At 71.9% G+C, this 56,494-nt stretch carries 54 protein-coding genes and 1 riboswitch (2 of these 55 only partly in view); of the genes, 30 read left to right on the forward strand and 24 right to left on the reverse strand.

Features of this window, described 5'->3' with window-relative positions:
• Positions 1 to 1,035: the 5' portion of a cysteine desulfurase family protein gene (locus ABD292_RS33915; RefSeq protein WP_344214612.1), read on the reverse strand. Its footprint begins 99 nt before the window's first position; the window shows 1,035 of its 1,134 coding nt (coding positions 1–1,035); it begins with the start codon at positions 1,033 to 1,035; its stop codon lies beyond the left edge, outside the window.
• Between the two features lie 196 nt (positions 1,036 to 1,231).
• Between ABD292_RS33915 and ctaC the strand changes: the two genes are divergently transcribed.
• The 4 genes from ctaC (at position 1,232) to ABD292_RS33935 (ending at position 5,480) form a co-directional block, all read left to right on the forward strand.
• Entirely contained in the window at positions 1,232 to 2,014 is a 783-nt protein-coding gene (gene ctaC / locus ABD292_RS33920) for an aa3-type cytochrome oxidase subunit II (protein ID WP_486348470.1), read from the forward strand.
• Complete coding sequence (gene ctaD / locus ABD292_RS33925) at positions 2,011 to 3,708, forward strand: aa3-type cytochrome oxidase subunit I (RefSeq protein WP_344214616.1); 1,698 nt, start codon at positions 2,011 to 2,013, stop codon at positions 3,706 to 3,708. Before ctaC ends, ctaD begins: the two co-directional genes overlap by 4 nt.
• On the forward strand, positions 3,708 to 4,121 hold the full coding sequence (locus ABD292_RS33930) for a cytochrome c oxidase subunit 4 (RefSeq protein WP_329580828.1): 414 nt from the start codon (positions 3,708 to 3,710) through the stop codon (positions 4,119 to 4,121). The genes ctaD and ABD292_RS33930 overlap by 1 nt, the downstream gene beginning before the upstream one ends.
• Positions 4,122 to 4,271: 150 nt before the next feature.
• Positions 4,272 to 5,480, forward strand: coding sequence for a L,D-transpeptidase (locus ABD292_RS33935; protein ID WP_344214619.1), 1,209 nt, complete (start codon positions 4,272 to 4,274; stop codon positions 5,478 to 5,480).
• Positions 5,481 to 5,557: 77 nt separating this feature from the next.
• Here the strand turns inward: ABD292_RS33935 and trpD are convergent, their stop codons facing one another.
• Positions 5,558 to 6,595 (reverse strand): anthranilate phosphoribosyltransferase, encoded by a 1,038-nt coding sequence (gene trpD / locus ABD292_RS33940; RefSeq protein WP_344214621.1) that lies wholly within the window; start codon positions 6,593 to 6,595, stop codon positions 5,558 to 5,560.
• Positions 6,596 to 6,601: 6 nt separating this feature from the next.
• Positions 6,602 to 7,000 carry a hypothetical protein gene (locus tag ABD292_RS33945; RefSeq protein ID WP_344215053.1) on the reverse strand — a complete coding sequence of 133 codons (399 nt, stop codon included), beginning with the start codon at positions 6,998 to 7,000 and terminating at the stop codon, positions 6,602 to 6,604.
• A 208-nt stretch (positions 7,001 to 7,208) separates the two neighbouring features.
• Between ABD292_RS33945 and ctaE the strand changes: the two genes are divergently transcribed.
• From ctaE to qcrB, 4 genes are read left to right on the forward strand one after another with little or no spacing between them, the layout of a single operon-like run.
• Entirely contained in the window at positions 7,209 to 7,862 is a 654-nt protein-coding gene (ctaE, locus tag ABD292_RS33950; protein ID WP_329580819.1) for an aa3-type cytochrome oxidase subunit III, read from the forward strand.
• Positions 7,863 to 7,876: 14 nt separating this feature from the next.
• The gene (gene qcrC / locus ABD292_RS33955) at positions 7,877 to 8,686 is read left to right on the forward strand and encodes a cytochrome bc1 complex diheme cytochrome c subunit (RefSeq protein ID WP_344214623.1); all 810 of its coding nucleotides are present in this window, start codon (positions 7,877 to 7,879) and stop codon (positions 8,684 to 8,686) included.
• Entirely contained in the window at positions 8,683 to 9,798 is a 1,116-nt protein-coding gene (gene qcrA / locus ABD292_RS33960; protein ID WP_344214625.1) for a cytochrome bc1 complex Rieske iron-sulfur subunit, read from the forward strand. The genes qcrC and qcrA overlap by 4 nt, the downstream gene beginning before the upstream one ends.
• Positions 9,795 to 11,456, forward strand: a complete 1,662-nt coding sequence (gene qcrB, locus ABD292_RS33965; RefSeq protein ID WP_344214627.1) for a cytochrome bc1 complex cytochrome b subunit — start codon at positions 9,795 to 9,797, stop codon at positions 11,454 to 11,456. Before qcrA ends, qcrB begins: the two co-directional genes overlap by 4 nt.
• Before the next feature lie 156 nt (positions 11,457 to 11,612).
• On the opposite strand, the gene ABD292_RS33970 is transcribed toward qcrB, so the two are convergent.
• A complete protein-coding gene (locus tag ABD292_RS33970; protein ID WP_329580808.1) occupies positions 11,613 to 11,900 on the reverse strand; it encodes an Lrp/AsnC family transcriptional regulator in 288 nt (95 codons plus the stop codon).
• 17 nt (positions 11,901 to 11,917) lie between these two features.
• Entirely contained in the window at positions 11,918 to 13,642 is a 1,725-nt protein-coding gene (locus ABD292_RS33975) for a DEDD exonuclease domain-containing protein (protein ID WP_344214629.1), read from the reverse strand.
• 75 nt (positions 13,643 to 13,717) lie between these two features.
• Here ABD292_RS33975 and ABD292_RS33980 point away from each other — a divergent pair, with 75 nt between their 5' ends.
• Both ABD292_RS33980 and ABD292_RS33985 read left to right on the forward strand, forming a co-directional pair.
• Positions 13,718 to 15,226 (forward strand): protein kinase domain-containing protein, encoded by a 1,509-nt coding sequence (locus ABD292_RS33980; protein ID WP_344214631.1) that lies wholly within the window; start codon positions 13,718 to 13,720, stop codon positions 15,224 to 15,226.
• The gene (locus tag ABD292_RS33985) at positions 15,216 to 16,652 is read left to right on the forward strand and encodes a serine/threonine-protein kinase (RefSeq protein WP_344214633.1); all 1,437 of its coding nucleotides are present in this window, start codon (positions 15,216 to 15,218) and stop codon (positions 16,650 to 16,652) included. Before ABD292_RS33980 ends, ABD292_RS33985 begins: the two co-directional genes overlap by 11 nt.
• 839 nt (positions 16,653 to 17,491) lie before the next feature.
• Here the strand turns inward: ABD292_RS33985 and ABD292_RS33990 are convergent.
• Positions 17,492 to 17,710, reverse strand: a complete 219-nt coding sequence (locus tag ABD292_RS33990) for a hypothetical protein (RefSeq protein WP_344214635.1) — start codon at positions 17,708 to 17,710, stop codon at positions 17,492 to 17,494.
• Between ABD292_RS33990 and ABD292_RS33995 the strand changes: the two genes are divergently transcribed.
• Positions 17,697 to 19,040: a hypothetical protein gene (locus ABD292_RS33995; RefSeq protein ID WP_344214637.1), complete on the forward strand. Its 1,344-nt coding sequence runs from the start codon at positions 17,697 to 17,699 to the stop codon at positions 19,038 to 19,040. The genes ABD292_RS33990 and ABD292_RS33995 overlap by 14 nt on opposite strands.
• Before the next feature lie 8 nt (positions 19,041 to 19,048).
• Here the strand turns inward: ABD292_RS33995 and ABD292_RS34000 are convergent, their stop codons facing one another.
• The 6 genes from ABD292_RS34000 to ABD292_RS34025 form a co-directional block, all read right to left on the reverse strand.
• Complete coding sequence (locus ABD292_RS34000; RefSeq protein ID WP_344214639.1) at positions 19,049 to 22,054, reverse strand: FtsX-like permease family protein; 3,006 nt, start codon at positions 22,052 to 22,054, stop codon at positions 19,049 to 19,051.
• Positions 22,051 to 22,860, reverse strand: coding sequence for an ABC transporter ATP-binding protein (locus ABD292_RS34005; RefSeq protein ID WP_344214641.1), 810 nt, complete (start codon positions 22,858 to 22,860; stop codon positions 22,051 to 22,053). The genes ABD292_RS34000 and ABD292_RS34005 overlap by 4 nt, the downstream gene beginning before the upstream one ends.
• Positions 22,857 to 23,522, reverse strand: a complete 666-nt coding sequence (locus ABD292_RS34010) for an ATP-binding cassette domain-containing protein (protein WP_344214643.1) — start codon at positions 23,520 to 23,522, stop codon at positions 22,857 to 22,859. The genes ABD292_RS34005 and ABD292_RS34010 overlap by 4 nt, the downstream gene beginning before the upstream one ends.
• A gap of 274 nt (positions 23,523 to 23,796) precedes the next feature.
• Positions 23,797 to 25,497 (reverse strand): PH domain-containing protein, encoded by a 1,701-nt coding sequence (locus ABD292_RS34015; protein ID WP_344214645.1) that lies wholly within the window; start codon positions 25,495 to 25,497, stop codon positions 23,797 to 23,799.
• Positions 25,494 to 25,985, reverse strand: a complete 492-nt coding sequence (locus ABD292_RS34020; protein WP_344214647.1) for a PH domain-containing protein — start codon at positions 25,983 to 25,985, stop codon at positions 25,494 to 25,496. The genes ABD292_RS34015 and ABD292_RS34020 overlap by 4 nt, the downstream gene beginning before the upstream one ends.
• On the reverse strand, positions 25,982 to 26,215 hold the full coding sequence (locus tag ABD292_RS34025; RefSeq protein ID WP_344214648.1) for a hypothetical protein: 234 nt from the start codon (positions 26,213 to 26,215) through the stop codon (positions 25,982 to 25,984). The genes ABD292_RS34020 and ABD292_RS34025 overlap by 4 nt, the downstream gene beginning before the upstream one ends.
• Before the next feature lie 111 nt (positions 26,216 to 26,326).
• Between ABD292_RS34025 and ABD292_RS34030 the strand changes: the two genes are divergently transcribed.
• Positions 26,327 to 27,667 carry a sensor histidine kinase gene (locus ABD292_RS34030; RefSeq protein ID WP_344214650.1) on the forward strand — a complete coding sequence of 447 codons (1,341 nt, stop codon included), beginning with the start codon at positions 26,327 to 26,329 and terminating at the stop codon, positions 27,665 to 27,667.
• Positions 27,664 to 28,311, forward strand: a complete 648-nt coding sequence (locus tag ABD292_RS34035; RefSeq protein ID WP_344214652.1) for a response regulator — start codon at positions 27,664 to 27,666, stop codon at positions 28,309 to 28,311. The genes ABD292_RS34030 and ABD292_RS34035 overlap by 4 nt, the downstream gene beginning before the upstream one ends.
• 18 nt (positions 28,312 to 28,329) lie before the next feature.
• Here ABD292_RS34035 and ABD292_RS34040 read toward each other — a convergent pair whose 3' ends face one another.
• Entirely contained in the window at positions 28,330 to 29,391 is a 1,062-nt protein-coding gene (locus ABD292_RS34040; RefSeq protein WP_344214654.1) for a phosphotransferase family protein, read from the reverse strand.
• Positions 29,392 to 29,535: 144 nt separating this feature from the next.
• On the opposite strand from ABD292_RS34040, the gene ABD292_RS34045 reads away from it, so the two are divergent.
• From ABD292_RS34045 to ABD292_RS34070, 6 genes are all read left to right on the forward strand, one after another.
• Positions 29,536 to 30,858, forward strand: a complete 1,323-nt coding sequence (locus ABD292_RS34045; protein ID WP_371250309.1) for an NYN domain-containing protein — start codon at positions 29,536 to 29,538, stop codon at positions 30,856 to 30,858.
• A gap of 140 nt (positions 30,859 to 30,998) precedes the next feature.
• Positions 30,999 to 31,925, forward strand: a complete 927-nt coding sequence (locus ABD292_RS34050; protein ID WP_344214657.1) for a C40 family peptidase — start codon at positions 30,999 to 31,001, stop codon at positions 31,923 to 31,925.
• A 319-nt stretch (positions 31,926 to 32,244) separates the two neighbouring features.
• Positions 32,245 to 32,410: riboswitch (cyclic di-AMP (ydaO/yuaA leader) on the forward strand.
• Between the two features lie 73 nt (positions 32,411 to 32,483).
• The gene (locus tag ABD292_RS34055) at positions 32,484 to 33,020 is read left to right on the forward strand and encodes a C40 family peptidase (protein WP_344214659.1); all 537 of its coding nucleotides are present in this window, start codon (positions 32,484 to 32,486) and stop codon (positions 33,018 to 33,020) included.
• Between the two features lie 94 nt (positions 33,021 to 33,114).
• The gene (locus ABD292_RS34060) at positions 33,115 to 33,960 is read left to right on the forward strand and encodes a hypothetical protein (RefSeq protein WP_344214661.1); all 846 of its coding nucleotides are present in this window, start codon (positions 33,115 to 33,117) and stop codon (positions 33,958 to 33,960) included.
• Between the two features lie 37 nt (positions 33,961 to 33,997).
• Positions 33,998 to 35,500: a M48 family metallopeptidase gene (locus ABD292_RS34065; protein ID WP_344214663.1), complete on the forward strand. Its 1,503-nt coding sequence runs from the start codon at positions 33,998 to 34,000 to the stop codon at positions 35,498 to 35,500.
• The gene (locus ABD292_RS34070) at positions 35,497 to 36,609 is read left to right on the forward strand and encodes a glycosyltransferase family 4 protein (RefSeq protein WP_344214665.1); all 1,113 of its coding nucleotides are present in this window, start codon (positions 35,497 to 35,499) and stop codon (positions 36,607 to 36,609) included. The genes ABD292_RS34065 and ABD292_RS34070 overlap by 4 nt, the downstream gene beginning before the upstream one ends.
• Positions 36,610 to 36,613: 4 nt before the next feature.
• Here ABD292_RS34070 and ABD292_RS34075 read toward each other — a convergent pair whose 3' ends face one another.
• The 6 genes from ABD292_RS34075 to ABD292_RS34100 all read right to left on the reverse strand — a co-directional run bounded on the left by ABD292_RS34075 (position 36,614) and on the right by ABD292_RS34100 (position 42,986).
• Positions 36,614 to 37,480 carry a carbohydrate ABC transporter permease gene (locus ABD292_RS34075; protein ID WP_344214667.1) on the reverse strand — a complete coding sequence of 289 codons (867 nt, stop codon included), beginning with the start codon at positions 37,478 to 37,480 and terminating at the stop codon, positions 36,614 to 36,616.
• Entirely contained in the window at positions 37,477 to 38,352 is an 876-nt protein-coding gene (locus tag ABD292_RS34080; protein WP_344214669.1) for a carbohydrate ABC transporter permease, read from the reverse strand. Before ABD292_RS34080 ends, ABD292_RS34075 begins: the two co-directional genes overlap by 4 nt.
• Entirely contained in the window at positions 38,352 to 39,638 is a 1,287-nt protein-coding gene (locus ABD292_RS34085; RefSeq protein ID WP_344214671.1) for an ABC transporter substrate-binding protein, read from the reverse strand. Before ABD292_RS34085 ends, ABD292_RS34080 begins: the two co-directional genes overlap by 1 nt.
• Before the next feature lie 194 nt (positions 39,639 to 39,832).
• The gene (locus tag ABD292_RS34090) at positions 39,833 to 40,207 is read right to left on the reverse strand and encodes a hypothetical protein (RefSeq protein ID WP_344214673.1); all 375 of its coding nucleotides are present in this window, start codon (positions 40,205 to 40,207) and stop codon (positions 39,833 to 39,835) included.
• Between the two features lie 190 nt (positions 40,208 to 40,397).
• Complete coding sequence (locus tag ABD292_RS34095) at positions 40,398 to 41,021, reverse strand: DUF6461 domain-containing protein (RefSeq protein WP_344214675.1); 624 nt, start codon at positions 41,019 to 41,021, stop codon at positions 40,398 to 40,400.
• Between the two features lie 216 nt (positions 41,022 to 41,237).
• A complete protein-coding gene (locus ABD292_RS34100) occupies positions 41,238 to 42,986 on the reverse strand; it encodes an AMP-dependent synthetase/ligase (protein WP_344214677.1) in 1,749 nt (582 codons plus the stop codon).
• 138 nt (positions 42,987 to 43,124) lie between these two features.
• Here ABD292_RS34100 and ABD292_RS34105 point away from each other — a divergent pair, with 138 nt between their 5' ends.
• The 7 genes from ABD292_RS34105 (at position 43,125) to ABD292_RS34135 (ending at position 48,916) form a co-directional block, all read left to right on the forward strand.
• Positions 43,125 to 43,892 carry a metallophosphoesterase family protein gene (locus ABD292_RS34105; RefSeq protein WP_344214679.1) on the forward strand — a complete coding sequence of 256 codons (768 nt, stop codon included), beginning with the start codon at positions 43,125 to 43,127 and terminating at the stop codon, positions 43,890 to 43,892.
• A 21-nt stretch (positions 43,893 to 43,913) separates the two neighbouring features.
• Positions 43,914 to 44,351, forward strand: coding sequence for an SRPBCC family protein (locus ABD292_RS34110; RefSeq protein WP_344214681.1), 438 nt, complete (start codon positions 43,914 to 43,916; stop codon positions 44,349 to 44,351).
• Position 44,352: 1 nt separating this feature from the next.
• Positions 44,353 to 45,513 (forward strand): ArsA family ATPase, encoded by a 1,161-nt coding sequence (locus ABD292_RS34115; protein WP_344214683.1) that lies wholly within the window; start codon positions 44,353 to 44,355, stop codon positions 45,511 to 45,513.
• A 57-nt stretch (positions 45,514 to 45,570) separates the two neighbouring features.
• On the forward strand, positions 45,571 to 46,005 hold the full coding sequence (locus ABD292_RS34120) for a DUF5304 family protein (protein WP_344214685.1): 435 nt from the start codon (positions 45,571 to 45,573) through the stop codon (positions 46,003 to 46,005).
• A gap of 14 nt (positions 46,006 to 46,019) precedes the next feature.
• Positions 46,020 to 46,952 carry an ROK family glucokinase gene (locus tag ABD292_RS34125; RefSeq protein WP_344214687.1) on the forward strand — a complete coding sequence of 311 codons (933 nt, stop codon included), beginning with the start codon at positions 46,020 to 46,022 and terminating at the stop codon, positions 46,950 to 46,952.
• A gap of 10 nt (positions 46,953 to 46,962) precedes the next feature.
• Entirely contained in the window at positions 46,963 to 47,670 is a 708-nt protein-coding gene (locus ABD292_RS34130) for an endonuclease/exonuclease/phosphatase family protein (protein ID WP_344214689.1), read from the forward strand.
• A gap of 115 nt (positions 47,671 to 47,785) precedes the next feature.
• Positions 47,786 to 48,916: a hypothetical protein gene (locus tag ABD292_RS34135; protein ID WP_344214691.1), complete on the forward strand. Its 1,131-nt coding sequence runs from the start codon at positions 47,786 to 47,788 to the stop codon at positions 48,914 to 48,916.
• Positions 48,917 to 48,941: 25 nt separating this feature from the next.
• Here the strand turns inward: ABD292_RS34135 and ABD292_RS34140 are convergent, their stop codons facing one another.
• Positions 48,942 to 49,406 carry a hypothetical protein gene (locus ABD292_RS34140; protein WP_344214693.1) on the reverse strand — a complete coding sequence of 155 codons (465 nt, stop codon included), beginning with the start codon at positions 49,404 to 49,406 and terminating at the stop codon, positions 48,942 to 48,944.
• Between the two features lie 46 nt (positions 49,407 to 49,452).
• Positions 49,453 to 50,211, reverse strand: coding sequence for an alpha/beta hydrolase (locus tag ABD292_RS34145; RefSeq protein WP_344214695.1), 759 nt, complete (start codon positions 50,209 to 50,211; stop codon positions 49,453 to 49,455).
• Positions 50,212 to 50,372: 161 nt separating this feature from the next.
• On the opposite strand from ABD292_RS34145, the gene ABD292_RS34150 reads away from it, so the two are divergent.
• Both ABD292_RS34150 and ABD292_RS34155 read left to right on the forward strand, forming a co-directional pair.
• The gene (locus ABD292_RS34150) at positions 50,373 to 51,083 is read left to right on the forward strand and encodes a lysophospholipid acyltransferase family protein (RefSeq protein WP_344214697.1); all 711 of its coding nucleotides are present in this window, start codon (positions 50,373 to 50,375) and stop codon (positions 51,081 to 51,083) included.
• Positions 51,084 to 51,144: 61 nt separating this feature from the next.
• Complete coding sequence (locus ABD292_RS34155; protein ID WP_344214699.1) at positions 51,145 to 51,570, forward strand: DoxX family protein; 426 nt, start codon at positions 51,145 to 51,147, stop codon at positions 51,568 to 51,570.
• A 45-nt stretch (positions 51,571 to 51,615) separates the two neighbouring features.
• Here ABD292_RS34155 and mmuM read toward each other — a convergent pair whose 3' ends face one another.
• The 3 genes from mmuM to ABD292_RS34170 form a co-directional block, all read right to left on the reverse strand.
• Positions 51,616 to 52,482 (reverse strand): homocysteine S-methyltransferase, encoded by an 867-nt coding sequence (gene mmuM / locus ABD292_RS34160; RefSeq protein ID WP_344214701.1) that lies wholly within the window; start codon positions 52,480 to 52,482, stop codon positions 51,616 to 51,618.
• Positions 52,483 to 52,554: 72 nt separating this feature from the next.
• Positions 52,555 to 54,981, reverse strand: a complete 2,427-nt coding sequence (locus tag ABD292_RS34165) for a VIT domain-containing protein (protein WP_344214703.1) — start codon at positions 54,979 to 54,981, stop codon at positions 52,555 to 52,557.
• The gene (locus ABD292_RS34170; protein WP_344214705.1) at positions 54,978 to 55,637 is read right to left on the reverse strand and encodes a helix-turn-helix domain-containing protein; all 660 of its coding nucleotides are present in this window, start codon (positions 55,635 to 55,637) and stop codon (positions 54,978 to 54,980) included. Before ABD292_RS34170 ends, ABD292_RS34165 begins: the two co-directional genes overlap by 4 nt.
• A 128-nt stretch (positions 55,638 to 55,765) precedes the next feature.
• Here ABD292_RS34170 and ABD292_RS34175 point away from each other — a divergent pair, with 128 nt between their 5' ends.
• Together ABD292_RS34175 and ABD292_RS34180 are read left to right on the forward strand one after the other, a co-directional pair.
• Complete coding sequence (locus ABD292_RS34175; protein WP_344214707.1) at positions 55,766 to 56,233, forward strand: Dps family protein; 468 nt, start codon at positions 55,766 to 55,768, stop codon at positions 56,231 to 56,233.
• 160 nt (positions 56,234 to 56,393) lie between these two features.
• Positions 56,394 to 56,494, forward strand: partial view of an alkaline phosphatase PhoX gene (locus tag ABD292_RS34180; protein WP_344214709.1) — the beginning only. It continues 922 nt past the right edge of the window; only the first 101 of its 1,023 coding nucleotides appear in the window; its start codon is at positions 56,394 to 56,396; its stop codon lies beyond the right edge, outside the window.

Consider the following 56,494-nt stretch of genomic DNA (forward strand, 5'->3'; position numbering starts at 1 on the left):
CACCCGGACATTGCCATGCGTGAGCACGCCCATCGCTTCGAGGACGTGCGATGGACGAAGCGTACTAGCGGTGCACGAGCTCCCGGACGACACGGCGAAGCCCGCCCGGTCGAGCTCGGTGAGCAGGGCCTCGCCGTCGACGTAGAGGCAGGAGAAGGTGACGATGTGCGGCGCCCGGTCCACCGGGTCGCCGATCACCTCCACGTCCGGGACGATCCCCGGCACCGTCTCCCTGATCCTGTCCACCAGCGCCGACAGCCGCGCCTGCTCCTCGGCCGCCTCCGCGGCCGTCGCGCGCAGCGCCGCCGCCGCGGCCACGATCGCCGGGACGTTCTCGAAGCCCGGCACCCGCCGCCGCTCCCGCTCGTCCTCGGGCAGGAACGAGCGGAACCTGGTGCCCTTGCGCACCGCCAGCACGCCCACCCCGGCAGGGCCGCCCCACTTGTGCGCGCTGGCGGTCAGCACCGACCAGCCCGCGGGGACCGGCATGCGCCCGGCCGTCTGGGCGGCGTCCACCAGCAGGGGCACGCCGTGCTCGCGGCAGGCCGCGGCGGCCTCGGCGACCGGCTGCGTGGTGCCCACCTCGTGGTTGGCCGTCTGCAGGCAGGCCAGGGCGGTGTCAGGCCGCGCCACGGCCGCCGCGAAGCGGGCCGGATCGACCCGGCCGGTCAGATCGACGCCCACGGTCTCGACCGTGCCGCCCTCGCGTTCGTGCAGCTGGGCCGCGTGCAGCACGCTGGAGTGCTCGACCGCGGAGGTCACCAGGTGGCGTCCGGCCCTGCGCCTTCCGTGTAGGGTGCCGAGGACGCCGAGATGCACGGCCTGCGTGCCGGACGCGGTGAACGACACCTCGTCCGCGCGTGCGCCGAGCACCTCGGCGACCTCCGTGCGGGCCTGCTCAAGCAGCAGGTGCGCGCGGCGGGCCTGGCCGTACAGTCTCGCGGGATCGGCCCAGCCGGCATCGATCGCCGCCAGCAGCGCCTCGCGCGCCTGCGGGTGGAGCGGCTCGCTCGAGGCCGCGTCGAAATACGCCACGAGACCAATCGTCCCACTTGCGGCGCCACTGAGGGGTCGCGCGGTGGGGCGGGCCACCTGCACGCTAATGTGTTCTGCATTCAGTTGTGCATGGGAAATACGAGCACCCGAGGGAAAGACCCTTGGGCTTCATCTGTGGGGTAGGCGATCCGTGAGTCCGACTCGCCGTACGCGGCGTTCGTTGGCCCGGCGCAGGGTGCCACGCGCCGCCGCTCTGGCGTTGCTGCTGGCCACTGCTACGGCGTGTGCTAATGACGTGCCCGAGGCCAACTGGTCTCGTGGCTTGCTTCCCGACCACGTCACCGAGCAGGGCGGCATAGTCCAGTCCCTGTGGAACGGGGCCTGGATCGCCGCGCTCGCCACGGGCGCCGTCGTCATCGTCCTGATTCTGTGGGCTTCCTTCTTCCACCGGAAGCGCCGGGCCAAGGCCGACCTGCCGCCGCAGGTGCGCTACAACCTGCCGATCGAGATGCTCTACACCTTGATCCCGCTGGTCATGGTGTCGGTGTTCTTCTTCTTCACCGCCCGCGACAGCGAGGCCCTGGCGAAGGTGAGCGGCAACGCGCCCGTCAAGGTCAAGGTGGAGGCGTTCCAGTGGAGCTGGCGCTTCACGACGACGTACAACGGCAAGACCTCCAAGCCGGTCGCCGGCACGCCGGTGCACGACTACCACCAGGGCCCGCAGCTCGTCCTCCCGGTCAACCAGGAGATCGAGTTCGACCTGCAGACGGACGACGTCATCCACTCCTTCTGGGTGCCGGAGTTCCTGTTCAAGCGTGACATCATCCCCGGCATCCCCGAGGGCAACCCGGGCCGGAAGTTCCAGATCAAGACCCTGGAAAAGCCGGGCGTCTACGCCGGGCGCTGCGCCGAGCTGTGCGGTGTCGACCACAGCCGCATGCTGTTCTCCGTCAAGCTCGTCTCGCAGCAAGAGTTCGACCAGTACATCGCGACAAACCAGGCTGGGAGCGCCCAGTGACCGCCATCCAAGAACCACCCGTCCGCACCGCGGTGATCCGGCCCGTGACCAAGGGCCAGATCATCGCGAAGTGGATGTCGTCCACTGATCACAAGATCATTGGGCACATGTACCTCATCACGTCGTTCGCGTTCTTCCTGATCGGCGGCGTGATGGCGCTGATCATGCGGGCGGAGCTGGCGCAGCCGGGGCTGCAGTTCACCAGCAACGAGCAGTTCAACCAGCTGTTCACCATGCACGGCACGATCATGCTGCTCATGTTCGCGACGCCGCTGTTCGCCGGCTTCGCCAACGAGCTCATGCCGCTGCAGATCGGCGCCCCCGACGTGGCCTTCCCGCGGCTCAACATGGTGAGCTACTGGCTCTACCTGTTCGGCAGCATCATCGCGGTCTCCGGCTTCTTCACCCCGGGCGGCGCGGCCTCCTTCGGCTGGTTCGCCTACACCCCGCTGTCCAACGCGATCAACTCGCCCGGCATCGGCGGCGACCTGTGGCTCATGGGCCTCGCGCTGTCCGGTCTCGGCACGATCCTCGGCGCGGTCAACTTCATCACCACGATCATCTGCATGCGCGCCCCCGGCATGACGATGTTCCGGATGCCGATCTTCACCTGGAACATCCTGCTGACCAGCATGCTCGTGCTGATGGCCTTCCCGGTGCTGGCCGCCGCGCTGCTCGCGCTGGAGTCCGACCGCAAGCTCGGCACGCACATCTTCGACTCGGACAACGGCGGGGCGCTGCTGTGGCAGCACCTGTTCTGGTTCTTCGGGCATCCCGAGGTCTACATCATCGCGCTGCCGTTCTTCGGCATCGTCACCGAGATCCTGCCGGTCTTCAGCCGTAAGCCGATCTTCGGTTACATCAGCCTCGTGGGCGCGACCATCGCGATCGCGGGTCTGTCCATCACGGTCTGGGCGCACCACATGTTCCCGACCGGTCAGGTCCTGTTGCCGTTCTTCTCGTTCATGACGTTCCTCATCGCGGTGCCGACGGGCGTGAAGTTCTTCAACTGGATCGGCACGATGTGGCGGGGGCACCTGAGCTTCGAGTCGCCGATGCTGTTCTCGGTCGGCTTCCTCATCACGTTCCTCCTGGGCGGCCTGACGGGCGTCATCCTGGCCTCGCCGCCGCTCGACTTCCACATCAGCGACACCTACTTCGTCGTCGCCCACTTCCACTACGTGGTCTTCGGCACCGTCGTGTTCGCCATGTTCGCGGGCTTCTACTTCTGGTGGCCCAAGTTCACCGGCAAGATGCTCAACGACAAGCTGGGCAAGCTGCACTTCTGGCTGCTGTTCATCGGCTTCCACGCCACGTTCCTGGTGCAGCACTGGCTCGGCGTGGCGGGCTTCCCCCGCCGTTACGCCGACTACAGCGCGGCCGACAAGTTCACCGACCTCAACATGATCTCGTCGGTGGGCGCGTTCGTCCTCGGCCTGTCCACGCTGCCGTTCTTCTACAACGTCTGGAAGACCTGGCGCAGCGCGCCCAAGGTCACCGTGGACGACCCGTGGGGCTACGGCGGCTCGCTGGAGTGGGCCACGTCCTGCCCGCCGCCGCGGCACAACTTCACCTCGCTGCCGCCCATCCGGTCCGAGCGTCCCGCGTTCGACCTGCGTTTCCCGCACACGTCCGCACACTCGTCGCACAAGAGCGCCACGGCTGACAAGCCGGCCGGGGAGGTCGAGGCCTGATGAAGGTCCAGGGTTGGCTGTTCCTGCTGTGCGGGCTGTTCTTCGCCGGCGTCGACGTCGCCTACTGGTTCTGGACCAAGGCGTCGACGGGCGTGGGTGAGCCGGTCGGCACCACCGCGATGGCCATCTCGGTCGGCTTCGCGTTCATGGTCGGCTACTACCTGATGTTCACCGCGCGGCGCATCGGCCCGCAGCCGGAGGACAACAAGCAGGCCGACATCAGCGACGGCGCGGGCGAGATCGGCTTCTTCAGCCCGAGCAGCTGGTGGCCGCTGTTCCTGTGCCTGGCGGCGGCCTTCGCCTTCGCCGGGTTCGTGATCGGCTTCTGGATGTTCCTGATCGGGCTCTTCCTGGTCATCATGGCCATGATCGGGTTCGTCTTCCAGTACTACCGGGGCAACTTCTCGCACTGAGCGGTGCCCGGCCACGGAGCGGGCGTCTTCCCACTTGGGGGACGGCGTCCGCTTTTTGGCGTTCTTTACCAGTGTCCGGATGCGCCTATTCGGTCACTCAGGGTAATAAAGGAGGTAGAAGCGGACCGATCTTCGGCGAGGGAGTGACTCTTGGAGCGCGGACCTTATGGAAAGGCCGGCCTGCTGGCCGTTGCCCTGCTGGCGGCCTGCTCGGCGTGTTCGGCGGGCGACGGCGGGAAGGACACGACCGCCATGGCCGGCGGGGTTCGTCCGGCATCGGTGACGTTCTCGCCCCGCGACAAGAGCGCGAACGTGCCCACCGACCAGACCGTGGTCGTAGCGGCCTCCGGCGGGAAGCTGACCGGCGTCCGCGTGGACGGCGGCAAGGCGGGCAAGCTGCCGGGCGTCCTCAGTTCCGACGGCACCCGCTGGCGCAGCACCGCCACCGCCCGCCCCGGCGCCTCCTACACGGTCACCGCGGTCTCGGTGGACGCGTCGGGCAAGCGGAGCGAGACCACCAGCACGTTCACGACCGTGAAGGGCAAGGGCACCTTCGACATCGCGAACATCACCCCGAACAAGGACGACACGGGTCTGACGGTCGGCGTCGGCATGCCCATCATGATCACCTTCGACAAGCCGGTCACCGACCGCGTCGCGATCGAGCGCAACCTCGTCGTGCGCAGCAGCAAGCCGGTCGAGGGCGCCTGGCACTGGTTCGACTCCTCGCACGTGGACTTCCGTCCCCAGGAGTACTGGCCGGCCCACACGAAGGTGCGGCTGGAGGCCAAGCTGGCCGGCGTCCAGGGCGCCCCCGGCCTGTACGGCAAGCGCGACGTGAAGCTCGACTTCAAGATCGGCCGTTCGCAGATCACCAAGGGCAGCACCGACGAGCACGTGCTGTACGTGCGCCGCGACGGCAAGCGCATTCGCACCATGCCGATGAGCGCCGGCCAGGGCGGCCAGTGGAAGTACTACACCACCTCGGGCATCCACCTCGCGATGTCGCGCGAGCCGGTCACCGTCATGACCTCGCCGGGCATCGGCCCCGGCCAGGCGGGCTACTACCAGCTCACCGTCTACAACACCGTGCGCATCTCCAACAGCGGCGAGTACGTCCACAGCGCCCCGTGGTCGGTCGGCTCCCAGGGCAACTCCAACGTCAGCCACGGCTGCGTGAACGTCAGCCCGGAGAACGCCGCCTGGTTCATCAAGAACACCCTGATCGGCGATCCCATCATCATCACCGGCAGCCCGCGCAAGCTGGAGCCGACGAACGGCTGGGGCCACTGGCAGGAGAAGTGGCACGAGTGGCTGAAGTGGAGCACGCTCAAGGCGGGCCCCACCATAACGTTCTGAGCACGAAAAACCGCACGAAAAGCTGCACGAAAAAGGCGCGCTTCCCTTCCGGGAGCGCGCCTTCGCCGTGGAAGGGCTCAGCAGGAGCCGCTGACCTCCACCCAGCGCTCCAGGACGCCCTTGGCGGCCCCTGAGTCGACCGCCTGGGCCGCGCGGTCGTAGCCGGCCCTCATGGACGCGTCCAGGTCGTCCCCGGGCCCCTCGTGGGCCACCAGGGCCGCGGCGGCGTTGAGCAGCACCGCGTCGCGCACCGGGCCGCTCTCGCCGCTCAGCACGTCGTGCACGGCCTTGGCGTTGAAGGCCACGTCGCCGCCGCGCAGCGCGCCCACGTCGGCGCGGGGGATGCCGAGGACCCGCGGGTCGAACGTGGTCTGCGTGGCCGCGCCGTCCCTGACCACCCAGACGGTGGACGTGCCGGCGATGGTCAGCTCGTCGAGGCCGTCGTCGCCGCGGAAGACCAGGGCGCTGACGCCGCGCTCGGCGAAGACGCCGGCCATCACGGGCACCATGCGGGGGTCGTAGACGCCGATGGCCTGGGCGGTGGGCCGGGCCGGGTTGGTGAGCGGGCCGAGGAAGTTGAAGATCGTCGGGATGCCGATCTCCCTGCGGGTGGGACCGGCGAAGCGCAGCGCGGGGTGGTAGACCGGCGCGAAGCAGAACGCGATGCCCGCCTCGCCGGCCACGCGTGCGGTCTGCTCGGGCGTGAGGTCCAGGCGGATGCCCAGGTGCTCCAGGACGTCGGCGGCCCCGCACGAGGAGGAGGCGGCCCGGTTGCCGTGCTTGACCACGCGGGCGCCGGCCGCCGCGGTCACGATGGCGGCCATCGTCGAGACGTTGACGGTGTGGGCGCGGTCGCCGCCGGTGCCGACGATGTCGACCACGGGGCCCTCGACCCGCAGCGGCGTGGCGAACTCCAGCATGGTGCGGGCCAGGCCCACGACCTCCGACACCGACTCGCCCTTGGCGCGCAGCGCGGTCACGAACCCCGCGATCTGGGAGGGCGTCGCGGTGCCGGACATGATCTCCCGCATCGCCCAGGCCGTCTCGTCCGAGGTGAGGTGCTCTCCCGCGAGGAGAGCCGACAGCAGGGCGGGCCAGGTCGTCCGGGAGTCCATGGGCACCTACTTAGCGTTGAGTCGGGTGGAATTGCGACGGCGCATGAGGTCGGCCACCGCGTCGGCCAGCACCATGGGCTCCAGGGGCTGGGGGACGACGGCGTCGGCCTTGGACCACTCGGCCAGCCAGCGGTCGTCGCGGCGGGCGATGAGCAGGCAGATGGGCGGGCAGTCGTAGACCTCGTCCTTCGCCTGGCGGGAGACGCCCATGCCGCCGGCGGGCTGGGTCTCGCCGTCGAGGACGGCCACGTCGATCTCCCCGGACCCCAGCCACTGGTGGACCTTCGGCTCGGTGGCGCACTCCACGATCTCGACCAGGGGCACGTCCGCCGCGGGCCGCCTGCCGATGGCCTGGATCACCTCAGCCCTCGTGGCGGCGTCGTCGCTGTAGACGAGGACCTTCATCGTGTCGTCGGTGCTGCCTGATGACGTCACTGTCGCGCTCACTATCGGTCGTAGCGGTATGGTCACCCTGGATCGTACCGGTGCTCCGGCGTGCAGACCCAGGCCGCCGCCCCGGAGGGGCGTTTTGCGGCAATTATCCCAGGTTGGTGGCCGGTTTGTACCTGCTAACGGGGGGTCGTGCGCCGGACCGACTCACAGAGCCGCAATAATGCTGCCCGTGGCGACAGCATCCGCAATAACTTCGACGACGACAGCACAGCCGTTCCGCAGACCCAACCTGGTCAGCGTCGGGACGATCGTCTGGCTGTCCTCTGAGCTCATGTTCTTCGCGGCGCTGTTCGCGATGTACTTCACCATCCGGTCGGTGAGCATCGGCAAGGGCCTCGACTGGGGTCCCGCGCTCCTGCCTGCAGGCGCGCACGCCGCCGAAGCCGCTCACCTGAACATCCCGTTCGCGACGGTCAACACGATCATCCTGGTGCTGTCGAGTGTGACGTGCCAGCTCGGCGTGTGGGCCGCGGAGAAGGGGCAGGTCGGCAAGCTCCGCTTCTGGTACATCGTCAGCTTCATCATGGGCGCGGTCTTCGTGGCCGGGCAGCTGTACGAGTACATGGAGCTGGCGTCAGAGGGCGCGACCCTGTCCGCTAACGCCTACACCTCGGTGTTCTACCTGACGACGGGCTTCCACGGCCTGCACGTGACCGGTGGCCTGATCGCGTTCCTGTTCATGCTGGGACGCACGTACGCCGCGAAGCGCTTCACGCATGAGCAGGCCACCAGCGCGATCGTCGTGTCCTACTACTGGCACTTCGTCGACGTCGTCTGGATTGGTCTTTTCGCGACCATCTACATCATTCGGTAAGGAACGGGATCTCTGTGACTAGGATCACCGCTTGGCGGCGGCATCCCCTCGCGAGATACGCCGTCCTGATTTTGGCGTTGTCGCTGGTCGGGATGGTATACGCCGCCTTTGTCCAGGCGGGTAAGCCTGCCGACGCGGCGATGGCGGCAGGCAAGGTCGATGACGTGGCCGAGGGCAAGAGCCTGTTCGTCGCGCACTGCGCGTCTTGCCACGGACTCAACGCGGAGGGCACCAACACCGCCCCCACGCTCGTCGGTGTCGGCGCCGCGGCGGTCGACTTCCAGATGAGCACCGGCCGCATGCCCGCGGCCAACCCCGGCCCCCAGGCCCCGCGCAAGCCGCTGGCCCGCTGGGTGGACGAGAACGCCATCCGGCAGATCTCGGCGTACGTGCAGTCCCTCGGCGGCGGCCCCCAGGTGCCCGGCGCCGAGCAGGTCGACGCCAAGCTCGGCGACGCCGGCCGCGGTGGCGAGCTGTTCCGCGCCAACTGCATCCAGTGCCACAACTGGGCGGGCGCGGGCGGCGCTCTGACGCAGGGCAAGTACGCCCCCAACCTCAACTCGGCGTCCCCGACGCAGATCTACGAGGCGATGATCACCGGCCCCCAGGCGATGCCGGTCTTCAACGACACGACGATCACGCCCGAAGAGAAGCGTGACATGATCGCCTACATCGTCCAGGTCCGTGAGCAGAAGGACCCGGGAGGCTTCGGCCTCGGGCGCATCGGCCCCGTGACGGAAGGCATCGCCGCGTGGGTGGTGGGCATCGTCGCCCTCGTACTCGCCGCCATCTGGATCACCGCGAAGAAGCGACAGAAGTCATGACTGACAACGAGCACGAGATCGAGCAGCCGGACGAGCGCGTCCCCAAGCGCGTCATCGGCACTCCCGCACCGGGCACCTCGATGCTCGGCGACGCGGCGGCGGCCGAGGCCGCCGGCAAGGACGTCCCCGGCGTGACGCTGCAGGACGAGGCGAAGGCCCGCAAGGCCGAGAAGATCGTGGCGCTCTGCTTCACGATCACCTTCCTCGCGGCGATCGCGTTCATCATCTCCTACGTGGTGTTCCAGGTGGGCACGCCCGAGTCGACGGGGGTCTCCAACCTCGCGCTGGGCGCCTCGCTCACCGTCGCCATCATGGGCCTGGCCGTCGGCATCGTCGTCTGGGTCCGGATGATCATGCCGAAGTACTCGCTCATCCAGGAGCGCCACGAGATGGCCTCCGACGAGGCCGACCGCGAGGTCGTCGCCGACACCTTCGTGCAGGGCGCCAACGAGAGCGGCTTCGTCAAGCGCAAGCTGCTGCGCCGCACCCTGCTGCTGGCCGCGGCCCCGCTGGGCCTGGTGCCGCTGGTGCTGCTGCGCGACCTGGACAACAGCAGCATGCCGGGCGCGAAGTTCAACAAGCTGCTGCGTCACACGGTCTGGGGCGAGAAGACCAAGGAGGGCAAGCCGCTCAGGCTCGTCGTCGAGGGCACCGGCCAGCCCATCAGGGCCGCCGACTTCAACTCGCCCGGCGGCATCCTGTCGGTCGTCCCCGAGGGCTACGAGCACGACCTCAACGCCCTGGCCAAGGCCACGCTGATCCTGATCAAGTTCCGTCCCGAGGAGATCAAGGACGGGGTCAACAAGAACTGGATCCACGACGGCATCGTCGCCTACTCCAAGATCTGCACGCACGTGGGCTGCCCGGCCGCGCTCTACGAGCAGAACACCCACCACATCCTCTGCCCGTGCCACCAGTCGACGTTCGACGCCGCCGACGGCGCCAAGGTCATCTTCGGCCCGGCCGCGCGGCCGCTGCCGCAGCTGCCGATCACCGTTGACGACCAGGGCTACCTGATCGCCAAGGGCGACTTCAACGTGCCGGTCGGCCCGAGCTACTGGGAACGCGGCGACGCCGAGGCCGAGGCCAGAATGAAGGGAGGCCAGGCGTGAGCGGCGAACTGAACAAGGTGCCCAAGGGCATCGCGGGCCCGTCGACCTGGCTGGACGACCGGTTGGGCGGCGCCAACGCGCTCAAGCGCAACCTGCGCAAGATCTTCCCCGACCACTGGTCGTTCCTGCTGGGCGAGATCGCGCTCTACTCCTTCATCATCCTGCTGCTGACCGGCACGTTCCTGACGCTGTGGTTCAACCCCAGCATGACGGAGGTCGCCTACGACGGCCCCTACGCGCCGCTCAAGGGCGTCATGATGTCGGAGGCCTACGCCTCGGCGCTGGAGATCAGCTTCGAGGTCCGTGGTGGACTGCTCATGCGGCAGATGCACCACTGGGCGGCCCTGCTCTTCGTGGCCGGCATGACGGTCCACATGCTGCGGGTGTTCTTCACGGGCGCCTACCGCAAGCCGCGTGAGATCAACTGGCTGATCGGCGTGCTGCTGCTGAGCCTGGCACTGGTCGAGGGTCTGACCGGCTACTCGCTGCCCGACGACCTGCTGTCCGGCGCCGGTCTGCGCATCACGGAGGGCGTGGCGATCTCGCTGCCGCTGGTCGGCACGTACATCACGTTCTTCCTGTTCGGCGGCGAATATCCGGGCGAGGACATCATTCCGCGCTTCTACTCGCTGCACATCCTGCTCATCCCGGGCATCCTGCTGGCGCTGATCTCGGCCCACATGGTGCTCATGTGGGTGCAGAAGCACACGCAGATGCCGGGCAAGAGCCGCACCAACACCAACGTGGTCGGCGCGCCGTTCTACCCGGCCTTCATGGCCAAGGCGGGCGCGTACTTCCTGTTCACGTTCGGGGTGATCGCGGGTCTGGCGACGTTCGTCCAGATCAACCCGATCTGGCTGTTCGGGCCCTACACCCCGGCCGACATCTCGGCGGGATCGCAGCCCGACTGGTACATGGGCTTCCTGGAGGGCTCCCTGCGGCTCATGCCGCCGTGGGAGTGGAACCTCTTCGGGACGGCCCATGCCGGCACGCTGCCGCTGAGCGTCATCATCCCGGCGCTGGTGCCGCTCGGCCTCGTCATGACGGGCCTGGCGCTCTACCCGTTCCTCGAACAGTGGGTGACCGGCGACCGGCGTGAGCACCACGTCGCCGACCGCCCGCGCAACAACCCGCACCGCACCGCGATCGGCATCTCGGCGATGACGTTCTACGGCGTGCTGTGGCTGCTCGGCGCCAACGACGAGATCGCGGCGAACTTCCACATCAGCCTCAACTGGACGACCTACATCGGCCGGGCGCTGGTCTTCGTCGGTCCGGCGCTGGCCTACCTGATCACCTACCGCATGTGCCTCGGTCTGCAGCGCTCCGACGCCGCGATCATCTCGCACGGCGTGGAGTCGGGTGTCATCAAGCGGCTGCCGCACGGTGAGTTCATCGAGGTCCACACGCCGCCGGCGGACGACATCGAGGCCCACCTGCGCGGCAAGCAGCCGGTGCTGATGCTCCCGGTGAAGGAGGACCGCGCGGGCATCCCGCCGAAGGGCATGCGCGGCCCGCTCGGCAAGCTGCGGGCGCGGATGTCCCGCGCGTACGGCGGGGAGAAGATCCCGCTGGACGACGGGCACGGCCACGGTCACGGCGACGAGCACGCCGCCATCGGCTCCGGCGGAGACGACGACCGCAGCCTCACCCACTGACCGCTGCGCGAACAGCATCGCCACACCGCGCGGGCCCGGACGACCACTGGTCGTCCGGCCCCGCCGGTTTTTCCCCGAGGTGAGCCGCTGCCGCCTGCGGGCATGCGAGAAGCCGCCCGGGGACGGTGGTCCGGGCGGCGGTTCAGGGAAGAGGGGTCAGTCGGCCTCGGGGAAGCCGATGGAGAACGCGGCGTCGAGGTCGTGCTTGGAGTAGGCGCGGAAGGCGATGTGCGTCTCGGTGTGCAGCACGCCCTCGACCTTGTTGATGCGCCCGGGGACGACCTCGGCGATCTGCTCGTAGACCGGGACCCGGACCATGGCGAGCAGGTCGTAGTCGCCGGTGATGGAGTAGACCTCGCTGACCCCGTCGATCTCGGCGATCGTCTCGGCGACCTCCGTGATCCGGTCTACCTCGGCATTGATGTGGACGATAGCCGTGACCATGCACCAACTCTATCGGTTCACCGCAAAGGCCGCCCCTCCCGCCCGCGCCCCTGATCGAGGTGCCGGTAGGCGAGGTCGATGCGGGCCTTGTGCCGGGCGGCCCCCTGGGCGGGCAGGCTCCACTCGCCGTCGACCTCCACCAGCCGCACCCCCGGCGACTCCAGCCAGCGCAGGATGCACTCGGTCTCCTCGGCGCTCGCCGCGTGCACCGGGCCGGGCCCCGGCAGGACGGCTTCCGCCGAGGCCGTGAGCGAGGCCACGAACGGCGTGGGGTGCGCGCCCTTGGCCAGCACCCCTGCCCCGGCCAGCCGCCCGTAGCGGACGACGTGGACGTCCCAGCCGCCGCCGAACGCCGGGCTGGCGGCCACGAGCTGCGGGATGCGGGTGAGCGCGCTGAGCCGCTGCATGCGGGCCGCCGTGCGGACGAACGAGGCCAGCCGGTCGCGGTCGACCGACGCCTCCTCGTAGCGCTGCTCGACCGACAGCCGCTCCATGCGCGCCGCGACGGCGGCGAAGACGGGCGTCGCGTCGAGGGTCATGGCCCGCCGGGCCGCCTCGGTGTGCGCGGCGTAGTCCTCGGGGCTCTCCCTGCCCTCGCACGGCGCGCCGCAGCGGCCCATCTCGTGCAGCACGCAGGCCGCGCGGCGGGTGCGCGGCCCGAGCGCCTGCGTGCACTGGCGCAGCGGCACCGCCTCGTGCAGCGCGATGCGCGCGTCGTCGGCCTGCCGGGCGCTGCTGAACGGCCCGAGGTAGGTGGCCGCGTCGTCCTTGAGCTCGCGCACGATCGACAGCCGGGGGAACGGCTCGGCCGTGAGCTTGAGCCACACCATCTTCTCGGGGAAGCGGGAGCGCCGGTTGTAGCGCGGCTTGGCGCCGCCGATCAGGCGCAGCTCCCTGACCTCGGCCTCCAGCGCGGTCGCGCAGACGATGTGCCGGACCCGGTCGGCGATCCCGATCATCTCCCGGATGCGCGGCCGGGTCTCGCTCGCCGTGAAGTAGGAGCGCACGCGGTTGCGCAGGTTGGTGCTCTTGCCGATGTAGAGCACCTCGCCCCGCTCGTCCTCGAACAGGTAGACGCCGGGCGCGTGCGGCACGGAGTCGGCCAGGTGGCGCTTGCGCTGCTGCTCGGGCGTCGGCGCGCGGACGAACGACTTGAGCTCCTCCAGCGTGTGCACCTGGAACGATCCCGCCCGCTCGATGAGCCCGTGCAGCACGTCGACCGTGGCCCGCGCGTCCTGCAGCGCCCGGTGGCACGGCTCGACCGGGCTGCGGAAAAAACGGGCCAGCGTCGCCAGCTTGGCGTTGGGCGTCTCGTCGCGGGTGAGCACCCGGCGGGCGAGGTCGACGGTGTCGACCACCGGGTTGGCGGGCGGAGGATAGCCGTGGGCGGCGCAGGCGGCCTTGACGAAGCGCGTGTCGAAGCTCGCGTTGTGCGCCACCAGCACCGAGCCCCGGATGAACTCCAGGAAGCTCGGCAGCACCGCCTCGATGCGCGGCGCGGCCACCACCATGGCGTCGGTGATGCCGGTCAGCACCGAGATGAACGGCGGGATCGGCCCCCCGGGATCGACCAGCGTGGAGAACTCGCCCAGCACCTCGCCCGCCCGCACCTTGACCGCGCCGATCTCGGTGATCGCGTCCTCCGCGGGCGAGCCGCCGGTCGTCTCCAGGTCGAACACGACGAACGTGACGTCACTCAGCGGGGTGCCGAGCTCGTCGAGGGTGCCTTGAACCACTTCCACGAACCAAGACCATAGAGAGAGCGACCGACAGGATGGAATAACCATCCCTCTTGGTCGTTCGTTACCCTTCCCTTTATGTCGGCGGGAAGACTCGCCGGCCGCTACTCCCTGCTGCGTCCGCTGGGCGCGGGCGGCATGGGGAAGGTGTGGCTGGCCAGGGACGAGATGCTCGAGCGCGAGGTCGCGGTCAAGGAGCTCACGCTGCCCGAGGGCATGGCGCCCAAGGAGCGGGCCGACTCGGTCAAGCGCGCGGTGCGCGAGGCGCAGGCCACCGCGCGGCTGCGTCACCCCGGCATCGTCGCCCTGCACGACGTGGTGGTCGAGAACGACCGGCCCTGGCTGGTCATGGAGCTGCTGCGGGGCCGCACCCTCGGCGACACCGTCCGCCAGTTCGGGCCCATGCCCGCCGGTCACGCCGCCCGCGTCGGCGCCGAGGTGCTGGAGGCGCTGACGGCCGCGCACGCCCAGGGCATGCAGCACCGCGACGTCAAGCCGGGCAACGTGTTCCTGACCGAGAGCGGCCGGGTCGTGCTCACCGACTTCGGCATCGCCCGCCAGGAGGGCCAGGCCACGCTCACCGAGCAGGGCCTGATGATCGGCTCGCCCGGCTTCATCGCCCCCGAGCGGCTGGAGGGGCTGCCCGGCGGCCCGGCCAGCGACCTGTGGTCCCTCGGCGCCACCCTCTACGTCGCGGTCACCGGCGTGCCCGCCTACGAGGGCTCGGCCGCCCAGCGGGTGCAGGCCACGCTGCTGTCGCCGCCGCCGGTCGCGCCCGGCCCGCTCGGCCCGCTGATCGCCGCCATGATGGCGCACCACCCGGCCGCCCGCCCCGATCCGCGGGTGGTCGTGTCCGCGCTGCGCGAGGTCGCCGCCGGCCGTCCGCTTCCCGAGCTGCCGGCCGCCGCCGACGTCACCGTGCCCGGCCGGGTCGCCAGGCGCGGCCGTACCGTGGTGTGGGTCGCGGCGGGGACGGCGCTCGCGGCCGTGCTGGCCGGCGGCGGCTTCCTCGCCGTACGCGGTCTGGGCGGCGGCGACGACGTGCCCGCGGCGTTCACCGCCCCCATGGACGTGTGCACGCTGCTGGCCTCGGAGGAGGTGGGCCGGCTGCTGCTCACCGCCGCCCCGCCCAAGCCGCAGCCCGGCTCCGACGAGGTCGGCCCCAAGTGCGGCTGGCCGATCTCCGGCACGGGCGTGGGGCTGCAGGTGCAGAAGGACTCCGACACCGTCGACCCGTGGTCGATGACCCAGGCGACGGCCCGCACGCTGTTCCAGAACCAGAAGCGCTACTGGGGCAAGTACACCAGCGTCGACTGGACCTGGCCGGAGATCGGCGTCAGGACCTCCAGGAAGGCCACGCTGACGCCGGTGCGGCAGATCGGCGGGGTCGGCGAGGAGGCGTTCGGCTTCGAGCTGAAGGGGCCCACCGGCCGGGTGCACTCCGCGCACGTCTACTACCGGCTGGCCAACCTCGTGGTCAGCGTCGAGTACTCCACCCTGTCCGACCGGCCCACCGACGAGGACGTCCGGCAGGCGGCGCTGAAGGCAGCGCGGGCGAGCGAGCAGGCGTTGCGCCATGCCGCATGACCTCTACCTGCTGGCCGGCCGCTACCGGCTGATCGAGCGGCTCGGCCAGGGCGGCGCGGGCACCGTGTGGCGGGCCATCGACGAGATGCTCGACCGGCAGGTCGCCGTCAAGCAGGTACGCGTCCCCGACGGCCTCACCCCGCACGCGCGGGCGCAGTTCACCGGCCGGGCCATCCACGAGGCCCGCTCCGCGGGCCGGCTGCGCGACCCGGCGATCGTGCTCGTGCACGACGTCGTGCTGGAGGGCCACCAGCCGTGGATCATCATGGACCTGGTCACCGGCCGCTCGCTCGACCAGCTCGTCAGGGAGCGGGGCCCGCTGCCGCCCGGGACCGTGGCCAGGATCGGGCTGCGGGTGCTGTCGGCGCTGGAGGTCGCGCACGCCCACGGCCTGCTGCACCAGGACGTCAAGCCGGGCAACATCCTGCTCGACGCGGACGGCTCGGCCATGCTCACCGACTTCGGCATCGCGGCCCCCATGGGCGGCCCGGGAGACGTGACGGGCAGCGCGGGCTCGCCCGGCTACATGGCCCCGGAACGCCTCAACGAGCAGCCCTCCGGCCCCGCGTCCGACCTGTGGTCGCTCGGCGCGAGCCTCTACACGGCGGTGGAGGGGCGGGCGCCGTTCGAACGCGACCTGCCCGCCGCGGTGGCGGCGGCGGTGCTGCTGCACGAGCCGCCGTTCCCGGCCAGGGCGGGGCGGCGGCTCGGCGGCCTGCTGATGGCCATGCTCGCCAAGGATCCCGCCGCCCGGCCCACCGCGCCGCAGATCAGGCATGCGCTCACCGCCCTGGCCGACGCCGCCACCGAGCCGCGGGGCCGCCCGCGGTGGCTGCTGCCCGCCGCGCTCGCCGCCGCCGTCGTGCTGCTGGGCGCCGGCGGATGGTACGCCGTCTCTGTTGTGCGCCCGCAGCCCGACACCGGCCGGTACGCCGCCGCGCCCGACCCGTGCACGCTGCTCACCGACGCCCAGGCCGCGGAGCTCATGAAGGTCACACCGGTGCGCAACGCGACCCGGCCGGGGGAGTGCCAGTGGATCGTGCGCGAGGAGCCGGGGCGCACGCTCACCGTACGGGCCTGGGCGGAGAAGCCGGACGGCGACCTCGGCGGGCCGCAGGTGGCGCAGCGGCGCTTCGCCAGCGAGAAGGCCACCAGGGCCGCGGGCAAGGGCCAGGAGGGGCGCGACGTGCGCGGCGGGGTGTCCGAGGTGCCGGGGATCGCGGAGTCGGCCATCCTCCAGAACAGCTTCACGTTCTACATCAACACCAACAAAAGCGGCCGATCCGACAGCGTGCTGCTCTTCCGGACGAGTAACCTGCTCGGCGAAGTGGTGTGGCACCGTGACGACGTCCCGGCGTCGAGAGCGGCGGACAAGGAGACGGCTGTCGCCGCGGCGCGACTGGTGGCCGCGGCCCTGGACAGATGACCCGCGCCGTGACAAACGTCGCAAGCATCGTGCGAGGGGTGTGACTAGCATGTTCTCCCGCAAGTCAGGGCGACCCCAGGAGTCCCAGTGAACCCCGGAAGCGCGTACGAGCCGCCGGCGACCCCGTACCCGTCCGGGGGGCGGGACGACGACCCCGGCGACAACCCGCCACCCGGCTCCCCGAACACCCCGGTCGGGCCTCGGGCCGGGTACGGTCCTCCGCCGGGGTACGGGGCGCAGGGCGGGCCTCAGGTGCCGCAGCGTGGGTCCTACGGTTCACAGGACGGGTCGTATAATCCGCAGGGCTGGCAGCCGATGGGCCCAGGGGCCGGCGTCCCAGGCGGGCCCCCATTCCCGCCCGGCGGGAGCGCCCACCCGGTCCCGCCCCCGCCCGCCATGCCACCGCAAGCCCCTTACGGCTCACCTCAAGGCCCTTACGCCCCTTCCCAGGGGCCGTCCTATGCCTCACCGCCTCAGGACTCATCTCCGCAGGCCCTGTCTTACAGCCCTCAGGGACCGCCCTACGCCTCGCCCACGGACCCGTCTTTTGAGGGCTCGCCTTACAGCCCTCCGCAGGTCCCGTTTCAGGGGCTGGCTCAGGGCGGGCCTCCTCAGGGTCCGTCCTACGGCTCCCCCGAGGGCCCGCCGCCGCAAGGCCCGCCGTCCTACGGACCGCCGCCTCCTGGGATGCCCCCGCAGAACTCTCAGCCGCCGAACTCTCCGTGGCCGGGCCCGCAGTCCCCGAATGCGCAGCCCTGGGACGGGCAACCGAGGAACCAGGAGGCGCCCGGCCCTCAGCCGCCGGCCCCGCACGGGCCGGGCGGGCAGCCGTGGGGTGCTCAGCCGCCTGGACCGTACTCGTCGGGTGAGCAGGCGGTCGGGCCGCAGCCGTCGGGCGGGCAGCCGTGGGGTTCGCCGCAGATGGCGTCCACGGCGCCCATGGTGCCGCAGCCCCCGTCGGTGCCGGGTCCGGGGCGGCGGGCGTGGTTGATGCCAGTGTTGGCCGCCGGCGTGGTGGTGCTGGTGGCGGCCGGGGGTGTGGGCGTGTTCGTGCTCACCTCCGGCGACGCACCCGCGGGCTCGGGGGACGCCGATGGCCGGCCGGCGGCGTCCTCGTCGGCCTCCGCCGCCTCCGGCGCGAAGGGCCCGGACGTGTGCGGCATGCTCCCCAAGGAGGAGGCCGACCGTCTGGTGCCCGGCGCGACCGTCGCCAAGTCCTCCCGCGACGGCGAGTTCACCGTCGACTTCGGCTGCAACTGGGTCAACCGCCGCATCTCGTTCGGCGAGTACTGGCGCAGCAGGGAGATCGACGTCAAGATCGCCCAATACCGCGGCGAGGGCGCCAAGACCGGCCGCAGCCAGGCCCAGAACGCCTACGAGGCGGAGTACCGCGGCGGCAAGTACGCCGCCACCGCCAAGCCGTCCCTGGACCCCGGCGAGAAGGAGTACATCTCCCCGATCAAGGACATCCCCGGCGTCGGCGAAGGCGCGTTCGCCCAGTACACGTGGCGGCGCGACAAGCTCCTGTGGTACTCGTTCGGCACCGCGAACGCCCGCGTCGGCGACTTCACCATCAAGGTGAAGTTCCAGGCCGACCAGCAGAAGAAGGACGCCCAGATCCTGTCGAGCGAGACCCGGCAGTCGATCACCGAGGCGAACGCGCTGCGCGAGGTCAGCGGCCTGGTCGCGTACTTCGCCAAGGGTGTGGCGGCCTGGCAGGCGAAGAACCCGAACGTGCTGGCCAAGGCCGACGAGCCCGCCGTCACCTCCTCGCCCAGCCCGAAGCCGTCTGCCTCGCCGACCGTGCTGGCCGCGTTCCCCGCGTTCTGCACGGCCGTCGGCGCGAAGGCCACCGAGCTGGTGCCGAGCCCCACGACGCGGGCGCGCGGACTGGAGGAGGGCGGCGACAGCCAGACCGAGTGCCGCTGGCTCAACCTGGACCTGCCGGGCGACGACGCGGACACGAAGAAGATCCGCAGCGTGCTGATCACCGTGCACCGTTTCAGCGACCGTACCGGCCAGGCCGACGAGAGCGGCGCCAAGTCCTACTACGCCACCCAGCGCGGCGGCGACAAGAACATGGCGGGCGCGTCCATGGGCGGCATCACCTGGGGCGAACTGGTCGACCGCAAGGACCTGGGCGACCAGGCGTACCAGCAGTTCGTGCAGACCAGGCACAGCGACGTGGCGGCCTCCAGCGGCTCGGTGCTCATGCGCAAGGGCGCGGTGGTCGTACGCGTCGACTACTCCGGCCACCAGCGGCCGAAGGACGCGGCGACGAACTCGCCGAAGGTCCGGCTCATGTCCGAGAAGGAGGCCATGGGCGGGGTGCTGTCGATGGCCAGGGCGTTCATGGCGGAGATGACCAGACAGCCGATCGGGAGCTGAGGCGGCGTTCAGGCGGGGGCGTCGCGCAGGCGTTCGACCCGTACGCCGCGCAGCAGCAGCTCCGCCACCACCGCCGCGGCCACCAGGCTGAGCAGCAGCGCGGCGCCCACGACGAGCGCGACGGGCGCCGCCGCCACGTGGTGCGGCAGCGGCGGCGTCACCGGCGCCACGGCGAACTGCGGGATGCGGCCGAGCGCCGCCCAGGCCGCGAGCAGCCCGGCCGCCAGCCCGGCGAACGTGCCCGCGGCCACCGTGATCACCTGTTCCAGCAGCAGCGCGATCCGCAACGCCGCCACCCTGGCGCCCGCCGCCTCCAGCGCGGCCAGCTCGTAGCCGCGTCTCCTGGCCGCCGTGTGCAGGGCGAGCACGGTCCGCCCGAGCGCGAGCGCGGCGGCGGCGAGCGCGGAGACCAGCAGCAGCAACAGCGCCAGCCCCGGCCCCTGCCCGGCGAAGGACGCGGTCAGCTCCGTCACGCTCCGCCGCGACACCACCGACAGCCCCTGGCGTTCCAGCTCGCGTTCCAGCGCGGCGGTGTCGGACAGCCGGGTCCACACCTGGTGGACGCCCTTCTCGTGCACGCCGTACGCGATCCGGTCGGCCTGCTCCAGATCCATGACGACGCCCGCGTCGGTCAGGCCGGGCCCGGCGGCCGAGGTGACGGCGGCGCGCACCGGCGTGGCGTAGCCGCTGTCCAGGCCCGGCACCGCCTTCCTGCCGACCGGTCCGACGGAGACGGCGGCGGGCTCCGGCGCGTACGTGTCGGGCCGCAGCGTCTGGTTGCCGGTGTCGGTGACGACGAACGAGCCGTCGCGCGCGTCGGGGTCCTCGTCCACCCGCCACGCGGGCAGCTCCAGCGACCGCCATTGGCCCTGGTCGCGTACGGCCATTCCGGCGACGGTCACCCGTACGAACGCGGACTGGGCGTACTCGGGCGGCGGCACCGGCTCCCCGCGGAAGGCGCGCAGCTCGCACGCCGCGCGGGCGCAGGCGGGCGGCAGGTTCCAGGCGCGCGTCCCCGACGTGCCGGACAGCTCGCCGAGCGGGAGCTGCGCGGGCCGCAGCGTGCCCGGCACGCGGAACACCGCCGACAGCCGGATCCGCCAGCCCTCCGGCGGCGGGTCGTGGCGGAGCCGGACACGGAACCGGTCGCCGCGCACCCACACGCGCAGTGTACGCGGCCCCTCCAGCGCCGTGGCGGCCTGCTCCAGCGACGTGCCCCCGGCCAGCTCGGGACGCCAGGCCGCGCCGATCGCGGCCAGCCGCGCCGGGTCGGTGGCGACCAGCTGCGGCGGCCCCGGCACCGTGATCACGGGCGCGGCGGTCCGGCCGCCGGGGTCGGCGGCGGCCACGGCGGCGATCAGCTCGCGCGGCTCGACCGGCCGCACGGTGATCGCGGTGGCCGCCCCGTTGTGGAACCTGGCAGTCTCCGCGTAGTCGCCCGACGTGGCGCTCCACGCCGACACCGCGAACGTGGCCAGCCCGAACGCGGCCCCCAGCACCACCACGCTGCCCGCCGTGACCGGCCCCCGCGCCACCTGCCGCAGCGCCAGGAACGGCCCGAGCCCGCCCCGCCTGCGGGTCACCGCGAACAGCCGCCGGGTGAGCACCGGCAGCGCCCGACCGGCCAGCAGCGCCACGCCGAGCGCGATCAGCCCCGGCACCGCCATCGCGCTCGAACCGCGTCCCGAGACGTCGGTGAGCACGCCGGCGGCCAGCAGCTCGACCAGCCCCAGCGCGGTGATCGCCAGGACCACGGCGTCCAGCACCCAGCCGCGCGCCGAGCGGCGCGGGGTGCGCCGCCACTCCTCGGTGACCGGCCGGGTGGCCACCCGCCAGGCGACCGGCCCGGCGGCCAGCAGCCCGCCCAGCATGGCCGCCACCCCGGCCAGCGCGGCCGTGAGCGGGAAGGCCACGGGGATGCCGGGCGGCAGCAGCGCGCGGATCATCGCGCCCGCGGCGACGTGCCCGGCGAACAGCCCGAGCGGCACCGCGGCGGCCAGCAGCAGCAGCGGCTCGGCCAGCGCGAACAGCCACACCCGCGTCCGGCGCAGGCCGCGCAGCCGGGCCAGCGCGATCTCCGGCCCGCGGGCGCGTACGAGGTCGCCGACGGTCTGGAAGAGCAGCATCCAGCCGAGCGCGACGAGCTGGGCGATCACCAGGAGCGTCGGGACGCCGAGCGCGTCGGCGTTGGCGGTCATGACCTTGAGCGTGTCGGCCAGCCGGGAGTAGACGATGACCCGGCTGTCGCGGCCCGCCGCCTCGGCCGCGGCCTGCATGGCGCTCAGCCGGTCGAGGTCGGCGCCGTCGAGGCGGGCGGGGTCGATGCCGATGACCGCGTAGTCGGTCCAGCCGCCCGGCGCGTCGGCGGAGCCGACGGTGACGCCGGAGCTGACGATGTACGTGTCGAGCCGCGTCTCCGGCACCGTGAACAGGGCGTCGGCCTTGTCCGAGCTCGGCTCGCCGGTGGGGGAGAACAGCGTCCGGCCGAACCAGAACGGGTCGGCCGCCGAGCCGGGCCGGTAGAGCCCGACCACGGTCAGCGGCGCTGACTCGCGCCCCGTGGTGCCGGAGCCGGTCTGCATGACCGTCGTCAGCTCGACGATCTCGCCCACTTCGAACCCGGTCGCCTGGCTCGCCATCACCTCGCCGCCGGCGCGCGGGCAGCGGCCCTCGGCGAGCGTCAGGTGCGCGCACTGCCCGTCCTGCCACACCAGCGAGAACGCCCGTTCGTCGTCGCGCCGGCCGCTGGTGAGCTCCAGGCCGTAGATCGGCTTGGTGGTGAAGTCCGCGCCCGCCGTGAACGCCGCCACCTTGGCCTCGATGTCGCCCTCGGTGGTGGTGTAGCGCCAGCCGCGGCCCTCGACCGGGGCCGCCGCGAGCGCCTCCCGGGCGATGGTGGTGCGGGCGGCGGCGGCGTAGATCGGCCCGACGGCCGCCGAGGCGATCGGGACGATCGCGATGAGCAGCACGACCAGAGAGAGCGTGCGGCGTTCCCAGAGACCGCGCAGGATCACGGTTCGGCCCTCCGCAGCGCGATGCCGTCCTCCAGCTCCTCGATCCTGGCCATGGAGCCGGGCGGCAGCAGATGGTGGTATTCGGGCGGCACCTGCACGGCGCCCTCCCTGCCGACGACCACGAAGTCCTCGCCGCGCCGGCCCTCCGCCCCGACCCGGCCGTCCCTGATCGTCACCGTACGGTCCAGCGCCTCGCCCACGGCCGGGTCGTGGGTGACCACGACGGCGGTCGTGCCGTCACCGGCGGCGTCACGGACGAGCTCGATCACCCGCCGCCCGGACTCCTCGTCGAGCTGGCTGGTGGGCTCGTCGGCGAGCAGCAGCCTGGGGGCGTTGGCCAGCGCCACGGCCAGCGCGAGGCGCTGCTGCTCACCGCCCGACATCCGGCCCGCCGGGCGGTCGGTCGCGTCCGCCAGGCCGACCCGGGCCAGCAGCTCGCGCGCCCGCCGCCGGTCCCGGCGTACGGCGCGCTGGGCGAAGGCGATGTTCTGGGCGGCGGACAGGTGGCCGATGAGGTTGCGCGCCGGGTTCTGCAGCACCATGCCGATGTGCGTGGCCCGCAGCCGGTCCAGCCTGCGCTGGTCGAGCCGGCCGAGGTCCGCGCCGTCCAGCCACAGGCGGCCCGCGCTCGGCCGCAGCAGCCCGGCCAGCAGCCACAGCAGGGTTGACTTGCCCGCGCCTGACGGCCCGAGCAGCGCGACCGTCTCGCCCGCGCCGATGGTCAGGTCGACGTCGCGGAGCGCGACGACCTCGACGTCCTGCGCCCGGTAGATCTGTACGACGCCGTCGCACCTGACGAGGCTCACCGGCCCCTCCTCGCCCGCCTGGAGGCGGCCAGCGACCGCAGCTCGATCACCCGGTCGCAGCGCTCGGCCACCTCCGGGTCGTGGGTGGCCAGCACCACCGTGGTGCCCTGCGCCGCGATGGCGAGCAGCTCGTCCAGGACGAGGGCGCGGTGCGTGGCGTCCTGCTCGGCCGTGGGCTCGTCGGCCAGCAGCACCCGGGGCCGCAGCGCCAGCGCCCGCGCCACCGCCACCCGCTGCTGCTGGCCTCCGGACAGCTCCTCGACCAGGTGGTCGGCGAACCGCGCCACCCGCAGCCGGTCCAGCGCCTCCGCCGCCAGCCGCATCGCCTCGCGCGGGGGCCGGCCCGCCGCCCGCAGCGCGACCTCGACGTTCTCGGCCGCCGTGAGCAGGCTCAGCAGCCCGTACGACTGGAAGACCAGCGCCAGCCCGGCGCGCAGCTCCGGCTGCTCGTCCAAGGGGACGCCGCCGGCCAGCACCCGGCCCGCGGCGGGCGGCAGCAGCCCGGCCAGCGTGGTGAGCAGCGTCGTCTTCCCGGAGCCTGACGGACCCATGAGCGCCACGCGCTCGCCCGGCTCGAACTCCAGGGTGAGATCCTCGATGATCGTACGCCCGCCGGCCCGGCAGCTCAGTGTGCGGCAGGCGAGCGCGGGTCCTGGCGACACCCGCGGATCATCTCTTGACCAGTGATCTCCGTCAACGGTTAATACGGCTGCAACTCGGTTGCAAGTGGGCCAAATACTGTTATGTCTGCAAGCACTTGAGCCGCGGGACCTGATTTGTCCAACACAGGGGCATGGACAAAACAACGAGGTCACGCGGCTCTCCCTTTTCTCCTGCGGTACGGGCTCGCGCGGCGGCAGGCTGTGCCGGCTCACCTGGGCTCGGTGCCGGCCCACTTGGCGCTCGACCCGTCAACCGGTCCGGCGGCCCGCTTGTTCACCCATCCGCCGGCCTGCTCGGTGGCCCGTCTGCCGGCCTTACCAGGAACGGCTCCAGCAGGTCCGGGGCCGCCCGCGCGGCAAGCTCCAGCCCGTCGCCGCGGCCCACGTCCAGGACCTCGTAGTGGCCGTCACCCGCGGCGGTGGTGGCCGAGACCGTCACCAGGCCGGCCCGCCGCTGGAAGAACGATTCGGTGATCGTCCAGCCCGAGATGCCCGCCCGCTCCAGCGCGACCGTACGCCGGACCACCGCCCCGTGGCGGGTCACCAGATGCCGCCCGGCGAGGGCGTGCCCGAGACTCCGCGCCCCCGTCACGGCGCCCCACCAAGCCACTGGCGCCGCCACCGCCGGCACCGCCCACACCCAGGCCCGCATCCAGGGCTGCGGCCACGGCACCCACCAGGACACCACCCCTGCGACGGCGGCGAGCACCACCACGACCACGACCGCGCGCACGACCCGCCGCCGCTGTGCCGCGGGCGGATGCCGTACCAGGCCGGCCCCCGCATCCGTGCCGGCGTTCCCCCTCGCGACGGCGTCGGCCAGGCGCCAGGCCAGAGGGCGAGGAAGTGGTGGGGTGAGCGCGCCGACGTCCTCGCTCTCGCTGTCGGCGGCCTTGCCGAGTCCGGTGGCGATCGCCTTGACGCGTGCCCCGCCGCCCAGCCGGAGCAGCAGCGGTTCGCTGACCTCCACCCCGCGCAGCCGCCGCTCCTCCAGCGTCAGCGAGCGGGTGGTGAGCAGGCCGCGTCGCAGCCGGAGCCGTCCCGGCTCGCGATCCAGCCGGTAGCGCCCCCACGACTCGGCGAACAGCAGCACCGCCCCGAGCGCTCCCACGGCGACGTTGGCGGTGAGCAGCAGAACGACGGCGGGCAGCGGATGATCGGCCACCCAGTCCCACACCGGCCCGGCCGCCTGTTCGGCCAGGTCCTCCAGCCCCAGCCGCTCCGCCGCCTGGTAGGCCACGCCCAGCACCGCCGCCGCCCCGGCGAAGGTCCACACCGTCAGCGGCGCGTACCGGATCCACGACCACCGCAGCTCGGCCAGCGGCGCGTCGCGATCCACCCCGTCGCCGGACTGCTCGTCCGCCGCCGTGCCGCGCAGCAGCGTACGGCGCAGCGTCTCGGCGTCGTGCCTGGTCAGCGGGTCCAGCGTCAGCTCGTCGCCGTCGGCCACGCGCTCGCCGGTGCCGACCTTGACCACGGTCAGCCCCAGCAGCCGCAGCACCGGGTCGGCCCGCAGGTCCACGCTCCGCACCCGGTCGCGCGGGATCGCGCGGGCGCGCCGCACCGCGATGCCGGATCGCAGCTCCAGCCGCTCGCCGGTCAGCCGCCAGCGCGTGGACCTGAGCCGGGCCACGTCGTACGCCGCCACGCCTCCCACGATGAGCACCGCCGCCGCCGCGCACGCCGTGACCAGCCCCCAGGTCGGCCACCCGGCGCCGGTGAACAGGCGCACCAGCCCGATGACGGCGGGCGCCACGAGCGCCAGCGACTTCACCGCCGACGCCACGACCGACCGCCCGGCCGGCGCCCGCCAGCCGCCTTCCTCCGCCGACCGCCCGGCCTCGGCGGCCGTGCCTCCAGTCGCCGTGTGCGCGTGGGCGTCGTCCCCAGCGTGGCCGGTCGCCGTCTGCGCTTTGGTCTCGTACACGGAGTGCTCTGGGGGCAGTTGCCTCCTGGGCTGGTCCGGGGCGGTCATGTCGCGTCTCCGGGAGTGGCCTGGGTGCGGGCGGTCAGGCGTTCGGCCAGGTCGGCGGCGAGCTGGTGGTCGAGAGCCGCGATGGTGATCGCGCCCGCCGACGAGGCCGTGGTCACCGTCACGTCGGCCAGCCCGAACAACCGCTGCACCGGCCCCCGCGCGGTGTCGATCCGCTGGATGCGTGACATGGGCGCCACCTGCCAGGTGTGCGTCAGCCATCCCTTGCGCGTGTAGACGGCGTCGTCGGTGACCTCCCACCGCTCGACCCGGTAGTACGCCCGTGGCGCGGCGACCGCCAGCGCCAGGCAGCCCGCCCCGAACGCCGCCACGACGAGCCCCAGCCACACCGGCCGGTCGGTGAACGTCCAGTAGGCCCAGCCCGCCGCCGCGGCCACCGGCACCATGAGGATCAGCCACTGCACCGTCCACCACGCGACCGCTCGCGGATCGGCCCGGTTGCGCGGCGGGCGTATCGACGTCCCTGTCACCTGCCCTCCTCCTCCTGCGTACGTGACACCGTGTCCGCGACGGCGAGCAGCACGAAGCCGAGCACGCCGATCACGATGGCCGCGAACACCTCGTGCCCCCGCAGGAACCCCAGATGATTGGCCACGAGCAGCCGCTCGGTCCACGGCCACAGGCCGAGCAGCGAGTTGCCCAGGCCGGCCACGCCCTGGAGGAGCAGCAGCCAGCCGAGCACCGTCAGCACCGTTTTCACGGGACCAAGGCTCGCCCGCCGGCCGCCCGGCCCGCATCGTCCGCAGGTCTCGCACGGCATCGACTTTGGTCGCTATCGGTGCGACCTCGGCAGGGCCTAACCTCGATGAACGTGAGCGACGTGCGGGTGGAGGACGGGCCGGTGCCCGAGTACCGATGGGTGCTGCCCTCGGTGCTGCTCGGCGACGGCAACGAGGGCCGACCGGTGCGCCGCTCCACCCGCGACTGGATCGTGGACATCGCGATCTTCCTGGTCGCCTGTGGCATCACGCTGCTCAGCCTGCCCGAGGTGCAGGACGAGCCGGAGCCGCTCCTGCTCACCGAGCAGATCGTGGGCGCGCTGTCGTGCGTGTCGGTGTGGCTGCGCCGCCGCTGGCCGGTGGGTCTCGCGCTGGTCATGCTGGTGCTCTCGACCTTCCTGGAGCTGGCCGGCGGTGCGGGGCTGGTGGCGCTGTTCACCGTGGCGGTGCACCGGCCGTTCAAGGTCTCCGGGCCGATCATGCTGCTCCACCTCCTGACGATCCCGCCGTACATGTGGATCAGGCCGCAGGACGACATGGAGCCGCTGGAGTGGGGCGTCCTGCTGTCGGCCCTGCTGCTGACCGTCTGCGCCTGGGGCATCGTGGTGCGGGCCAGGCGCCAGCTCATCTGGTCGCTGCGCCAGCGCGCCGCGAGCGCCGCCGAGGAGGCCAAACGGCTCGAACGCGAGCGCATCGCCAGGGAGATGCACGACGTGCTCGCCCACCGCATCTCCATGCTCAGCCTGCACGCCGGCGCGCTGGAGTTCCGGCCGGACGCGCCCGCCGCGGACATCGCCCGTGCGGCCGGGGCGATCCGAACCAACGCCCACCTCGCCCTGCAGGACCTGCGCCAGGTGATCGGCGTGCTGCGCCATCCCGGCTCGGAGGGCGGCGACGACCAGGTGCCCGACCGGCCGCAGCCCACGCTCGCCGACCTGCCGTCGCTGGTCGAGGAGTGCCGCCAGGCCGGCATGGACGTACGGCTGGAGCAGCGGGCGGGCGACGCGCCGGACGGGCTGGGCCGCAACGTCTACCGCATCGTGCAGGAGGCGCTCACCAACGCGCGCAAGCACGCCGCCGGGCAGCCGGTCACCGTGACCGTTGCCGGTGCCCCGGGCTCGGAGCTGTCGGCGGAGGTCCGCAACCCGCTCGGCGCCCGCCAACTGCCTCGCATCCCGGGGGCGCGCGCAGGGCTCATCGGGCTAGCCGAACGGGCGGAGCTGGCCGGCGGCCGGTTGGAGCACGGCCCGACGCCGGAGGGGGAGTTCGTGGTGCGCGCCCGGCTGCCATGGCCAGAAGAGGCGGCGGGGGAGACGGCAGGTCGGGCGACGGAAAAGGCGGCGGTGGGGGAGACGGCAGGTCGAGCGGTGGAAGAGACGGCGGCGGGGGCGGCCGGGCACGTGGAGCGGGTGGGGGCGGGGGAGGGGCATTGATCAAGGTGCTCGTGGTCGACGACGACGCGATGGTGCGTGCCGGTCTGTCGATGATCCTGGGCGGTGCCGGTGACATCGCCATCGTGGGCGAGGCCGCGGACGGGGCGGAGGTGCCGCCGCTGGTCGCCGAGCACCGGCCGGACGTGGTGCTCATGGACATCCGCATGCCGGCCGTGGACGGCCTCACCGCCACCGAGGCGCTGCGGGCGACGGCGGCGCCGCCCGAGGTGGTGGTGCTGACCACGTTCCACGCCGACGCGCAGGTGCTGCGGGCGTTGCGGGCGGGGGCGGCCGGGTTCCTGCTCAAGGACATCGCCCCCGCCGACCTGGTGCAGGCGATCAGGAAGGTCGCGGCGGGCGAGCCGATCCTGTCGCCCGCCGTGACGCGGCAGCTCATCACGCACGTCTCCGACGGCGGCGCGGGGGAGCGCACCGCACGGGCCCGGCGGCTGCTCGCCCGGCTCAGCGAGCGCGAACGGGAGGTGGCGATGGCCGTGGGGCAGGGCCGTTCCAACGCCGAGATCGCGAGCGAGCTGTACATGAGCGTGCCCACGGTCAAGGCGCACGTCTCGCGCATCCTCACCAAGCTGGCACTCAACAACCGGGTCCAGGTGGCGCTGCTGGTCTACGACGCGGCGGCCTGACCCGGCCGGTGGGCCGGGTCAGGTGGTGAGGAGTTGTTCGATCGTCGCCCGGTGCAGGACGAGGTCGTCGGGGTCGTCCGGGTCGGGCTGCTCGCCGAAGTGGACCCTGCGCTGCCAGATCCTGGCCATGATGATGCCGTGGCGCAGGGCCGCGTACATCTCGTAGAAACCCATGTCGCGCGGCTCGTGGCCGGTCAGTTCGCGGTAGGTGCGGCAGACGTCCTCGGTGCGCATGAAGGCCGGCATGCCGGGCAGGCCCATGGCGACGGTGAGGTCCTGGAAGAAACGGTGCAGGAAGATCATCCAGGAGAGGTCCAGCTCGCGCGGCCCCACCGCGGCCATCTCCCAGTCGAGCACCGCGACCGGCACGAAGTCCCTGAACATCAGGTTGCCGATGCGGGCGTCGCCCCAGAGCAGCACGTCCGGGCCGGGCTGTTCCGGCCAGTGCGCCTCCAGCCAGGCGAAGGCCCGTTCCAGCAGCGGGATGGGACGTTTGCCGTGCGCCCACCGGTAGTAGGCGTACTGGGCGTCCACGTGCGCGCGCAGGCCCGGCGGCCCGAAAAGGGCCAGCTCGTCCGGGGTGAACGGGGTCCGGTGCAGCGCGGCCACGACGCCCACGCTGGCCTCCTGCAGCCGGCGCTGGTCCTCGGGGGCGGCCTCGCACAGCCAGCCGCCGAACGTGTACGGCAGCACGTCCGGCGGCACCAGCCCCTCGGCCCGCTCCATGACGAAGAACGGGGAGCCGAGCGGCGCGGGGTCCGGCTCGAACCAGAGCGTCCTGGGCGCTGGAATCCCAGCTTTTTCCCTGGCCAAACGCATGATCTCGAACTGCGACCGCAGATCGTAGTCGGGAAAGACCGGAACCGCTTCTCCCGCAGGTGCCAGCCGTGCCACGCAGCGCGTACGCCGCCCCTCCCAGGTCGCGGTGAAGAACAGGGTCTCGCTCGACATGCCGTTGTCGGTGGGGCGCTCCAGCTCCGACACGGAGGCGTCCCCGCCGACCCTGCCGCGCAGCCACGCGGTCACCTGTTCGCGGAGTTCGTGGAGGTCACGGGTGGAAGTACGCATCTGCTCCGTCACGGTCGGCCTCCCGGGTGCACACCTGCCGTTCACCTGTCGTACACCCCCGACCAAGCGCTCGTCCATACACAGGCGGCCGTTACGGTCAGGTACGCGGCAGCCGTACCCTTGTCTGAAAGGGCATGTCACGAAGGGACAAGTGGGATGAGTTCAGCGGGTGAAGGCTTGTCTCGCCCGCTCCCCGAGCAGGTACGGCTCAACGTCGTGGACCTGGCGGCCACCGTTCTCGGGACACTTCCCGCTGTCTCCATCCCGCCGCCGCTGCGCGGGATCGCCAAGTTCGAGGCGCGCAAGAGGGCCAAACTGGGCAGCGCGCCCATCGCCGCGCAGCTGGAGAACGACAAGAAGTTCCGCGAGCTGGTCGCCGAGTCGGTGGCCGCCGGCTGGCCCGAGCTGGTCGCCTCGCTGGCCGACGGCCAGATCCCGCCCGCGGCCGACCCCGTGCTGGTGGCCGCGGCCGCCTACCTCACCCGGCCCCCCGGCTGGGAGGAGATGATCGAGCTCGCCCGGAGCGATCTCCAGCAGTCCGCCGCGGCGGCCGAGGGCTCCGAGCGCGAGGAGGTGGTCTCCCGGCTGCGCGAGCAGCTCGCGGCGCAGAAGAGCGCCGCCAAGGAGGAGGCCGACCGGCTGCGCGAGCAGCTCAAGGCCGCCCGCGCCGAGAACTCCGACCTGCGGCGCAAGCTCCACGACGCCCGCGAGCGGGCCAAGGCCGCGCTCGCCAGGACCGAGGAGATGGAGCGCGTGGCCGAGGAGGCCCGCACCGCCGCCGTGGCCGCGGGCAGCGCGGGCGAGTCCGAGCTGCGGCGGCTGCGCGAGCGGCTGGCCGACGTCGAGAAGCAGCTGGAAGCCTCGCGCCGGGCCGCCCGCGAGGGCCGCAGCCTGGAGGACGCCCGCATCCGGGTGCTGCTCGACGCCCTGCAGGACGCCTCGGCCGGGCTGCGCAGGGAGCTCGGCCTGCCGGCCACCATCAGCCGGCCCGCCGACTCGGTCGCGGCCCACCCCGGTGAGCGGCCGGGCGTGCGCGGCGTGCCCGCGCGGGCGCTGGCCGACGACGACCCGCAGCTGCTCGACCAGCTCCTCGCGATCCCGCAGATCCACCTCATCATCGACGGCTACAACGTCACCAAGACCGGCTACGGCACGCTCACCCTGGCCGACCAGCGCAACCGCCTCATGACCAACCTCGGCGGGCTGGCCGCGCAGACCAGGGTCGAGGTGACCGTCGTCTTCGACGGGGCCGAGCTCAACGCCCCCGTGCAGGTCGTCGCGCCGCGCGGGGTGCGGGTGCTCTTCAGCGACCCCGGGGAGATCGCCGACGACCTCATCCGGCAGCTCGTCCGGGTCGAGCCGCCGGGGCGGGCCATCGCCGTCGTGTCCTCCGACCGCGAGGTGGCCGAATCGGTGCGGCGGATGGGAGCCAGACCGGTTCCGTCTGCTCTGCTGTTGCGCCGGCTTGGTCGCGCCTAGATTACGAATTTGAGGTTTTACCCGTTGAGGTGAGACCTCACCCGCCACTTCTGTACTATTCGCCCCAGATGTTTACCCTGGGAGGCGACGCAGTGAGGTTTGGCCGGGTACCGGTGGCCGCGGGGATCGCGTTCGGACTGGTGCTTACCCCCACCGGGGCCGCGATCGCCGATCCCAAACCCACGCTCGCTCAGGCCAAGGCCAAGCTGGAGAAGCTCAACGACAAGGCGGACAAGGTCGTCGACCGCTACAACACGGCCACGGAGCGGTACAAGAAGGCGAAGTCCAGCTACACGGACCTCGACAACAGCTACAAGCGCAAGCTGGCCACCGTCGCCGACCTGCGCGCCCAGGTGATCGGCATGGCCGTCGACAGCTACCAGCTCGGCGGCGACGTCACGTCCCTGCCGGGCTTCCTCGGCGCCGACAACCCCGACGACTTCCTCGCCCGCCTCGCGCTGACCGGCCAGATCTCCAAGGAACGGGCCGAGAAGCTGAGCGCCTTCGACCGGGAGAACCGCGGGCTCAAGACCGAGCGGGACAAGGCGGAGAAGGCCCTGGAGACGGCCGACAAGGAGCGCGGCGGGGTCCAGAAGGAACGCGCGGAGATCCTCAAGCTGATCGCCCAGCAGAAGAAGCTGCTGGAGAAGCTGAACGCCTACAACCCGGGCAACCCCAACAGCACCGGCATGAAGTACACCGGCTCCGCGTCGGGCAACGCGGCCTCGGTGCTGCGCTTCGCCTACGCGCAGATCGGCAAGCCGTACGTGTTCGGCGGGACGGGCCCGGGCGGCTACGACTGCTCCGGCCTGACGCAGGCGGCCTGGCGGGCCGCGGGGGTCTCGCTGCCGCGTACGACGTGGCAGCAGTGGGCCTGGGGGGCGAACCGCCGGGTGAGCCTGGACGCGCTGCAGCCCGGGGACCTCATCTTCAGCGAAGGACTGGGGCACGTCAGTATCTACGCGGGCAACGGGCAGATCGTTCACGCGCCGCAGACGGGCGACGTCGTGAAGGTCGTCAAGCTGTCGGCCTACGGGCGGCGGCTCGTGGGCGCCATCCGTCCCTGAGGCCCGTCCGTACGTCCTCCCGCGCCGGCGGCGCGGTGCCCTGTTATCGCAGTGAAAACTGTGACGAAAGTGACAAATCGCCCCTTACTGGGCCCTGTCCCGAGAAGTGTGAGTATGGTCACATTCCGGTAACGGAGCCCGGTCGCCGAGCAGGAGTTTCGATCCTGACTCGGCCCCTTGTCTGATCTTGACAAGCCGCCGTCCGCTTTGCCGATTCGTGAGGTGTCGGCGTAGCTTCTGGCGTCGCGGTGACACGCCATGTCGCCCGCAGAATCCGCCGGTCGCCTCCCGTACATCCCCATGAGAAAAACCTCGACGGGGCGGCGACCTGCCGAATCCGTGCAGCCAGGAGGCACGGAGCCGGGGAACCACCGATCCCCCTCCCTAGGGGATCAGGGGTGAATCGGCGCTGTTCGCACGCGCCGTAGGGCTACTTCCAGGCCCGAATCCGTCAGCTAACCCGGTAGGCGTTCGTGGAAGTCTCAAGGAGAAATCCTGTCTACCTCCCCGCTTAACCCCCGTCTGTCCCGTCTTGCCCTGAGTGGCGCGGCGCTCACCATGACCGTGACGGCCGGAGGTGTGGTCCTCCACGCCCCGGCGGCTCAGGCGGCGACCGCGAGCGACGCGGCCACGACCTCCACGACCTCGGTGCAGACCAGCACGAAGTCGTCGAAGTCCGCCAAGGCCGTCAAGACCGCCAGGTCGGCCAAGGCACGCAAGGTCGCTCGGCAGCAGGCGAAGGCTCACCGGGCCGTCGCCGTGGCCAAGAACCAGATCGGGGACCCGTACCGCTACGGCGGCACCGGCCCCGGCTCGTTCGACTGCTCCGGACTCGTCCAGTACGCCTGGAAGAAGGCCGGAATCAGGCTCCCGCGCGTGGCGAGCAGCCAGTTCGCCCGCACCCGGACGAAGGTCTCCTGGAAGAAGCTCAAGCCAGGCGACCTGATGTTCTTCAACGGGCTCGGCCACGTAGGCATGTACGTCGGCAAGGGCAAGATGATCCACTCGCCCAGGACCGGCGAACGGGTACGTATCGACAAGCTGAGCGGATGGCGCAAATCGTCGTTCGTCGGCGCGGTCCGTCCCGGTATGTGACCACAGCCCCGCCCCGATCCCCGTACGGGATCGGGCGGGGCTGTCGCCTTTTCCCACCCCGGGCACCCGTCCGGCCCGGCTACCATCGGGCATCGTGTCCGACCAGGTGAGCCGACGCCGACGAGCCGCCCCGGCGGCTCTCCTCCTCCTGGTGCCGCTCCTCGCGTTCATCCCGGCCGCGAGCGCGCCGATCGCGGCCGCTCCCGCGCCGCCCGCGGGCGCGCGCGGACTGTGGCCGGGGGAGTCCGTCACCGTCCGTGGGACACGGTCCATGATCATCGCCCCGGCCACGCCCACCTCGTCCGTGTCGCTGGCCGAGCTGGCGCACCTGGCCGACACGGCCGCGCTCCGCGTCGGAACGGTCCTCGGCGAGCCCGTACGCCCCCTCGTGGTCGTCCCCGCCTCCGCCGCCGAGGCGGCCCGCCTGGCCGGGACCGGCCCGATCGAGGGCCTCGCCGCGCTCGCCGACGGCGACCGGGTGCTCGTCGTCCCCGAGGTCTTCGCCCGCCTCAACCCCACCGGCAGGGACGTCGTCCTGGCGCACGAGCTCACCCACGTCGCCGCCGGCACCGACCGCCTCCCCATCTGGCTGTACGAGGGTTTCGCCGACTACGTCGGCTACCGCGACTCGGGACTGCCCGTACGGACGGCCGCCGCCGAACTGGCGGACGAGGTGCGCGCGGGACGCCTGCCCGCCGCACTCCCCGGCCCCGCCGCCTTCGCCGCCGACGGGAGCGACCCGGCGCGGCTCGCACGGGCTTACCAGGAGGCCTGGCTGGCGTGTCGCTTCCTCGCCGACCGCTTCGGCGAGGGGACTCTGGTACGCCTCTACCGTGAGGCCCGGGTGGACGGCGCCGACCGGGCACTCGCCGGGCTCGGGCTCTCCACGGCCACGCTGACGGCCCGCTGGCGCGCGTACGTGCGCGAACAGCTCGCGTGAGAGCGTGAGGGCGTGAGGGCGTGAGAGGGGGAGGCAGATGAGCGAACGCCGGCAGCCGGACGGCGCCAAGCCCGCCGGCGACGGCGGCGATCGGGCCGTGAGCGGCGCGCCCGCCTATGAAGGCGGCGATCGGGCCGTGAGCGGCGCGCCCGCCTATGAAGGCGGCGATCGGGCCGTGAGCGGCGCGCCCGCCTATGAAGGCGGCGATCGGGCCGTGAGCGGCGCGCCGGCCTATGAAGGCGGCGATCGGGCCGTGAGCGGCGCGCCTGCCTACGACGGCCAGGAGGAGGGCGGCGAGGTCCGCCTGCGCCGCCAGGCCGCGCTCGCGCTGGCCGTCCTCGCCGCTCTCGTCCTGGCCGTGGCCGCCCTCACCACCCCCTGGCAGGCGCTGCTGACCGCAGGGGAGCCGCCCGGCCCGGCCCGCGACTTCACCGCCGTCCAGCTCGCCCGCTCCCAGGCGTTCGACGCCGCGACGAGCCTGCCGAGCTACCTCTCCCTGGCCCTGACGGTCCTCGTCGCGGGCCTCCTGGTCGCCACCCCGCTCGGCGCGCGGGCGACCGGGTGGCTGCGCGGCCCGTGGTGGCTGCGGACGATCCTGGGCGTGGCGGTGATCGCCGCGGCCACGCTGGCGCTCCGCTGGCCCCTCGGCATGTGGTTCGAGACCGTCCTGCGCGAGTACGGCCTGTCCACCCAGTCCTGGCCGTCCTGGAGCGGCGACCGGCTGAAGAACGCGGCCGTCGAGGCGTTCCTGCTCGCCCTGACCATCACGGCGCTGGTGGCGCTGGCGCGCCGGTTCCGCCGCTGGTGGATCCCTGCGGCTGCGGGCGCGTTCGCCCTCACGGTGGCGGCCTCGTTCGTCTATCCCGTGGTGTTCGAGCCGATGTTCAACGACTTCACCCCCATGCGCGAGGGCCCGCTGCGTACGAGCCTGCTGGCGATGGCCGAGCGGGACGGCGTGCCGGTGGAGGACGTGCTGGTCGCCGACGCCTCACGCCGTACGACGGCGCTCAACGCCTACGTCTCCGGCTTCGGCGCCACCCGCCGCGTCGTCGTCTACGACACGTTGCTGCGCGCCCCGGAGGCGGAGGTGGAGCTGGTGGTCGCGCACGAGCTGGGCCACGCGAAGCACGACGACGTCCTCCACGGCACGCTCCTCGCCGGCCTGGGCGCGGCGCTGGGCGCCGTCCTGCTGTTCCTGATCTTCGACCTGGTACGCCGCCGCGCCGCCGTCCCCTCGATCGCCGACCCGCGCGCGGCCGGGGCGCTGATGGGCCTGATGAGCCTCGGCACCCTCCTCCTCGGCCCCGTCCAGAACGTGGTCAGCCGGCAGGTGGAGGCGCGGGCCGACCTGCACGCGCTGGAGTTGACGAGAGACCCGGAGACGTTCGTGGCCATGCAGAAACGCCTCGCCCTTTCCAACATTTCCGACTTGTCGCCCGATGCGGTGGAATATGTCCTCTATGCCTCCCATCCCTCCGGCCCCGAACGCATCGCCATGGCCCGCGCCTGGGCGCGACTGAACGGCGTCAACGCGCCGTGACCCACTCCGCACCAGATCCGGACACCAGGGTGGTCGTCGTCACGAACGACTTCCCGCCGCGGCCGGGCGGGATCCAGTCGTTCGTGCACGGGCTCGCGCTGCGCACGCCGGGCGTCGCGGTCTACGCCCCCGCCTGGCCGGGCTGCGAGGAGTTCGACCGGCGGCAGCCGTACCCGGTCGTACGGCACCCGACGCGGCTCATGCTGCCGACCCCCGACGTGGCGCGCCGGGCCGCCCGGCTGGTGGCCGAGCACGGCGCGCGTACCGTCGTCTTCGGCGCGGCGGCGCCCCTCGGCCTGCTCGCGCCGCACCTGCGCCGGGCCGGCGCGCGGCGCGTGGTGATGCTCACCCACGGCCACGAGGCGTCGTGGGCGAGCGCGCCGGGCTTCCGCGCCGTGCTGCGCAGGATCGGCGCGCACGCGGACGTGGTGACCTACCTCGGCGACTACACCCGCCGCCGGCTGGAGGCCGCGATCGCGCCCGGCAAGCTCGTCCGGCTGGCCCCCGGTGTGGACGCCGGGCAGTTCCGCCCCGGCCTGCCCGGGGCCGCCGTGCCGGGGCTCGCGGGCCGTCCCGTGGTGGTCTGCGTGTCGCGGCTGGTGCCGCGCAAGGGCCAGGACCGGCTCATCGCGGCCTGGCCCCGGGTGCTGCGGGCGGTGCCGGACGCCGTCCTGCTGCTGGTGGGCGGCGGGCCGTACCGGAGAAGGCTGGAGCGGCTGGCGGGCGGGCACCCCTCCATCCGCTTCACCGGCACCGTCCCGGCCGCGGACCTGCCGGGCTACTACGCGGCGGCCGACGTGTTCGCGATGCCGTGCCGTACCCGCTGGAACGGCGTGGACGTGGAAGGGCTCGGCATCGTGTTCCTGGAGGCGTCCGCGACGGGGCTGCCCGTGGTGGCCGGGGCGTCCGGGGGCGCGCCCGACGCCGTACGCCCCGGCGAGACCGGCCTGGTCGTGGACGGCGAGAACCCCGCCGAGATCGCCCAGGCCGTCGTCGAACTGCTCACCGATCCCGACAAGGCGCGCAAGATGGGAGTCAACGGCCGCGAGTGGATCACGCGGGAGTGGACGTGGGAGCAGGTGGCGGCCCGCTTCCACGCCCTCCTCTGACGGATCACCCCTTGGTCGCGCCCAGCGTCAGCCCGGCCACGAACTGCTTGTGCAGGAGCTGGAAGACGATCAGCGTCGGCAGCGCCACCAGCACCGAGCCGGCCGCCAGCAGGTTGTAGTCGGTGAAGAACTGGCCGCGCAGGTTGTTCAGCGCCGAGGTGACGGGCAGCTTGTCGCCCGACGACATCAGCACCAGCGCCCACAGGAAGTCGTTGTACATCCAGGTGAACTGCAGCGTGGCCAGCGCCGCCAGCACCGGCCGGCACAGCGGCATGGTCAGCCGCCAGTACCGTTTCCACACGCTCGCACCGTCCACCAGCGCCGCCTCGGTGATCTCCTCCGGGATCGTGCGCATGAAGTTCGCCATGACGAACACGCAGAAGCCGAACTGGAACGCCACGTGGACGAGGATCAGCCCGAGGTAGGAGTCGTACAGCGACTGCGAGTCCGACAGCCACGCGGGCAGCGGGACCATCGTGTAGAGCGTGTAGAGCGGCGTGATGAGCGCCTGCGGCGGCAGCAGGTTGCCCGCCGTGAACACGATCAGCAGCGTCCGGCGGCCGGGGATGCGCACCCGCGCGATCGCGAACGCCGTGAACGACGCCAGCAGCAGCGTGAGCACCAGGGCCGGGATCACGATGATCAACGTGTTGAGGTAGTAGCGGGGCAGCTCGGCCTGGCTCCACGCCTCACCGTAGTAGTCGAGCGTCAGCCGCTCCGGCAGTGAGAAGTAGCCCAGGCGGGCCGTCTCGTCGTACGGGCGCAGCGACGCGTACACCGCCAGCGCCAGCGGCAGCAGCCAGCCCAGCGCCACCAGCCCGAGGAAGACGTGCAGGAGGACGCGCAGCGGCCGCACCCGCGCGGCCGTCACCGCTCCTCCCCCCGGAACAGCTGCGACAGGTACGTCACGATGAACCCCAGCGAGATGACCAGCAGGATCACCGCGATCGCCGAGCCGAACCCGATCCGGCTGGCCTCGCCCACGATGTTCTCGGTGACCAGCACCGACAGCAGCTCCAATCCGTTCCTGCCCTTGTTGATGGCGTAGACGATGTCGAAGGCCCGCAGCGCCTCGATCACCGTGATCACCAGCACGATCACGTTGACCGGCCGGAGCGTCGGGAACACCACGCGGAAGAACGCCTGGCGCTCGTTCGCCCCGTCGATGGCCGCCGCCTCCTTCAGCGCCGGATCGACCGCCTTCAGCCCCGCCAGATAGATGATCATGACGTAGCCGACGTGCCGCCAGCCCGCCGCGACCATGACGACCCAGATGTTGACCGCCCGGTCGCCGAGCCAGTCCACGTGCAGGCCGCTGACCGCGTTCAGCACGCCGTAGTCGGAGGAGAAGACGAGCTGGGCGATGAAGCCAACGACGGCCAGCGACAGCACGACCGGCATGTAGAGCGCGCTCTGGTAGACGCGCGACATCCGCAGCCGCCGGTCCAGCAGCACCGCGCAGAACAGCCCGAACGGCGTGGCGACCAGCCCGAGGAAGGCCAGCCACAACACGTTGTTGCGGACGGCCGACCAGAACGGCGGGTACGTCCCGGCCAGATCCTCGTAGTTCCGGCCGCCGATCCACTCGATCGGGCCGATGCCGTTCCAGTCGGTGGCCGACAGGCCGACGCTGGCCAGCGTGGGCCCCCAGACGAGGCCCACGTTGACGACGATGGCCACCCCCAGCCCGGCGACCAGGACGGTCACGTCGCGGGCGGAGTAGCGACGGGTCTTCGCGCTCATCAGCGGAAGATGGTGGCCTTCTGCTTCTCGATGCTCGCCAGCAGCGGATCGATCTCGTCCGGTTTGCCGACGAACGACTGCAACGAGGGGATCATGACCGTGGAGGCGAAGTCCGGCCGCGTGTCGCGGTCGAGGAACTGGGCGATGTGCTTGGCCTGCGACACGAGCTCCGCGCCGCGCTTCTGCAGCGCGCTGTAGCCGGAGGTGTCGGCCTTGGAGTTGGAGGCGAGGGTGCCCGGATCGAGGCCCGTGGCGATGTTCTGGGACGAGGCCTGGGCGAGCTGCTTGATCAGCGCCTTGGCGCCGTCCACGTTCTTGGCCTTGGCCGAGACCATGTAGCCGTCGATGGGGGCGTCGATGGAGTCGGTGCCGTAGGCCGGGTTGATCTCGGGGAAGGTGAAGAAGTCGAGGTCGTCGCGGTCGGCCTCGGGGAACTGCTGGGCGACGAACATCCCGAGCAGGTACATCCCGGTCTTCTTCTGCGCCAGCGACTGCGCGGCCTCCTGCCAGGTGCGGCCCAGCGCCGCCGGCTGGTGGTACTCCATCAGCCCCCGCCAGGTGTCGAACACCTGCCGGACCTTCGGGTCGGTCCACGACTGCTTGCCCTGCATGAGCTGGATGTGGAAGTCGTAGCCGTTCGTCCTCATGTTGAGGATGTCGAACGTACCCATGGCCGGCCATCCGTCCTTGTCGGCGAACGCGATCGGGATCAGCCCGTCGGCCTTCATCTTCCCGGCCAGCGCGGTGAGCTCGTCCAGCGTCTTGGGCGGCTGGTAGCCCTTCTCCTCCCAGACGCTCTTGCGGTAGAAGACGGCCCACGGGTAGTAGGTGGACGGCACGAAGTACTGCTTGCCGTCCACGCCGGTCGACTGGTCCTTGAACGCCTGCGTGAAGTCGCCGCCGATGTCGCGCCACACGTCGGAGATGTCCAGGGCGAGGCCCTGCTCGGCGAAGAACTGCATGCGGTAACCGGCGAACCAGGTGAACACGTCGTCCGGCGTGCCGCGCAGGTAGCGGTTGATGTTCTCCTGGAACGTGTTGTGGTCGACGGTGTTGACCTTGACCGCGCCCTGCGTGAACGCCTTGATCTGGGCCTCCAGCGACTTCTTCGGCACCTCGTCGGAGGCGTTGGAGCCCAGGGTGACGGTGCCGAGGCCGCCGGAGGACGAGCCGCCGGGAGCGGGGGAGGGGCTGCCGGATCCGCAACCGGCGAGAATGGCCGGGACGCCGAACGCGGCGGCGCCGAGGAACAGAGAACGACGGGTTAACGGCGGCCGATGGTCCATGTGAGGTCCTCCTACCCGAACCTTCAGATTCCCCCGACTTCGCGCACTTTCATACATCGAAAAGCCAACATTTCCCACTTGTCAAAGCACGATTTCATGACAAAGCCCCCACATCGCAGCTCGGGTCCGGCCGTACGCACACGAAAGGGCGGGCCCGCTCACCGCGAACCCGCCCTTCGAGACGCCCTTGTGGATCAGGCGGCTTCCAGCCTCCGCTGAATGCCGACCAGCACGCCTAGCATCTCCTGCTGCGTCTCCTGCACCACCCCGAGCCGGCTCTCGACCGCGCCGAGCCGGCTGTCCACCGTGTCGAGCCGGCTGTTCACCGCGTCGAACTTGCCCTCGAACTTGGCGTCCATGACCTTGATGCGCGAATCGAGGATCTGGAGCTGGGCGTCGACCGACGAGAACCTGAGCTCGACCTTGGCGTCGAGGCTCTTGAGCCGCCTGCCGACCCCGTTGATGCGCTCGGTGAGGTCCTGCGCCAGCTCGCGCTGATCCGCCCGGATCTGAATGAGCTCGTTCTCCAGAGCCGTGGTGAACGCGGGGCCTGCTTCCTTGATGTCCATGCTGTTCTCCCTTACCGTGAGGTAAGGGACCGGGGATGGTACAGATTCCCGGTCCCGTTTTCTTTGCCGCGAGAATACCCCGGAAGGGACGGCGAGAAAGCCGGAATCGAAAGAAGATTCCCCTGGTCAGACGGCATATAGCCGATTAAATCGGAATTTGAGTGCCGCCGTCAGGTGCCCGCTCCCCGGCTCACCTCGATCCAGGAACGACTCCACACAGGTAGGTGGATTCCTCCAGCAAGCGCGGCGTCATCGTGATCCCGGTGAGGCGCTCGGCCAGGAGGAACGCCGGTCCTTCGTGGGGGCCGGCGACCGCGTGGCCGGCGGAGTCGATCCGCTCCAGGATCTCTACGAGTTCGTCCGGCTTCTCCTCCGAGTAGCTTTCATGGGGCCTGAACAGGAACTCGATCTTCCCGTCCTTGACCCAGTGGGAATAACCTTCCTCGTGCGCGAACTCGAACCGGATCTTCCCGTCGTCGATCCAGTAGAAGTAGTCCATGTCATCGACGTCGAGGTAGAAGTGGGAGACGAGACGGGTGCCCGCCGACAACGGCATGATGATCTCTTCGGTGACGCCGAGCCCGCTGCAGGCCTCGACGAGGAGCACCCAATCTCCGACGGCGACGGCTCCGAAGGTCTGCCGCCGGATCAGCCCATCAAGCGTCACGCGGGAGCAGTCCTCAACCCGGACGCCGAGTCGGGTCACCACTTCCTCAGGCGTCAGGCCGCGGACGTAGGTGAAGCAGTAGGCGTCCGCCAGGCCGGGAAAGCGCTCGGGGGAGAACCAGGAGTAGTCGTCAGGAGTCGCGATCATCTCGTCATGCTCGCAGCACCCACCGACACGACAAGCGCCATTTCAGCAGAGCGGACTGCCAGGCCAGTGCTGCGGCGAGTCCGGTCGCATCCGCCTGGACGACCCTCGGCAGCCCTCCGGCCCCGGCCATCTCCAGGGTGACCGACCGCCGGCCTCATCATGCCCGCCGGCCCGGCGAGCTCGACCAGCGTCAGATCACGCAATGCCGGGGCCGGATCAGTGCCCGCCGTACAGCTCCTCGATCTGCCCGGCGAAATCACGCATGACGAGGTTGCGCTTGACCTTGAGCGTCGGCGTCAGGTGCCCGCTCTCCTCGGTGATGTCCTGCTCCAGGATCGCGAACTTCTTGATCTGCTCGGCCTTCGACACCGACTGGTTCGCCCGGTCCACCGCGGCCTGGACTTCGGCCAGCACCTCGGGGTCGGTACGCAGCTCGGCGACCGTCCGCCCGGCGGGCACCGCCTCCGGGTCCAGGGTCACGAGGGCGGCCACGAAGGGACGGCCGTCGCCGACGACCATCGCCTGGGAGATCAGCGGATGGGCCCGCAGCAGGTCCTCCAGCGGCCCCGGCGCGACGTTCTTGCCGGCCGCCGTCACCAGGATCTCCTTCTTGCGCCCGGTGATCCGCAGGTAGCCGTCGTCGTCCAACTCGCCCACGTCGCCCGTGCGGTAAAAGCCGTCGGCGTCCAGGGCCTCGGCGGTCGCCGCCTCGTTCTTCCAGTAGCCGGCGAAGACGTTGCGCCCCTTGGCCAGCACCTCGCCGTCGTCGCCGATGCGCAGCGTGACGCCGGGCAGCGGCTTGCCCACGGTGCCGATCTTGTTGGCGCCCGGGATGTTGACCGAGCACGGCGCGGAGGTCTCGGTGAGGCCGTAGCCCTCGAAGACCTCGATGCCGACGCCCTTGAAGAAGTGGCCGAGCCGCTCGCCCAGCGCCGACCCGCCCGACACGGCGGCGGTCAGCCGCCCGCCGGTCGCGGCGCGCAGCTTGGAGTAGACGAGCCGGTCGAAGACGGCCTTGCGCAGCCGCAGCCCGAGCGGCGCGCCCCCGGCGCTCTCGGCCCGGCTCCAGGCCACCGCCACCTCGACGGCGCTGGCGAAGATCTTGCCCTTGCCGCCCGCGATGGCCTTCTGCTCGGCCCCGTTGTAGACCTTCTCGAACACGCGCGGCACGCCCAGCAGGAACGTCGGCCGGAAATCCTGCAGGTCGGGGGCGACGTTCTTCATGTTGGGGGTGTGCGCCATGATCGCGCCCGCCTCGACGAGCACCACCTGGATCATCCGCGCGAAGATGTGCGCCAGCGGCAGGAACAGCAGCGCGGCCGGCTCCTTGCGGGAGAACAGCGGCTCCAGCGGCCCCCGCAGCACGTTGAGCGCGGTGAACAGCAGGTTGTCGTGCGTGATCCGGCAGCCCTTGGGCCGGCCCGTGGTGCCGGAGGTGTAGACGATCGTGGCGAGGTCGGCGGCGCAGACGCGGCCGCGCCGCTCGTCCACCTCGGAGGCGGGCACGTCGGCGCCGAGCGGCGGCGCGTCGACGCGCCAGACGGACTTCAGCTCGGGCGCGGCCTCGCGCACCGTCTCCTCGTGCGCGTCCAGCTCCACGAACGCGGCCTTGGCCTCGCTGTCGGAGAGGATCCAGCGCACCTGGTCGGCCGAGGAGGTCTCGTAGATCGGCACCGTGACCGCGCCGATCGACCAGATCGCGTAGTCGACGAGCGTCCACTCGTAGCGGGTGCGGGACATCAGCGCCACCCGGTCGCCGTGCTCCACGCCGGCCGCGATCAGCCCGCGGGCCACCGCCACGACCTGGTCGCGGAACTCCGACGCGGTGACCGCGGGCCACCCCGCGTCGGTCTTGCGGCGCATGACGACGACGCCGGGCTCCTGCTCGGCCCGCCGGAAGACCGTGTCGGCCAGGCCGGCCGAGGCAGGCACGTCGACCAGGATCGGGACGCTGTACTCGCGCACGGATCAACTCCTCTTCGAAGGACGCCTGGACGTTATCGCGTTAAGTTACGCGCCGGTAGCCTCGCAGGTCACGTCGTCATGGAGGCGTTATGAAGGGCATTCATCACGCTAGCAGCCACCGCTCGTAAGATTCCCCTCATGCGGGTCCATGTGGTGAGCGACGTCCACGGCAGGGCCGATGCCCTCGCCGTCGCCGGGCAGGGCGCCGACGCGCTGATCTGCCTCGGCGACCTGATCCTGTTCATCGACTACGACGACCACGCGCAGGGCATCTTCGCCGACCTGTTCGGCCGCGAGAAGGCCGCCGAGTTCATCGGGCTGCGCACGGCCAAGCGGTTCGACGAGGCCAGGGCCATGTCGGCGGCCCTGTGGGCGACGCTCGACGGCGACCCGCGCGAGCACATCGAGCGCAACGTCCGCGCCCAGTACGCCAGTCTGTTCGCCGCCATGCCCACCCCCGCCTACCTCACCTACGGCAACGTGGACCTGCCCCGCCTGTGGGCCGACTACCTGCGCCCCGGCCACCAGGTGCTCGACGGCCAGAGCGTGGAGATCGGCGGGCTGCGCTTCGGGTTCGTGGGCGGCGGGCTGAAGACGCCCTACCGCACCCCCAACGAGATCAGCGACGAGGAGTACGCCGCCAAGGTCGAGGCGGTCGGCGAGGTGGACGTGCTGTGCTGTCACATCCCGCCCGCCCTGCCCGAGCTGCTCTACGACGTCGTGGCCCGGCGCTTCGAACGCGGCAGCGAGGCCACGCTGGAGGCCATCAGGCGCACCCAGCCCCGCTACGCGCTCTTCGGCCACGTCCACAACCCGCTGCACGCCCGCGCCCGGGTGGGCCGCACCGAATGCGTCAACGTGGGCCATTTCCGGGGGAAGGGCGTTCCCTTCATCCTCGAATGGTGACCTGACCGGTACGGTGTCCTCATGGCTGATCGCACCACTTCGAGCATCACCATCGACGCCGCTCTCGCCGACGTCATGGCGGTCATCGCCGACTTTCCCCGTTACCCGGAGTGGGCCGGGTCGATCAAGAACGCCGAGGTCCTCGGCACGGGTGACGACGGCAGGGCGAGCAAGGTCCGTTTCGTCCTGGACGCCGGCATGATCAGCGACACCTACACCCTCGGCTACACCTGGGACGGCGACGACGGCGTCTCCTGGGAGATCGTCGATCCCGGCAGGATGGTCTCGCAGCTGCGCGGAAGTTACCGCCTCGCCGCCTCGGGCAGTGGCACCGGCGTGACGTACGAGCTGGCCGTCGATCTCAGCGTGCCGATGATCGGCATGATCAAGCGCAAGGCGGAGAAGGTGATCGTGGACACCGCGCTCAAGGGCCTCAAGAAGCGCGTCGAAGGCCGCTGAGGTGAACCCCAGGGTCCTGCTGTTCACGGGAAAGGGCGGCGTGGGCAAGACCACCGCCGCCGCGGCCACCGCTACCCTCGCCGCGAGCAGGGGCTTGAAGACGCTCGTCGTCTCCACCGACACCGCGCACTCGCTGGCCGACGCGCTCGCCGTCGAGCCCGGCGAGGTGGCGCCCGGCCTGCACCTGCACCAGGTCGACACGCAGCGGACGCTGGAGCGGCACTGGGGCGAGCTGCAGGACTACGCGAGGGGCGTGCTGTCGGAGCTGGGCCTGGACGAGGTCACCTCCGAGGAGATCACGGTGCTGCCCGGCGCCGAGGAGGTCATCGCCCTGCTGGAGCTGCGCGAGCACGCCCGCTCCGGCCGCTGGGACGTCATCGTCGTCGACTGCGCGCCCACCGCCGAGACGCTGCGCCTGCTGGCCCTGCCCGAGGCGCTCGACTGGCATGTCAACCGGCTCCTGCCGATCGGCCGCCGGCTGGTGCGGCTGGTCGCGCCGTTCGTGCGAGGCGTGGCCAGGGTCAGCGCGCCCGGCGAGGAGGTCATGAGCGCCGGCGAGCGCTTCCACCGCGGCCTCATGGAGGTGCGCGAGCTGCTCACCGGCGATCAGGCGTCCGTCCGGCTCGTGCTCACGCCCGAGTCGGTGGTGCTGGCCGAGGCCCGGCGCACCCTCACCTCGCTCAACCTGTACGGCTACCGCGTCGACGGCGTCATCGCCAACCGCGTCTTCCCGCCGGGCGGCGCCGACGAGTGGCGCACCCAGTGGGTGGCGGCGCAGACGCGGCTGCTGACCGAGGCGGAGCAGTCGTTCGCCCCGCTGCCCGTCCACGTCGTCCCCTACCTGCCCGCCGAGCCCGTCGGCAGGGAGGCGCTGACCGAGGTCGGCGCGCGGCTCTACGGCGAGAGCGACCCGTTCGCGCCGCCCGCCAGCCCTCCGCCGCTGCGCATGAGCGCCGACGAGCTGACCCTCGACCTGCCCGGCGCCGACCGCGCCGACGTCGACCTGGCCCGCAAGGGCGACGAGCTCATCGTCACGGCGGGCCCCTACCGCAGAATCCTCGCCCTGCCCGTCGCGCTCGCCCGCAGGAAGATCAGCGGGGCGGCGCTCCGCGACGGTGTGCTGCGGGTAGCGTTCAGCCCGGGGAGCGAATCCGGCTCCTGAGGAGTTGAGGAGGATGAGCGACCCCGCAGGCAGGGCCGCCGGTTCAGGGAGGGCCAGATGACCGAGAGCAACGACAGGGATCCGATCGGCACCGTCGCCGACGAGGCGCGCAAGCTGTTCGACTCGATCCAGGGGCGCGCCACGCGCCAGGTCGGCAAGCAGGTGTTCAACTCGTTCACCGGCGGCGGCCGGAGGGAGCGCGACGTGTGGGAGGAGGCCGTGTCCGACCCCCACGACGAGTACGTCTGCCGCGCCTGCCCGCTCTGCCGGGCGATCGCCGACCAGCGGGAGTCCGGCTCCGCCGCCTCCGCCGCCGACGTGACCGGTCACCTGATGGCCGCGGGCGGTGAGCTGTTCGCCGCCGTCCGGGGCGCGCTCGACGCGCTGAGCCGCCCCGCCCCGCAGAGCGGCACCAGGACGGACCCCCGGAGGGAGCCGCGGCAGGACGACCGGGCCGGCCGTGACGACGTGGAACACATAGATCTGGGATAGGGAGAACGACGGGCATGCTCACGATCGGTGTCGACATCGGCGGGACCAAGGTCGCCGCGGGTGTGGTCGACGACCAAGGGAAGATCGTCGAACACACGCTGCGGCCCACCGCCGCCGACCGCCCCGACCTGGTGGCCGACACGGTGGCCGACGTCGTTCGCGAGCTGTCCGCGGGCCGGCGGATCGAGGCGGTGGGCGTGGGCGCGGCCGGATTCGTGGACGAGACCCGCTCGGTCGTGCGCTTCGCCCCCAACCTCGCCTGGCGCGAGGAGCCGCTGCAGAAGAAGATCAGCGACATGGTCGGCCTGCCGGTCGTCATCGAGAACGACGCCAACGCCATGGCCTGGGGCGAGACCAGGTTCGGCGCCGGACGCGGCCAGTCCCACGTGGTCTGCGTGACGCTCGGCACCGGCATCGGCGGCGGCCTGGTGTTCGACGGCGCGCTCTTTCGCGGCCGGTGGGGCATGGGCGCCGAGCTGGGCCACATGCAGGTCCAGCCGGGCGGCCGGCCGTGCGGCTGCGGCAACATCGGCTGCTGGGAGCAGTACGCCAGCGGCCAGGCCCTGGTCAAGGAGGCCAGGGAGCTGGCCGGCGCCGAGCCGGAGCGGGCCTCCGTCCTGCTCGGGCTGGCCGGCGGCAGGATCGACGGCGAGGAGATCACCGAGGCCGCCCGCCGGGGCGACGAGGTGGCGCTGCGGGCGTTCGCGTCCTTCGCCGACTGGCTCGGCCAGGGCATGGCCGACCTCGCCGCGGTGCTCGACCCCGGCTGCTTCATCGTCGGCGGCGGCGTGTCCAGGGCCGCCGACCTGTTCATCGACCGGGCCCGCGAGTCCTTCGCCGCCCGGCTCACCGGGCGCGGGCACCGGCCGCTCGCCGACATCAGGCTGGCCGAGCTGGGCGCCGCGGCCGGCGTCGTCGGCGCCGCCGACCTGGCCAGGCAGCGCTAGCGGCCCGTCCGTGACGGTCCGGATCGGCACGTACAACCTGCACGGGCTGCGCGACAGCCTGCCCGCGCTCACGCGCGTGATCGCCGGCCTGCGGGCCGACGTGCTGTGCGTGCAGGAGGCGCCCAGGTTCGGCCGGTGGCGGGCCAGGCGGCGCGCGCTCGCCGCCGCGGCGGGCATGCGCCTGGCCACCCCCGGCCGGCTCGGCGGCGTCGCCGTGCTGACCGGGCCACGGGTACGCGTGCTGGAGGCACGCAGCCACGCGCTGCGCGTCTTCCTCGGGCTGGAGCTGCGCGGGCTCGCGATCGCCGTGGTGGAGGCCGGCGGGGCGCGGCTCGCGGTCGGCTCGCTCCACCTCGACCTGCACGACCCGGCGCGGGTGCATCACGCGGCCGAGGCGGTGGCGCTGATGGAGCGGGCGGCGGCGCCGTACGGGGCGGCGATCGTGCTCGGCGGCGACGTCAACGAGCGGCCGCACCAGCCGGCCTGGCGTTACCTGGCCGGGCGGCTGTCCGACTGCCACGAGGCGGCGGCGTCCCCTCTCGCGTCAGGAGGGTTGACGTTCCCGGCCGCGCGGCCCTCGGCGCGCATCGACGGGGTGTTCGCCGCGCCCGAGGCGCGGGTCGTGTCCTGCGGGGGAGCGGACGCCGCCGCGGCCGACCTCGCGGCCGCCAGCGATCACCTGCCGGTGGTGGCCGAGCTGTGCCTCCCCGGCGGCTGAGGACAGCACCAGGGGGCGCCCCGAAGGGTACATACGGGGACAAACAGGGGCATCCGGGCGCCCGAGTCGGGCACCGGGCGGGCGGGGACCGACGGCCAGCCCGTAGCATTTGTTCATGACCCGTCGCTCTCGGCGGCGTGCGCTCTTTCTGATCTTGGCGACGTCCGTGGCCTTGCCGCAGGTCACGCCCGCCGCGCATGCCGATCCTCGCAGCCCCGCCGCGATCGAGGCGTGGCAGCAGTCGACCAGCGTGCGCCTGCAGGCCGACGGCTCGCTGTCCGACGTGCTCGCCGTCTCCTCCGGCGACGTGTGGGCGGTCGGCCAGCAGCAGATCTGGGACGTGTGGAAGAACCGCGGCACCATCCGCCACTGGGACGGCTCCCAGTGGAGCGAGGTGGCCATCCGCGACGCCACGGCGGCCGGCAACCTGCGCAGCCTCGCCGCGGCCGGCCCGTCCGACGTGTGGGCGGTGGGCGACAGCCACGACGGGCTGCCCTACCTCGCGCACGGCGACGTGACCGGTTTCGACCGGGTCCGCCCGCAGGGGCTGCGCTCGGGCGACTGGCTCGGCGGCGTCGACGCCAAGGGCGCCAAGGTCGTGGCGGTCGGCAGCCGCGAGAAGCGCGCACTCGTGCTCACCGGCCAGAACGGCGCCTGGACGGTGCAGCAGCTCAAGGACAAGGGCGCGCTCTACGCGGTGGCGGGCGGCTTCGCCGTCGGCGACACCGGCACCGAGCCGCTCATCGCGCACAACTCGGGCGGCACGTGGAAGCCGATGCCGCTGCCCTCGATCCCCGGCGGCTACCTCCGCGACATCCAGACCGACAACGCCAAGCGGGCGGTCGCGGTCGGCGGCGTCTACAGCGGCCCCGGCGACATCGCGCCGCTCGTGCTCGTCTGGAACGGCAAGCGCTGGAAGCGGCAGAGCCTGCCCGTCACCGGCGCCCGGCTCTACGGCGTGACCGGCGACGGCAAGGGCCGCTACTGGATGACCGGCTACGACCCCGACCGGGCGGCCGAGCCGTTCGTGGCGCGCTGCGAGAAGGGCTCGTGCTCGATCATCCGGGGCGGCGCCGACAAGGGCCGCAGCAGCGTGCGTCTCCAGGCCGTCACCTACCTCGCGGGCAAAGGCGCGGTGTGGGCGGTCGGGCACGCGGTCGACACCTCCGACCGCTACACCGACGTCGTGGAGTCGTTCGCCCCCAAGACCACGGCCGCCTCCACCGCCGCCCGGACGAGATCCTGAGCCGGCGGCGCGACCGCCTGCGCTGTCAGAGCACCGCGCCGTCGTCCCAGCCGGAGTCGTTGGACGGCGGACCGTCACCCATGCGCACCACCAGCGCCACGAACCCGCCGATGAACGCCGCCACCGCCGTGAACAGCGCCCACCCCTCCATGTGCCAGTTCGCCATGGCGGCGATCAGGAGGTAGGCGGGGCCGCCGAACAGCGCCACCCACGCCACCTTCGTCGCCAGGTCGACCTTGGGCAGCGGCGGGGGCGGCGGCGGCACGTAGTGCCCCTCCTCCTCGCCGTCCTCGCCCTCGTCGTTCTTGTCCTCGGGCTCGTCGAGGTCCTCTTCGAGCTCCTCCGAGGGTTTCACCACCCGCCGGGTGGGCTCCGCGGGGACGTTCTCGCTGTCCGGCCATGGCTGGTCGGCCGAGTCGCGCTCGGCGGTGTCGTTGAAGGACGCGACGATCTGCCGCCAGACCTCGTCCTCGTCACTCTGGGGCGTCACCTAGATGGGCCTCTCCACAGTGATCGCGACTTCCCCCTGGGTGCGATCAGTCCCTCTGCAAGGGTACCGAGGCATGTGTCCGGATGAAGTCGAGGCTGCCGGCAAAGATCGTGTCGGCGTCGTTGTCGAGCGTCGCAACATGATAGCTATCGGTAAGCTCCTCGATCGTGGCGTGCGGGACCCTCCTGCGGATGATCGCCACACTCGTAGGCTTCACCACGTGGTCGTCCACGCTGCGGTAGACCAGCAGCGGCTGCGTCACCTTCGCCAGGTCGGCCTGCACCAGTGCCCACAGGCCGGGCAGCGAGGCCGCCGCCTTGACCGGGGTGCGGGCGTAGGCCAGCTCGCGCGCGCCGGCCTTCTTGACGTCGTTCGCGACGCCGGGCACCGACGGCACGAACCACTTCAGCAGCGGCGCCAGCCGCAGCAGCGGGACGTCGCTGGCGATGGACGGGTTGACCACGACCGCACCCCTGACGGCCGGGCCGTGCACCTCGGCGAGCCGCAGCGCCAGGCAGCCGCCGAGCGACAGCCCCGCCACGAACACCTCGGCGCAGCGCCCCTGGAGGTCCTCGAACGCCTTCTCCACCTCGGCGTACCAGTCTTCCCAATGGGTGCGGTTCATCTCCTGCCAGCGCGTGCCGTGGCCGGGCAGGCGGGGCAGCGAGACGCTGAGCCCGTGCGCCGCGAGGAACTCCGCCCATGGCCGCAGCGACTGCGGCGTGCCGGTGAACCCGTGGCAGAGCAGCACGCCGACTTGGCCTCCGTCGTGGTGGTAGGGCTCCGCGCCTGGCATGAGCGGCATAACAGCTCCTCCATGCAGTTTCATTCCAGCTGTTCATCCTGGAACGGCCCGATCGTCGCACGTTCAAGGGTGTTTGTGCGAGAGCTGGTGTAGTTGCAAGGCGCTCGGGATGGGAAGATGACTCTGCCCACGGACAAATTTGCTGGAAAAGAGGTGCCGGAGTGTTCTACTGGGTGGTCAAGGCCATCTTGGGGCCGTTCCTCCACCTCGTGTTCAGGCCGTGGGCCGAGGGCGTCGAAAACGTGCCCAGAGAGGGCGGGGTGATCCTGGCCGGCAACCACCTGTCGTTCGCCGACCACTTCTTCGGACCGCTCCAACTCAAGCGCAAGGTCATCTCGCTCGGCAAGTCCGACTACTTCACCGGGCGCGGCATCAAGGGCTTCTTCACCAGGCTGTTCTTCAGCGGCGTCGGCACCGTGCCGATCGACCGCTCCGGCGGCAAGGCCAGCGAGGCGGCGCTCCGCACCGGCCTGCGCATCCTGCGTGAGGGGCACATCCTCGGCATCTACCCCGAGGGCACCCGTTCGCCCGACGGCCGGCTCTACAAGGGCAAGACCGGCGTCGCCCGGCTGGCGCTGGAGTCGCGGGCCCCGGTCATCCCCTGGGCGATGGTCAACACCTACGAGATGATGCCGCCGGGACGGCCGCTGCCCAAGCTCGGCATCCGGCCCGGCGTCAGGTTCGGCAAGCCGCTCGACTTCTCCCGCTACTACGGCATGGAGGACGACCGGCTCGTGCTGCGCGCGGTCACCGACGAGATCATGTACGCCCTGATGGAGCTGTCCGGCCAGGAATACGTCGACAAGTACGCCGTCAGCGCCCGTATCGAGATGGAGCGGGCCGCCCGAGCGACCGGCGCGGCCCAGCAGTGAACTGACGGTAGCGGATCGGTGGCGTAGAGTGATGTGCGCTGTCCTGAGCCGAGGAGACCGCATGCTCGACCAAGCCCGTCCCGTCGTCCTGCTGCTGGCCAGGATCGCCCTCGGGGTGATCTTCCTGGTGCACGGCTACCAGAAGTTCGCGACCATGGGGATCGCGGGCACGGCCGAGTTCTTCGCCGCCGCCGGCATCCCGCTGCCCGGGCTGGCCGCGCCCGCCGTGGCCGCGCTGGAGGTGGCGGGCGGCCTCGCGCTCGTGCTCGGCGCGGCGCTGCCGATCGCGGGCGCGCTGCTCGCGCTCGACATGATCGGCGCGATCGTCTTCGTCCACGGCCCGCACGGGCTGACCGGCGACGGCGGCTACGAGTTCGTCCTGGCGCTGGCCGCCGGGAGCCTCGCGGTCGGCTTCACCGGCGGCGGCGCCTTCGCCCTCGACAACGCGCTGACCCGCCGCCGTCGCACCCAGCCCGTCATCACCTGAGCCGTTCTGAGCCGTTCTGAGCCGTTCCACGGCCGCGCCCGCCGGTCAGGTGAGGTGGGCGCGGATCTGCTCGATGTGCTGCGGCGTCGTACGGCAGCAGCCGCCGATGAGTGACGCGCCCGCCCGCTGCCACTCGGCGGCCGCCTGCCCGAACTCCACCGGATCGGCGAGCCCCAGCCAGCGCCGGTGACCGGCGTCCCAGCTCTCGCCCGAGTTGGGATAGACCACGACCGGCAGGCCGCCCTGGAGAGCCGCGATCAGCGCGGGCATGTGGCGGGGGGCCGTGCAGTTGACGCCGACGGCGACCACCCGCGCGTTGCCCGCGAACAGCGCTGCGGCCTCACGGATCGGGGTGCCGTCGTTCAGCCGCTCGCCGTCGCGGCACGAGAAGCTGACCCAGGCCCGGACGCCGGGCGTGTCCTCCAGCAGCCGGGCCAGGGCCCGCGCCTCCGGGTAGGAGGGGATGGTCTCGCAGGCCAGCAGGTCGGCGCCGGCGGAGGCGAGGACGTCCCACCGGCGGCGGTGCCAGGAGTAAAGAGCGTCCTCGTCGAGGTCGTAGTCGCCGGTGTACTCGGCGCCGTTGGCCAGGAAGGCGCCGTACGGGCCGACGGACGCCGCCACCAGGCCGCGCCCGGCCGCGTCGCGGGCCTGCCTGGCCAGCTCCACCGACAGCCTGATCAGCGCCTCCGCGCGGGCGGCGTCGATGCCGTGGCGGGCGAAGCCCTCGAACGTCGCCTGATAGCTGGCCGTCGTGGCCACGTCGGCGCCCGCCGCGAAGTAGTCGGCGTGCGCCTGGCGGATCAGCTCGGGGCGTTCGAGCAGCAGGCGGGCCGACCAGAGCTCGTCGCTGAGGTCGGCGCCGAGGCGTTCGAGGTGGGTGGACAGGCCGCCGTCCAGGACAAGTGTGGTCACCCGTACAGGGTATTTGCGCCGGAGGCACCTCCGGCGCAAACCCAGCATCGCGTGCTCACGGCGGCGTTCCGCTCAGGAGCGTTTCCAGAAGGGGCCCCGGCGCGGGGCCTCCGGCGGGACGGGCGGGGAGCCGAGCAGGGCGGTCAGCGACGCGACGGCGTGGTCGTGGAGCGCGCGGGCGTCGGCGCCCGGCCGCTCGGCCGCCTCCAGGTCGCGGGCCAGCGCCTCCAGCCGCTCCTCGCCGCCCAGGTACGCCGCCAGCGCCGCCAGCCGCGTCCCGAGGTCGGCCAGGTAGGCCAGGTCGGGCGCCGGCAGGGCCCTGAGCCGGTCCAGCTCGGCGGCGAGCTGCGGACGCACCGCCTCCAGCCCCTGCGTACGGCGCGGCGCGGGCCGCGACTTGCCCCGCCCGCGCAGACCGCCCGCGGGCGGACCGGCCGGGAAGGGCGCCCTCGGCGGCGGCATCGGCGGCCGCCCGGGGAAGCCGGGCCCGCCGGGACCTCCGCCAGGAGCGCCGGGCCCGCCGCCGCCCGGGGCGGCCGGGCCGGGGGTGAGGAAGTCAGGGACGTCCAGGTCGTCGAAGCCCCCGGCCACCCCCAGCGTCGGCTCCGGCGCCCGCATCCGGGGAGCGGAGGGCGGCATGGCCATCAGGGCCGCCGCCGCGAAGGTGCCGCCCGCCGGCGGGACCGGCGAGTCCCATCCGCTCGGCGGCTCGACCGGCTGGATGACGTGGTGCTCGGGCTCGCCGCCGGCGACCTGGCGGGTGTCCACGGCCACGTATGCCGTGAAGCGGCACAACACGCCGTTGTCCAGCGAGACCCGTACGATCCGGGACTCGAGGTCGTGCTCGCCCATGGCGTACCGGTCCTCGAGCTCGCGCAGGTGCGCGCGGGCCCAGACGGCGCGCAGGGCGGGGGCGTCCACCGGCACGCCCTCGACCCGCTCCTCCCACGGCCCGCCCGCGGCCACGCCGCGCACGGTCACCGCCGAGCCCTCGCGGCACCGCCCGTACACGCGCAGCGGCACGCCGGGGAAGATCGAGCCGAGGTGGGTGACGGTGTCAGGCTCGGCGTCCAGGCCGTCGAGCGACAGGTCCGTGACCAGGGGGGCGCCGATGCGGCGGTGGATGTGCTCCATGGCGGCGTCGAGGCGGTCCTCCGACTCGACCAGCTCGCACCGGCCCGCGCCGAGCCCGGCCAGGCGGCCGAGGAAGCCGGCGTTCACGGCCCGGTCGATGCCGACCGCGTGCACCCGCATGGCCGAGAGCGCGCCGCCCGCCTGCTCCAGGATCTGGTCCTCGTTGCCCACCTGGCCGTCGGTGACCAGCACCACGACCCGCTCCCGCCCGGCCTCGCCGCCGCCCAGCAGCGCGACGGCCTGGCGCAGCGGCTCCAGCAGCTCGGTGCCGCCGCGGGCGTCCACGCGGGCCAGGTGCTCGACGGCGCGGTAGCGGTTGCGGTCGGACGCCTCCGCCAGCCCCTCGAAGGCCCGCTCCACCACCGAGTCGAACGTCAGCACCGCGAAGCGGTCCTGCGGCGTCAGCGTGTCCACGATGCGTGCGGCGGCGCGGCGCGCGGCCACCATCTTCCAGCCGCCCATGCTGCCCGACCGGTCGAGCAGCAGCACCAGGTCGCGCGGCGTGCGGGTGGCCTGCAGCGGCGGCGGCACGACGGTGAGCGCGAACGTGCCGGCCTCTCCGTCGCTACCCCTGTGGAGCTGGAGCGACGTGGACGCCTCGAACGACAGGCGCAGGACGAAGTCGCGGTCCAGCCGCTCGCCGGGCTTCAGTCGTACGGTGTTGCCCTCCTCCTCCACGACGTGGAGGCTGGAGGCCAGCTCGCGCAGCTCCAGCCCGGCGGCGTCCACGGTCGCGGCGAGCGACAGGCGCACCGGGTGGGGGAAGCCGGGCAGCAGCACCGGCGGCGTGATCCGGGAGGCGTCCGGCACGGCGCCGGTGTCGGGCGCGACGCCGCCGCCCGCGGGCGGCCCGTCGATCGGGTCGCCGGGGATGTAGCGCGGCGCGACGACGAGCGGGAAGCGGAAGGTGGCCGCGCCGTCCTCGTACGGCAGCGGCTGGCTCAGCGTCAGCCGCACCGAGACGCGCTCGCCGGGCAGGATGTTGCCCACCCGGATGGTGAAGACGTCGGGACGGTCCTCCTCGGCGATGGCCGCCCGCCTGCCCTCGCGCAGCGCCCGGTCGTAGTCGGCCCTGGCCTGCGCCCGTTCCTTGAGCACGCCCTCGATGACGCGGTCGTCGGCCTCCATGCGGAAGCCGGTCACGGCGGCCCGGTCGGGCAGCGGGAAGACGTAGGTGGCCTCCAGCGTGACGTCGTACGGGTTGCGGAAGCCCTGCGTGACCTCGACCCCGGCGATCAGGCCCGAGATGTCCGCCGCGACGTCCACGCTCTCCAGCGGCAGGTTGCCGCGCTCCGTCAGCAAGGCGCCGAACCCGGCCTCCGGCACCGGCAGGCACCGGGCGGGCTCCAGCGAAGTGATCTTCATGTCAGCTTCCTCTCCATAAGCACCGCGAGCAGCGGGCCCGCCGCCGCCAGCACCGCCTGGACGTCCTCTTCCGACGGGACCCGGCCGCCGTCCCACACGAGCCGGACCCCGCCTCCCAAGCTGATCCCCGTCACGACCACCGGATCCCCGGCCGCCGCGGGCGTGCTCCCGGAGCCGGCCGCCGGCCGCTCCGCCCAGAACCGCCCGCGCCCGCCCGGCGCCCCGTCGGCGGACGCGACAGGCGGAGGGACAGAGGGGGCGACCGGGGGAGAGGCCGAGGGAAGAACCGGAGGCTGGGCCGGGGAAGGGACCGCGGGATAGGCCGGGGGATGGGTCGCGGGATGGGCCGGGAGGGACGCCGTCTCCTCCAGGGTGTGGTCCGTCGCCCCCGCGAGCGCCGCCTGGATGTCGGCGATCGAGCGTCCCGCCGCCTGCAGGCGCTTGACGGCGACGAGCTGCAGCAGGTGCCGCCGCCCGTAACGGGCGACGCGGCCGCGCCGGGTGAGCGGCGGGTCGAGCAGCCCGATGGTGGTGTACCACCGGATCAGCCGTTCCCCGGGCACGTCGCGGACCCGCCCGCTGAGCGGCGCGGCGCCGTCGCGCAGTGCGCGCGCCGCGTGCTCGGCCAGCTCGCCGATGGTCCAGGTCTCGCTCATACCTCAACAATGACACTGTCACTATTGCAGTGTCAATGTTAGGCCGCCGCCGAGCTGGGCAGGGGGACAGACGTTGCCGATTGATGGCAAGTAGCAACAAAACCGACGGATGGGGAGGAATCTCGATAATGGCCACGATCAAAGGTCCGCTCTCGGACGACGCCAGGAACACCGTCGCCGAGTGCCTGCAAGGCGCGCTGATCGACCTGATCGACCTGTCGCTGGTCGGCAAGCAGGCGCACTGGAACCTCGTGGGCAGCCACTTCCGCTCGGTCCACCTCCAGCTCGACCAGGTCGTCGCGCTCGCGAGGACGCACATGGACACGCTCGCCGAGCGTGCCGTCGCCCTCGGGATCAACCCCGACGGCCGGGCCGCCACCGTCGCGAAGGCGACCAAGCTGGCCCAGCTGGAGAGCGGCTGGCTGGAGGACGGCAAGGTCGTCGCGACCATCACGGACTGCCTGGGCGGGATCAGCAAGCGCATGTACGAGCGCATCCGGCAGACCGAAGAGGCCGACCCGGTGACCCAGGACCTGCTCATCGCCGCGGTCCAGGAGATCGACAAGCAGCACTGGATGTTCCAGGCGATGACCTGAGCGGAGCACGGCATGCCCGGAGCCCGGGGACCGAGGAAGCGGCCCCGGGCTCCGCGCGTGACCGCCCCCTGGCGAGGTTTGCGCAGAGTTTGAACTCGCGAATCCCTGCCATTCATGTCCGTGCGGTCCACTAGCGTGGCACCTAGAGGGAGGCCCCACGATGTCCCACAAGACTCTCCTCCGCACGGGCCCGCTCATGCAGGGCGGCACCAGCCCGTACGGACCGCTCGGCCTGCCGGACGCCGAAGGTCTCGCGCTGCC

Source organism: Nonomuraea bangladeshensis, assembly GCF_039529455.1.
Classification (GTDB): Bacteria; Actinomycetota; Actinomycetes; order Streptosporangiales; family Streptosporangiaceae; genus Nonomuraea; species Nonomuraea bangladeshensis.

What these genes read in the sequence shown, in the direction of transcription:
- trpD (WP_344214621.1), bottom strand. Translation starts at nt 6,595, where the DNA reads ATGGACTCCCGGACGACCTGGCCCGCCCTGCTGTCGGCTCTCCTCGCG.
- ABD292_RS33930 (WP_329580828.1), top strand. Translation starts at nt 3,708, where the DNA reads ATGAAGGTCCAGGGTTGGCTGTTCCTGCTGTGCGGGCTGTTCTTCGCC.
- ABD292_RS34085 (WP_344214671.1), bottom strand. Translation starts at nt 39,638, where the DNA reads ATGGACCATCGGCCGCCGTTAACCCGTCGTTCTCTGTTCCTCGGCGCC.
- ABD292_RS34015 (WP_344214645.1), bottom strand. Translation starts at nt 25,497, where the DNA reads ATGACCGCCCCGGACCAGCCCAGGAGGCAACTGCCCCCAGAGCACTCC.
- ctaE (WP_329580819.1), top strand. Translation starts at nt 7,209, where the DNA reads ATGCTGCCCGTGGCGACAGCATCCGCAATAACTTCGACGACGACAGCA.
- qcrA (WP_344214625.1), top strand. Translation starts at nt 8,683, where the DNA reads ATGACTGACAACGAGCACGAGATCGAGCAGCCGGACGAGCGCGTCCCC.
- ABD292_RS34135 (WP_344214691.1), top strand. Translation starts at nt 47,786, where the DNA reads ATGACCCGTCGCTCTCGGCGGCGTGCGCTCTTTCTGATCTTGGCGACG.
- ABD292_RS34065 (WP_344214663.1), top strand. Translation starts at nt 33,998, where the DNA reads ATGAGCGAACGCCGGCAGCCGGACGGCGCCAAGCCCGCCGGCGACGGC.
- ABD292_RS33985 (WP_344214633.1), top strand. Translation starts at nt 15,216, where the DNA reads ATGCCGCATGACCTCTACCTGCTGGCCGGCCGCTACCGGCTGATCGAG.
- ABD292_RS34080 (WP_344214669.1), bottom strand. Translation starts at nt 38,352, where the DNA reads ATGAGCGCGAAGACCCGTCGCTACTCCGCCCGCGACGTGACCGTCCTG.
- ABD292_RS34125 (WP_344214687.1), top strand. Translation starts at nt 46,020, where the DNA reads ATGCTCACGATCGGTGTCGACATCGGCGGGACCAAGGTCGCCGCGGGT.
- ABD292_RS34155 (WP_344214699.1), top strand. Translation starts at nt 51,145, where the DNA reads ATGCTCGACCAAGCCCGTCCCGTCGTCCTGCTGCTGGCCAGGATCGCC.
- ABD292_RS33945 (WP_344215053.1), bottom strand. Translation starts at nt 7,000, where the DNA reads ATGAAGGTCCTCGTCTACAGCGACGACGCCGCCACGAGGGCTGAGGTG.
- ABD292_RS34110 (WP_344214681.1), top strand. Translation starts at nt 43,914, where the DNA reads ATGGCTGATCGCACCACTTCGAGCATCACCATCGACGCCGCTCTCGCC.
- ABD292_RS34090 (WP_344214673.1), bottom strand. Translation starts at nt 40,207, where the DNA reads ATGGACATCAAGGAAGCAGGCCCCGCGTTCACCACGGCTCTGGAGAAC.
- ABD292_RS33980 (WP_344214631.1), top strand. Translation starts at nt 13,718, where the DNA reads ATGTCGGCGGGAAGACTCGCCGGCCGCTACTCCCTGCTGCGTCCGCTG.
- ABD292_RS34145 (WP_344214695.1), bottom strand. Translation starts at nt 50,211, where the DNA reads ATGCCGCTCATGCCAGGCGCGGAGCCCTACCACCACGACGGAGGCCAA.
- ABD292_RS34105 (WP_344214679.1), top strand. Translation starts at nt 43,125, where the DNA reads ATGCGGGTCCATGTGGTGAGCGACGTCCACGGCAGGGCCGATGCCCTC.
- ABD292_RS34170 (WP_344214705.1), bottom strand. Translation starts at nt 55,637, where the DNA reads ATGAGCGAGACCTGGACCATCGGCGAGCTGGCCGAGCACGCGGCGCGC.
- ABD292_RS34045 (WP_371250309.1), top strand. Translation starts at nt 29,536, where the DNA reads ATGAGTTCAGCGGGTGAAGGCTTGTCTCGCCCGCTCCCCGAGCAGGTA.
- ABD292_RS34095 (WP_344214675.1), bottom strand. Translation starts at nt 41,021, where the DNA reads ATGATCGCGACTCCTGACGACTACTCCTGGTTCTCCCCCGAGCGCTTT.
- ABD292_RS33970 (WP_329580808.1), bottom strand. Translation starts at nt 11,900, where the DNA reads ATGGTCACGGCTATCGTCCACATCAATGCCGAGGTAGACCGGATCACG.
- ABD292_RS34175 (WP_344214707.1), top strand. Translation starts at nt 55,766, where the DNA reads ATGGCCACGATCAAAGGTCCGCTCTCGGACGACGCCAGGAACACCGTC.
- ABD292_RS34120 (WP_344214685.1), top strand. Translation starts at nt 45,571, where the DNA reads ATGACCGAGAGCAACGACAGGGATCCGATCGGCACCGTCGCCGACGAG.
- ABD292_RS34055 (WP_344214659.1), top strand. Translation starts at nt 32,484, where the DNA reads ATGACCGTGACGGCCGGAGGTGTGGTCCTCCACGCCCCGGCGGCTCAG.
- ABD292_RS34165 (WP_344214703.1), bottom strand. Translation starts at nt 54,981, where the DNA reads ATGAAGATCACTTCGCTGGAGCCCGCCCGGTGCCTGCCGGTGCCGGAG.